This is a genomic window from Sphingorhabdus sp. M41, from assembly GCF_001586275.1.
Taxonomy (GTDB): Bacteria; Pseudomonadota; Alphaproteobacteria; order Sphingomonadales; family Sphingomonadaceae; genus Parasphingorhabdus.
Map to the genome: position 1 here is coordinate 3,124,342 of NZ_CP014545.1, position 54,605 is coordinate 3,178,946.

Annotated in this window: 61 protein-coding genes (2 of these 61 only partly in view); 37 read left to right on the plus strand and 24 right to left on the minus strand. The window is 57.9% G+C overall.

Features of this window, described 5'->3' with window-relative positions; all coding sequences use genetic code 11:
• The 3 genes from gltB to AZE99_RS14900 all read left to right on the plus strand — a co-directional run.
• A protein-coding gene (gene gltB, locus AZE99_RS14890) for a glutamate synthase large subunit (RefSeq protein ID WP_067202765.1) crosses the window boundary here: on the plus strand, positions 1 to 2,059 show its final stretch. It extends 2,468 nt beyond the left edge of the window; the window shows 2,059 of its 4,527 coding nt (coding positions 2,469–4,527); its start codon lies off the left edge, out of view; it ends in the stop codon at positions 2,057 to 2,059.
• Positions 2,060 to 2,139: 80 nt separating this feature from the next.
• Positions 2,140 to 2,475, plus strand: a complete 336-nt coding sequence (locus tag AZE99_RS14895) for a VOC family protein (protein WP_067202768.1) — start codon at positions 2,140 to 2,142, stop codon at positions 2,473 to 2,475.
• Positions 2,476 to 2,587: 112 nt separating this feature from the next.
• The gene (locus tag AZE99_RS14900) at positions 2,588 to 3,259 is read left to right on the plus strand and encodes a glutathione S-transferase family protein (protein ID WP_067202771.1); all 672 of its coding nucleotides are present in this window, start codon (positions 2,588 to 2,590) and stop codon (positions 3,257 to 3,259) included.
• Positions 3,260 to 3,316: 57 nt separating this feature from the next.
• Here AZE99_RS14900 and AZE99_RS14905 read toward each other — a convergent pair whose 3' ends face one another.
• Both AZE99_RS14905 and ubiG read right to left on the minus strand, forming a co-directional pair.
• The gene (locus tag AZE99_RS14905) at positions 3,317 to 3,757 is read right to left on the minus strand and encodes a GNAT family N-acetyltransferase (RefSeq protein ID WP_067202774.1); all 441 of its coding nucleotides are present in this window, start codon (positions 3,755 to 3,757) and stop codon (positions 3,317 to 3,319) included.
• A complete protein-coding gene (ubiG, locus tag AZE99_RS14910; RefSeq protein ID WP_067202777.1) occupies positions 3,754 to 4,485 on the minus strand; it encodes a bifunctional 2-polyprenyl-6-hydroxyphenol methylase/3-demethylubiquinol 3-O-methyltransferase UbiG in 732 nt (243 codons plus the stop codon). Before ubiG ends, AZE99_RS14905 begins: the two co-directional genes overlap by 4 nt.
• 68 nt (positions 4,486 to 4,553) lie before the next feature.
• Here ubiG and AZE99_RS14915 point away from each other — a divergent pair, with 68 nt between their 5' ends.
• The 6 genes from AZE99_RS14915 to AZE99_RS14940 all read left to right on the plus strand — a co-directional run bounded on the left by AZE99_RS14915 (position 4,554) and on the right by AZE99_RS14940 (position 11,294).
• Entirely contained in the window at positions 4,554 to 5,822 is a 1,269-nt protein-coding gene (locus AZE99_RS14915; RefSeq protein ID WP_067202779.1) for an aspartate kinase, read from the plus strand.
• 110 nt (positions 5,823 to 5,932) lie between these two features.
• The gene (locus AZE99_RS14920; RefSeq protein WP_067202781.1) at positions 5,933 to 6,937 is read left to right on the plus strand and encodes an NAD(P)H-dependent flavin oxidoreductase; all 1,005 of its coding nucleotides are present in this window, start codon (positions 5,933 to 5,935) and stop codon (positions 6,935 to 6,937) included.
• Between the two features lie 47 nt (positions 6,938 to 6,984).
• Entirely contained in the window at positions 6,985 to 7,530 is a 546-nt protein-coding gene (locus tag AZE99_RS14925) for a PH domain-containing protein (RefSeq protein ID WP_067202782.1), read from the plus strand.
• On the plus strand, positions 7,527 to 9,041 hold the full coding sequence (locus tag AZE99_RS14930; RefSeq protein WP_067202785.1) for a PH domain-containing protein: 1,515 nt from the start codon (positions 7,527 to 7,529) through the stop codon (positions 9,039 to 9,041). Before AZE99_RS14925 ends, AZE99_RS14930 begins: the two co-directional genes overlap by 4 nt.
• Before the next feature lie 66 nt (positions 9,042 to 9,107).
• A complete protein-coding gene (locus tag AZE99_RS14935) occupies positions 9,108 to 10,874 on the plus strand; it encodes a DUF885 domain-containing protein (protein ID WP_067203755.1) in 1,767 nt (588 codons plus the stop codon).
• Positions 10,875 to 11,294 (plus strand): hypothetical protein, encoded by a 420-nt coding sequence (locus tag AZE99_RS14940; protein ID WP_067202788.1) that lies wholly within the window; start codon positions 10,875 to 10,877, stop codon positions 11,292 to 11,294.
• Between the two features lie 20 nt (positions 11,295 to 11,314).
• Here AZE99_RS14940 and AZE99_RS14945 read toward each other — a convergent pair whose 3' ends face one another.
• The 9 genes from AZE99_RS14945 to AZE99_RS14985 form a co-directional block, all read right to left on the minus strand.
• The gene (locus AZE99_RS14945; protein ID WP_231862637.1) at positions 11,315 to 11,935 is read right to left on the minus strand and encodes a hypothetical protein; all 621 of its coding nucleotides are present in this window, start codon (positions 11,933 to 11,935) and stop codon (positions 11,315 to 11,317) included.
• Between the two features lie 53 nt (positions 11,936 to 11,988).
• On the minus strand, positions 11,989 to 12,528 hold the full coding sequence (locus tag AZE99_RS14950; RefSeq protein WP_067202791.1) for a demethoxyubiquinone hydroxylase family protein: 540 nt from the start codon (positions 12,526 to 12,528) through the stop codon (positions 11,989 to 11,991).
• Entirely contained in the window at positions 12,521 to 13,006 is a 486-nt protein-coding gene (locus AZE99_RS14955; protein ID WP_067202794.1) for a disulfide bond formation protein B, read from the minus strand. The genes AZE99_RS14950 and AZE99_RS14955 overlap by 8 nt, the downstream gene beginning before the upstream one ends.
• Positions 13,007 to 13,015: 9 nt before the next feature.
• On the minus strand, positions 13,016 to 14,380 hold the full coding sequence (locus AZE99_RS14960; RefSeq protein ID WP_067202798.1) for a S41 family peptidase: 1,365 nt from the start codon (positions 14,378 to 14,380) through the stop codon (positions 13,016 to 13,018).
• 127 nt (positions 14,381 to 14,507) lie between these two features.
• Positions 14,508 to 15,707 (minus strand): murein hydrolase activator EnvC family protein, encoded by a 1,200-nt coding sequence (locus tag AZE99_RS14965; RefSeq protein WP_156472293.1) that lies wholly within the window; start codon positions 15,705 to 15,707, stop codon positions 14,508 to 14,510.
• Between the two features lie 2 nt (positions 15,708 to 15,709).
• On the minus strand, positions 15,710 to 16,132 hold the full coding sequence (locus AZE99_RS14970) for a 23S rRNA (pseudouridine(1915)-N(3))-methyltransferase RlmH (protein WP_067202800.1): 423 nt from the start codon (positions 16,130 to 16,132) through the stop codon (positions 15,710 to 15,712).
• A 12-nt stretch (positions 16,133 to 16,144) separates the two neighbouring features.
• Positions 16,145 to 16,468, minus strand: coding sequence for a ribosome silencing factor (rsfS, locus tag AZE99_RS14975; RefSeq protein ID WP_082788523.1), 324 nt, complete (start codon positions 16,466 to 16,468; stop codon positions 16,145 to 16,147).
• 92 nt (positions 16,469 to 16,560) lie between these two features.
• Complete coding sequence (locus tag AZE99_RS14980) at positions 16,561 to 17,202, minus strand: nicotinate-nucleotide adenylyltransferase (RefSeq protein WP_067202804.1); 642 nt, start codon at positions 17,200 to 17,202, stop codon at positions 16,561 to 16,563.
• A 10-nt stretch (positions 17,203 to 17,212) separates the two neighbouring features.
• On the minus strand, positions 17,213 to 18,466 hold the full coding sequence (locus AZE99_RS14985) for a glutamate-5-semialdehyde dehydrogenase (RefSeq protein ID WP_067202807.1): 1,254 nt from the start codon (positions 18,464 to 18,466) through the stop codon (positions 17,213 to 17,215).
• A 247-nt stretch (positions 18,467 to 18,713) separates the two neighbouring features.
• Here AZE99_RS14985 and AZE99_RS14990 point away from each other — a divergent pair, with 247 nt between their 5' ends.
• Together AZE99_RS14990 and AZE99_RS14995 are read left to right on the plus strand one after the other, a co-directional pair.
• Positions 18,714 to 19,907 carry a M23 family metallopeptidase gene (locus AZE99_RS14990; RefSeq protein ID WP_067202810.1) on the plus strand — a complete coding sequence of 398 codons (1,194 nt, stop codon included), beginning with the start codon at positions 18,714 to 18,716 and terminating at the stop codon, positions 19,905 to 19,907.
• On the plus strand, positions 19,900 to 20,322 hold the full coding sequence (locus tag AZE99_RS14995) for a bactofilin family protein (protein WP_231862638.1): 423 nt from the start codon (positions 19,900 to 19,902) through the stop codon (positions 20,320 to 20,322). The genes AZE99_RS14990 and AZE99_RS14995 overlap by 8 nt, the downstream gene beginning before the upstream one ends.
• Positions 20,323 to 20,367: 45 nt before the next feature.
• Here the strand turns inward: AZE99_RS14995 and AZE99_RS15000 are convergent, their stop codons facing one another.
• The gene (locus tag AZE99_RS15000; RefSeq protein ID WP_067203759.1) at positions 20,368 to 21,876 is read right to left on the minus strand and encodes a YifB family Mg chelatase-like AAA ATPase; all 1,509 of its coding nucleotides are present in this window, start codon (positions 21,874 to 21,876) and stop codon (positions 20,368 to 20,370) included.
• Between the two features lie 177 nt (positions 21,877 to 22,053).
• Here AZE99_RS15000 and AZE99_RS15005 point away from each other — a divergent pair, with 177 nt between their 5' ends.
• From AZE99_RS15005 to dapE, 9 genes are all read left to right on the plus strand, one after another.
• Complete coding sequence (locus tag AZE99_RS15005) at positions 22,054 to 22,785, plus strand: hypothetical protein (RefSeq protein WP_067202816.1); 732 nt, start codon at positions 22,054 to 22,056, stop codon at positions 22,783 to 22,785.
• 123 nt (positions 22,786 to 22,908) lie between these two features.
• Entirely contained in the window at positions 22,909 to 23,244 is a 336-nt protein-coding gene (locus AZE99_RS16200; protein ID WP_156472294.1) for a PGPGW domain-containing protein, read from the plus strand.
• Between the two features lie 373 nt (positions 23,245 to 23,617).
• Positions 23,618 to 23,752 carry a 50S ribosomal protein L34 gene (rpmH, locus tag AZE99_RS16005; RefSeq protein ID WP_082788408.1) on the plus strand — a complete coding sequence of 45 codons (135 nt, stop codon included), beginning with the start codon at positions 23,618 to 23,620 and terminating at the stop codon, positions 23,750 to 23,752.
• Between the two features lie 115 nt (positions 23,753 to 23,867).
• Positions 23,868 to 24,209, plus strand: coding sequence for a ribonuclease P protein component (gene rnpA / locus AZE99_RS15015; RefSeq protein WP_067203761.1), 342 nt, complete (start codon positions 23,868 to 23,870; stop codon positions 24,207 to 24,209).
• A gap of 2 nt (positions 24,210 to 24,211) precedes the next feature.
• Positions 24,212 to 24,424, plus strand: a complete 213-nt coding sequence (yidD, locus tag AZE99_RS16010) for a membrane protein insertion efficiency factor YidD (protein WP_082788409.1) — start codon at positions 24,212 to 24,214, stop codon at positions 24,422 to 24,424.
• 53 nt (positions 24,425 to 24,477) lie between these two features.
• Positions 24,478 to 26,337, plus strand: a complete 1,860-nt coding sequence (gene yidC, locus AZE99_RS15020) for a membrane protein insertase YidC (RefSeq protein WP_067202819.1) — start codon at positions 24,478 to 24,480, stop codon at positions 26,335 to 26,337.
• Positions 26,334 to 26,954 carry a ribosome biogenesis GTP-binding protein YihA/YsxC gene (gene yihA / locus AZE99_RS15025; protein WP_067202822.1) on the plus strand — a complete coding sequence of 207 codons (621 nt, stop codon included), beginning with the start codon at positions 26,334 to 26,336 and terminating at the stop codon, positions 26,952 to 26,954. Before yidC ends, yihA begins: the two co-directional genes overlap by 4 nt.
• A gap of 60 nt (positions 26,955 to 27,014) precedes the next feature.
• Entirely contained in the window at positions 27,015 to 27,686 is a 672-nt protein-coding gene (locus tag AZE99_RS15030; RefSeq protein WP_067202825.1) for a glutathione S-transferase family protein, read from the plus strand.
• A gap of 10 nt (positions 27,687 to 27,696) precedes the next feature.
• Positions 27,697 to 28,839 (plus strand): succinyl-diaminopimelate desuccinylase, encoded by a 1,143-nt coding sequence (gene dapE / locus AZE99_RS15035; RefSeq protein WP_067202828.1) that lies wholly within the window; start codon positions 27,697 to 27,699, stop codon positions 28,837 to 28,839.
• Between the two features lie 64 nt (positions 28,840 to 28,903).
• Here dapE and AZE99_RS15040 read toward each other — a convergent pair whose 3' ends face one another.
• Genes AZE99_RS15040 through AZE99_RS15050 form a run of 3 tightly spaced genes read right to left on the minus strand, consistent with a single transcriptional unit; the run spans position 28,904 to position 31,460 of the window.
• Positions 28,904 to 29,464, minus strand: coding sequence for a Smr/MutS family protein (locus AZE99_RS15040; RefSeq protein ID WP_067202831.1), 561 nt, complete (start codon positions 29,462 to 29,464; stop codon positions 28,904 to 28,906).
• A gap of 3 nt (positions 29,465 to 29,467) precedes the next feature.
• The gene (mltA, locus tag AZE99_RS15045) at positions 29,468 to 30,769 is read right to left on the minus strand and encodes a murein transglycosylase A (protein WP_067203763.1); all 1,302 of its coding nucleotides are present in this window, start codon (positions 30,767 to 30,769) and stop codon (positions 29,468 to 29,470) included.
• A 25-nt stretch (positions 30,770 to 30,794) separates the two neighbouring features.
• Entirely contained in the window at positions 30,795 to 31,460 is a 666-nt protein-coding gene (locus AZE99_RS15050; protein ID WP_067203765.1) for a Tim44/TimA family putative adaptor protein, read from the minus strand.
• 277 nt (positions 31,461 to 31,737) lie between these two features.
• Between AZE99_RS15050 and secB the strand changes: the two genes are divergently transcribed.
• The 8 genes from secB (at position 31,738) to AZE99_RS15090 (ending at position 39,172) form a co-directional block, all read left to right on the plus strand.
• Positions 31,738 to 32,280, plus strand: a complete 543-nt coding sequence (gene secB / locus AZE99_RS15055; protein ID WP_067202834.1) for a protein-export chaperone SecB — start codon at positions 31,738 to 31,740, stop codon at positions 32,278 to 32,280.
• 23 nt (positions 32,281 to 32,303) lie between these two features.
• The gene (murJ, locus tag AZE99_RS15060; RefSeq protein WP_067202837.1) at positions 32,304 to 33,893 is read left to right on the plus strand and encodes a murein biosynthesis integral membrane protein MurJ; all 1,590 of its coding nucleotides are present in this window, start codon (positions 32,304 to 32,306) and stop codon (positions 33,891 to 33,893) included.
• A gap of 4 nt (positions 33,894 to 33,897) precedes the next feature.
• Complete coding sequence (gene trpS / locus AZE99_RS15065) at positions 33,898 to 34,893, plus strand: tryptophan--tRNA ligase (RefSeq protein ID WP_067202840.1); 996 nt, start codon at positions 33,898 to 33,900, stop codon at positions 34,891 to 34,893.
• 77 nt (positions 34,894 to 34,970) lie between these two features.
• Positions 34,971 to 36,254, plus strand: a complete 1,284-nt coding sequence (gene murA / locus AZE99_RS15070) for a UDP-N-acetylglucosamine 1-carboxyvinyltransferase (protein ID WP_067202844.1) — start codon at positions 34,971 to 34,973, stop codon at positions 36,252 to 36,254.
• Between the two features lie 84 nt (positions 36,255 to 36,338).
• On the plus strand, positions 36,339 to 36,749 hold the full coding sequence (locus AZE99_RS15075; RefSeq protein ID WP_067202847.1) for a nuclear transport factor 2 family protein: 411 nt from the start codon (positions 36,339 to 36,341) through the stop codon (positions 36,747 to 36,749).
• 13 nt (positions 36,750 to 36,762) lie between these two features.
• Positions 36,763 to 37,104 carry a putative quinol monooxygenase gene (locus AZE99_RS15080; RefSeq protein WP_067202850.1) on the plus strand — a complete coding sequence of 114 codons (342 nt, stop codon included), beginning with the start codon at positions 36,763 to 36,765 and terminating at the stop codon, positions 37,102 to 37,104.
• 18 nt (positions 37,105 to 37,122) lie between these two features.
• On the plus strand, positions 37,123 to 38,370 hold the full coding sequence (locus AZE99_RS15085) for a cytochrome P450 (RefSeq protein ID WP_067202853.1): 1,248 nt from the start codon (positions 37,123 to 37,125) through the stop codon (positions 38,368 to 38,370).
• 37 nt (positions 38,371 to 38,407) lie between these two features.
• Positions 38,408 to 39,172 (plus strand): SDR family oxidoreductase, encoded by a 765-nt coding sequence (locus tag AZE99_RS15090; protein WP_231862639.1) that lies wholly within the window; start codon positions 38,408 to 38,410, stop codon positions 39,170 to 39,172.
• An 85-nt stretch (positions 39,173 to 39,257) separates the two neighbouring features.
• On the opposite strand, the gene AZE99_RS15095 is transcribed toward AZE99_RS15090, so the two are convergent.
• The 3 genes from AZE99_RS15095 to AZE99_RS15105 all read right to left on the minus strand — a co-directional run bounded on the left by AZE99_RS15095 (position 39,258) and on the right by AZE99_RS15105 (position 41,102).
• Positions 39,258 to 39,989 carry a hypothetical protein gene (locus tag AZE99_RS15095; RefSeq protein WP_067202859.1) on the minus strand — a complete coding sequence of 244 codons (732 nt, stop codon included), beginning with the start codon at positions 39,987 to 39,989 and terminating at the stop codon, positions 39,258 to 39,260.
• Between the two features lie 113 nt (positions 39,990 to 40,102).
• On the minus strand, positions 40,103 to 40,540 hold the full coding sequence (locus tag AZE99_RS15100; protein ID WP_067202862.1) for a DUF1330 domain-containing protein: 438 nt from the start codon (positions 40,538 to 40,540) through the stop codon (positions 40,103 to 40,105).
• A 10-nt stretch (positions 40,541 to 40,550) separates the two neighbouring features.
• Entirely contained in the window at positions 40,551 to 41,102 is a 552-nt protein-coding gene (locus AZE99_RS15105) for a GNAT family N-acetyltransferase (RefSeq protein WP_067202865.1), read from the minus strand.
• 50 nt (positions 41,103 to 41,152) lie between these two features.
• On the opposite strand from AZE99_RS15105, the gene AZE99_RS15110 reads away from it, so the two are divergent.
• Positions 41,153 to 41,413: a hypothetical protein gene (locus tag AZE99_RS15110; RefSeq protein WP_335339241.1), complete on the plus strand. Its 261-nt coding sequence runs from the start codon at positions 41,153 to 41,155 to the stop codon at positions 41,411 to 41,413.
• A 66-nt stretch (positions 41,414 to 41,479) separates the two neighbouring features.
• Positions 41,480 to 42,400, plus strand: coding sequence for an EamA family transporter RarD (gene rarD, locus AZE99_RS15115; protein WP_156472296.1), 921 nt, complete (start codon positions 41,480 to 41,482; stop codon positions 42,398 to 42,400).
• A 19-nt stretch (positions 42,401 to 42,419) separates the two neighbouring features.
• Here rarD and pyrC read toward each other — a convergent pair whose 3' ends face one another.
• On the minus strand, positions 42,420 to 43,454 hold the full coding sequence (gene pyrC / locus AZE99_RS15120) for a dihydroorotase (RefSeq protein WP_067202871.1): 1,035 nt from the start codon (positions 43,452 to 43,454) through the stop codon (positions 42,420 to 42,422).
• Positions 43,455 to 43,506: 52 nt separating this feature from the next.
• Here pyrC and ygfZ point away from each other — a divergent pair, with 52 nt between their 5' ends.
• Positions 43,507 to 44,241 carry a CAF17-like 4Fe-4S cluster assembly/insertion protein YgfZ gene (gene ygfZ, locus AZE99_RS15125; protein ID WP_067202874.1) on the plus strand — a complete coding sequence of 245 codons (735 nt, stop codon included), beginning with the start codon at positions 43,507 to 43,509 and terminating at the stop codon, positions 44,239 to 44,241.
• Positions 44,242 to 44,307: 66 nt separating this feature from the next.
• Here the strand turns inward: ygfZ and AZE99_RS15130 are convergent, their stop codons facing one another.
• The 4 genes from AZE99_RS15130 to hisS all read right to left on the minus strand — a co-directional run bounded on the left by AZE99_RS15130 (position 44,308) and on the right by hisS (position 48,405).
• Positions 44,308 to 45,018, minus strand: a complete 711-nt coding sequence (locus AZE99_RS15130) for a DUF4167 domain-containing protein (RefSeq protein WP_067202877.1) — start codon at positions 45,016 to 45,018, stop codon at positions 44,308 to 44,310.
• 237 nt (positions 45,019 to 45,255) lie between these two features.
• Positions 45,256 to 46,092: a peptide chain release factor N(5)-glutamine methyltransferase gene (prmC, locus tag AZE99_RS15135; RefSeq protein WP_067202880.1), complete on the minus strand. Its 837-nt coding sequence runs from the start codon at positions 46,090 to 46,092 to the stop codon at positions 45,256 to 45,258.
• Positions 46,085 to 47,161 carry a peptide chain release factor 1 gene (gene prfA, locus AZE99_RS15140; RefSeq protein ID WP_067202883.1) on the minus strand — a complete coding sequence of 359 codons (1,077 nt, stop codon included), beginning with the start codon at positions 47,159 to 47,161 and terminating at the stop codon, positions 46,085 to 46,087. The genes prmC and prfA overlap by 8 nt, the downstream gene beginning before the upstream one ends.
• Positions 47,158 to 48,405: a histidine--tRNA ligase gene (gene hisS, locus AZE99_RS15145; RefSeq protein WP_067202885.1), complete on the minus strand. Its 1,248-nt coding sequence runs from the start codon at positions 48,403 to 48,405 to the stop codon at positions 47,158 to 47,160. The genes prfA and hisS overlap by 4 nt, the downstream gene beginning before the upstream one ends.
• A 149-nt stretch (positions 48,406 to 48,554) precedes the next feature.
• Here hisS and AZE99_RS15150 point away from each other — a divergent pair, with 149 nt between their 5' ends.
• The 3 genes from AZE99_RS15150 to AZE99_RS15160 are packed head-to-tail and all read left to right on the plus strand — an operon-like array spanning position 48,555 to position 51,354.
• Positions 48,555 to 50,495, plus strand: a complete 1,941-nt coding sequence (locus tag AZE99_RS15150; protein ID WP_067202888.1) for a M61 family metallopeptidase — start codon at positions 48,555 to 48,557, stop codon at positions 50,493 to 50,495.
• Between the two features lie 14 nt (positions 50,496 to 50,509).
• Positions 50,510 to 51,043 carry an inorganic diphosphatase gene (gene ppa, locus AZE99_RS15155; RefSeq protein WP_067202891.1) on the plus strand — a complete coding sequence of 178 codons (534 nt, stop codon included), beginning with the start codon at positions 50,510 to 50,512 and terminating at the stop codon, positions 51,041 to 51,043.
• Entirely contained in the window at positions 51,040 to 51,354 is a 315-nt protein-coding gene (locus tag AZE99_RS15160) for a hypothetical protein (protein ID WP_067202894.1), read from the plus strand. Before ppa ends, AZE99_RS15160 begins: the two co-directional genes overlap by 4 nt.
• A 70-nt stretch (positions 51,355 to 51,424) precedes the next feature.
• On the opposite strand, the gene AZE99_RS16205 is transcribed toward AZE99_RS15160, so the two are convergent.
• On the minus strand, positions 51,425 to 51,589 hold the full coding sequence (locus AZE99_RS16205) for a hypothetical protein (RefSeq protein WP_156472298.1): 165 nt from the start codon (positions 51,587 to 51,589) through the stop codon (positions 51,425 to 51,427).
• A 160-nt stretch (positions 51,590 to 51,749) separates the two neighbouring features.
• On the opposite strand from AZE99_RS16205, the gene sucC reads away from it, so the two are divergent.
• From sucC to AZE99_RS15175, 3 genes are all read left to right on the plus strand, one after another.
• The gene (gene sucC / locus AZE99_RS15165) at positions 51,750 to 52,949 is read left to right on the plus strand and encodes an ADP-forming succinate--CoA ligase subunit beta (protein WP_067202896.1); all 1,200 of its coding nucleotides are present in this window, start codon (positions 51,750 to 51,752) and stop codon (positions 52,947 to 52,949) included.
• 191 nt (positions 52,950 to 53,140) lie between these two features.
• The gene (locus tag AZE99_RS15170; RefSeq protein WP_067202899.1) at positions 53,141 to 53,887 is read left to right on the plus strand and encodes an electron transfer flavoprotein subunit beta/FixA family protein; all 747 of its coding nucleotides are present in this window, start codon (positions 53,141 to 53,143) and stop codon (positions 53,885 to 53,887) included.
• 114 nt (positions 53,888 to 54,001) lie between these two features.
• Positions 54,002 to 54,605 carry the 5' portion of an electron transfer flavoprotein subunit alpha/FixB family protein gene (locus AZE99_RS15175; RefSeq protein WP_067202902.1) on the plus strand. The gene runs 326 nt beyond the window's last position, so 604 of the gene's 930 nt are visible here — the first part of the coding sequence; it begins with the start codon at positions 54,002 to 54,004; the stop codon falls past the right edge of the window.

The window sequence follows — 54,605 nt, forward strand, 5'->3', positions numbered from 1 at the left end:
CCTGCTGCAATCGGCGGTCGCCCATGACAGCTATTCCTCCTATCTGCAATTCTCCCAGGCGGTGCGCGAGATGGAGCCTATCTATCTGCGCGATCTGATGGAGTTCAACTATGCGCCGGTGCCGGTGCCGATCGACGAGGTCGAGGCGATCACCGAAGTCCGCAAGCGGTTCAACACGCCGGGCATGAGCCTCGGCGCGCTCAGCCCCGAAGCGCACGAGACACTCGCCATCGCGATGAACCGGATCGGCGCGAAATCCGTGTCCGGCGAAGGCGGCGAGGAAAAGCGCCGCTACACGCCCTTTGAAAATGGCGACAATGCCTCGAGCCCGATCAAGCAGGTCGCCTCCGGACGCTTTGGCGTGACCTCGGAATATCTCGGCGCCTGCGAGGAAATCGAGATCAAGGTCGCCCAGGGCGCCAAGCCCGGCGAAGGCGGCCAGCTGCCCGGCTTCAAGGTCACCGAATTTATCGCCAAGCTGCGCCATTCGACCCCCGGCGTGACCCTGATCTCGCCGCCGCCGCATCATGATATCTACTCGATCGAGGATCTCGCCCAGCTGATCTACGATCTCAAGCAGATCAATCCCCGCGCGCGGGTCTGCGTCAAGCTGGTCTCGTCGGCCGGAATCGGCACGATTGCCGCCGGCGTCGCCAAGGCCCATGCCGATGTCATCCTGATCTCCGGCAATACCGGCGGCACCGGCGCATCGCCGCAGACCTCGATCAAATTTGCCGGCACGCCCTGGGAAATGGGGCTGACCGAAGCCAATCAGGTGCTCACCCTCAACGGCCTGCGCCACCGGGTGAAGCTGCGCACGGATGGCGGTCTCAAGACCGGCCGCGACATCGTCATCGCCGCGATCCTCGGCGCCGAGGAATTCGGCATCGGCACGCTCAGCCTCGTCGCCATGGGCTGCATCATGGTCCGCCAGTGCCACAGCAACACCTGCCCGGTCGGCGTCTGCGTGCAGGATGAAAAGCTGCGCCAGAAATTCACCGGCACGCCGGAAAAGGTGATCAATCTAATGACCTATATGGCCGAGGAAGTGCGCGAGATATTGGCGCGCCTCGGCTATCGCTCGCTGAACGAAATCATCGGTCGCACCGAACTCTTGCGTCAGGTCAGCCGCGGCGCCGAGCATCTCGACGATCTCGACCTCAACCCGATTCTCGCCAAGGTCGACGCGCGGGATGACCAGCGCAGCTTCAATATCGACACGCCGCGCAACGAAGTGCCGGACAGTCTCGACGCGGAGATGATCGACGACGCCAAGCCAGTATTCGAGCGGCGCGAGAAAATGCAGCTGACCTATACGGTGCGCAATACCCACCGCGCCGTCGGCACACGCTTCTCCGCCGAGATCACCGCCAAATATGGCATGAGCAGCCTGAACGAGGACCATGTCCATATCCGCTTGCGCGGCTCCGCCGGCCAGTCGCTCGGCGCCTTCCTCTGTCAGGGAATCACGCTGGAAGTGTTCGGCGATTCCAATGATTATGTCGGCAAGGGCCTGTGCGGCGGCAAGATCGTCGTCCGCCCGATGGTCAGCTCGCCGCTGGTCAGCCAGGACAATACGATCATCGGCAATACCGTTCTCTACGGCGCGACCGCCGGTCAGCTATACGCAGCCGGACAGGCCGGCGAGCGGTTCGCCGTGCGCAACAGCGGCGCCGATGTCGTGGTCGAGGGCTGCGGCGCCAATGGCTGCGAATATATGACCGGCGGCAATGCGGTCATCCTTGGCCCCGTCGGCAGCAATTTCGGCGCCGGCATGACCGGCGGCATGGCCTTCATTCTCGACAGCGAAGGCGATTTCGAAAAACAGGCCAATGGCGAGAGCATCGTCTGGCAGCGGCTCGACAGCGCCTATTGGGAAGCGCATCTGCTGTCGCTGATCGAGCGGCACCACCAGACCACCGACAGCAACTGGTCCGAAGCCATATTGCGCGACTGGGACCGCTGGCGGGATCGCTTCTGGCAGGTCTGCCCGAAGGAAATGGTCAGCCGGATCGCGCATCCTTTATCGGATAAAGAGGCGATGGAAGCGGCGGAGTGATGGCCTGACAGATATGGCTATGAGACAATCAAGCCAATATGCTAGGCTCGGCAGTTCCGATCCGTAGCAGGAGCCAGACCATGCCCAAAATAACCCCCAATTATCTCGAAATGAAAGCCAGCGACCTGCCCGCCAGCAAGGCCTTCTACGAACAGGCCTTCGGCTTTGCCTTCACCGATTATGGTCCGGGCTATGCCGCTGTCGAAGGAGGGCCGGTCGATATCGGGCTGGCCGCAGGACCCGAACCGGTCGCCCCGATGCCCACGTTCCAGACCGATGATCTGGAAGCCTCGCTCGCACAGGTCAGAACGGCAGGCGGGGAAATCGTCAAGGAGATTTTTGCCTTTCCCGGCGGACGGCGTTTCGAATGTCTGGACCCGGCGGGCAATCGGCTGGCTATCTATCAGCCGGACTAGGTTGCTCACAATTTCCGGCTAGCGCATGGGATTGAAAAGACAAGCTGCACAATCTGTCCGTCCGTCATCAAAGCTCTTCCCCAAAATCCTATTCGCGACTAACACCAACAGCATGTGGCAGCTGTACCAATTCCCCCTATGTCCGTTTTCCCGCAAAGTCCGCTTGTTGCTGGGCGAGAAGTCGGTTGGCTATGAGCTTGTCCGCGAATCGCCATGGGATCAGCGCGACGAATTTCTGTCGATGAACCCGACCGGCCGAACACCGGTGATGAAACATAGCGAGCGCGACATCCATCTGGTCGACAGCGTCGCCATCTGCGAATATATCGAGGAAACGGTCGAGAAGGTTCCGATGATCAACGGCACGGCAGTGAACCGGGCCGAGATCCGGCGTCTTGTTGCCTGGTTTGACGAGCAATTTTACGGCGACGTGACCGCGCCAATGATGCACGAGCGGATGCACAAACGACTGGTCCGGCGGGAGCCACCCGAGGCCAAGATCCTCCGCGAAGCGATGCGCCGGGCGAACGTCCACCTCGACTATATCGACTATCTGATCGACCACCGCAGCTGGCTGGCCGGGGCGACGATGAGCCTCGCCGACCTTGCCGCGGCGGCCCAGATTTCCGTCGCGGATTATCTCGGTGCGATTGACTGGGCCGGACATGAACAGACCAAGGCCTGGTACAGCATGTTTAAGTCACGCCCCTCGTTCCGGCCGCTGCTGTCCGAACGCATGGAAGTGATTGCGCCACCAGCGCATTACGAAAAAGTGGATTTTTGATACAGGACGGATATGGCTTTTCGCAGAGTCAACTCCGAACCTGTACCGGAGACTTGCCTAGAGTGGCTTGATCATCAGCACTTTGTCCATGCCGGGCGCAAATCCGTCTTTTTCCCGACCGGTTTCGACAAATCCGAATTTTTCGAAAAAGGGAGCGATTCTGGGCGTGGTGGACAAGTCGGCTTCGCTATAGTCGCCGGCTTTGGCAATTTCCTGCAGCCGGTGCTCGGTGAGCAAGCGTCCGAGACCATCACCATGATGCGCCTGGTCGACCATGCCCCAGGTAAAGCGCGCCTGCCCGCGTTCCTCTCTGGCGAAGCCGCCGCAACCGACTATCCGGCCATGCTGCTCGATGCAGAAATAATCGCCAGCCGGCTGGTCGAGAAATTCGACAAACAGGTGACGCTCTGTCGGATCAAAGAAATCCGGGACATTGCTGTCAAACAAGGCCAGGCAGGCATATTTGTCGCCAGGGGCATAGGGCCGGACAATGGTCATGAGGTCCGCACAATCGTCATCAGATAGTTGAGCGACAGATTGTCGGACAGCACAAAGCCTTTGGCCGGACTGTAGGAGAGACCGGTGGTGTCAATCACTGCGAGCCCGGCGTTGTTCAACAGTTTCTCCAGCTCGTCCGGGGTGAGAAACTGATCATGATGATGGGTCCCGCGCGGAACCTGCCCGGTCCGCTCGGCCAGTTCGACCAGCAGCAGGTTGGAAAGCGCGGTGCGATTGGGGGTCGAGATGATCATCAGCCCGTCGTCAGCCATGCTGGCAGCGAGCCCATCGACGAAGCCCTGCGGATCCTCGACATGTTCGAGCACCTCGAGCGACGTGACCAGATCGAAATCCTTCCCGCCAAAATCCTCGATGGCCTCGTTGCGATAGTCGATGTCCAGCCCTTGCGGTCCGGAATGGGCCCGCGCCACAGCGATATTCTCCGCCGCCGCGTCAAGGCCGGTCACGCTGGCGCCCAGCCTTGCCAATGGTTCGCACAGCAAGCCGGCACCGCAACCGACATCAAGCGCTGTTTTGCCGGAAAGCGGCTTCAACAGGCTGCTGTCGCTATGAAAATGCAGATCAATCGCGTCGCGGATATAGGCAAGCCTGACCGGATTCAGACGGTGCAACATGGCCGAAGAGCCCTTCGGGTCCCACCAGTCCGCTGCGAGTGCGCCGAAATGCGCGGCTTCTTGGGGCTTGATTGTGCTACTTGCCTTTGTCATGCCCCCTCTTTATCAGGCTTTTCAATCCTGTTCAGGCCCTTTTTATCGAAAGTTTTACCGACAGCAGCATGGCACGCATAGTGATGAAATTCGGCGGCACCTCAATGGCCGGAATCGAACGTATCCGCCGGGTGGCGCAGATCGTCAAACAACAGGCCGACGCCGGTCATGAAGTGGCGGTGGTGGTATCCGCCATGGCCGGCGATACCGACCGGCTGGTCAATTTCTGCCGCGAAGCCAGTTCGCTTTATGATCCGGCCGAATATGACGTCGTCGTGGCGTCGGGCGAACAGGTGACTTCGGGACTGCTCGCGATCGCGCTGCAATCTCTGGGAGCCAAGGCGCGCAGCTGGCTTGGCTGGCAAATGCCGATCCACACGATCGAGGCGCATAGCAAGGCACGGATTGATTCGATTGACGCAACGGCGCTGAGCGCAGCGATGCAGAGCGGCGAAATCGCTATCATCCCCGGTTTTCAGGGCATCAGCGACGATGGCCGGATCACGACATTGGGTCGCGGTGGTTCCGATACCAGCGCGGTTGCCATAGCCGCAGCGGTCAAGGCTGACCGCTGCGACATCTATACCGATGTCGATGGCGTCTACACCTCCGATCCCCGCATCGTGACCCGCGCGCGCAAGCTGAAGACCGTGACCTTCGAGGAAATGCTGGAACTGGCGAGTGTCGGGGCCAAGGTGTTGCAGACCCGCTCGGTCGGCCTGGCGATGAAGGAAGGCGTGCGGATCCAGGTCCTCTCTTCCTTCACCGACGAAAATACCAACTGGACCGCCGACGACCTGCCCGGAACAATGATTATCAGCGAAGACGAAATGGAGACGGACGATATGGAAGGCCAATTGATTACCGGCATCGCCCACGACAAGAATGAATCCAAGATCACTTTAACGCGCGTTCCCGACAAGCCGGGTGCGGTCGCCAATATTTTTGCGCCGCTCGCCGATGCGGCGATCAATGTCGACATGATCATCCAGAATGTCGGCCGCGAAAAGGGCGAGACCGATGTGACCTTCACCGTGCCCAGCGCCGATCTCGACCAGGCGATGCAGGTGCTGGAAGGCGCCCAGGACAGCATCGGCTACAACCGCCTGATCCCCGACAGCAATGTCGCAAAAATCTCCGTCGTCGGCGTCGGCATGAAGAGCCATGCCGGCATCGCTGCCACCATGTTCAAGGCGCTGGCCGAGCGCGGCGTCAATATCCAGGCGATCACCACATCGGAAATCAAGGTCAGTGTGCTGATCGAGGAAGATTATACCGAACTGGCGCTGCGCGTGCTGCACACGGCTTACGGCCTGGACGCAGAAGACGCCGCCTAAATATTTTCCCTCCCCTTCAGGGGCGGGATCAAGGAAGGGGGAGTCATAGTGAACTGCCCCCTCTCCCAACCCTCTTCCCGGAAGGGAAGCGGGCTTTAGAAAGAAACCCTATGACCCATTCCAAACTTCAGCATCTCATGCAACGCGGCACCGATTTTCTCGGCTGCGAAACCGCGATCATGTGCGGGGCGATGTCCTGGGTCTCGGAACGCAATCTGGTCAGCGCGATTTCCAATGCCGGCGGCTTTGGCGTGATTGCCTGCGGCGCGATGACGCCGGAATTGCTCGACACGGAAATTGCCGAGACCAAGAAACGCACCGACAAGCCGTTCGGCGTCAATCTGATCACCATGCATCCCGATCTGATGGCGCTGATTGCCGTCTGCGGCAAACATGCGGTAACCCATGTTGTTCTGGCCGGCGGTCTGCCGCCCAAGGGCAGTCTGGAGGCGATCAAGGAAACTGGCGCAAAGGTAATCTGCTTCGCTCCCGCCATGGCGCTGGCGAAGAAATTCGTCCGCTCCGGCGTCGACGCGCTGGTCATCGAAGGCATGGAAGCGGGCGGTCATATCGGTCCGGTGTCGACCTCGGTGCTGGCGCAGGAAATATTGCCCGAGATCGCGAGCCAGCTTCCCGTCTTCGTCGCCGGCGGTATCGGCACCGGCGAGATGATCGCCGCCTATCTCGAAATGGGGGCCAGCGGCGTCCAGCTCGGCACCCGCTTTGTCTGCGCCCATGAATCCATCGCCCATCCCGATTTCAAGAAAGCCTTCATCCGCGGCAATGCCCGCGATGCGATCACCAGCGTCCAGGTCGATCCGCGCCTGCCGGTGATCCCGGTCCGCGCGCTGAAGAACAAGGGCACCGAAGAATTCACCCGCAAGCAGATCGAGGTCGCCAAATTACTGGATTCGGGCGAGATAGAAATGGGCGAAGCACAGCTGCAAATTGAACATTTTTGGGCAGGAGCGTTACGAAAAGCGGTCATAGATGGCGATATTGAGCATGGAAGTGTCATGGCCGGACAGTCGGTCGGCATGGTCAAGGCAGAAGAATCCGTGGCCGAAATTATCAAATCTCTGATCGAACAGGCCGAAACCGCACTGGCCCGCTAGCGGTCAACCGTCTTGCCTGAACGATACAGCTTGGGCATAGGCAGAGCATGACCGAACATGCTTCCAAATCTTCCAATGCTGATCGATTCGGCGCGATGGAAACTGACTCGTCGCACAACTATAACCAGGGCCTGACACCGCTACATCCGCCGCAGAAAAGCCTGATCCGGTTCAATATGATCCTGCGCGCGCTGGTCCTGCTGATCCTCGCCTCGGTCGCCGAAACGCTGCTCTATATGCATCACGAGATACAGCCAGGAATGGTCCTTTTTCCTGCGGCATTCTTCGCCATTTTGCTTGTCTTCGTCCTGCCGAACCGCATCTACCGCCGCTGGGGCTATGACATGGGCGACGAGCAATTGCGGGTGCTGCGCGGCTTTCTCTGGCGCAAGGACACAATCGTCCCGTTCAACCGAATCCAGCATATCGATGTCGCCCAGGGTCCGCTGCAGCGCCTGTTCGGCCTCTCGACCCTGATCGTGCACACCGCCGGGACGCACAACAGCATCGTCACCCTGCCCGGCCTCGCCACCATCGATGCCGAGGATATGCGCGAGACGATCAAGGGCCATATCCGCCAAGACATGATATGAGCGAGCCATCCGCCAACCCGGCGCCGAACAATAGCGCCCCTTTTCAACATCTTCATCCGCTCAGTATCATCCTGAAATCCGTCGGCACGCTGGGTCAGAATCTTTTTGCGATCCTCGTCCTCCATTTCAGCCTGTTCGATCAGAACGTGCTCTACACCGGGATCGCAGCTGTAGCGCTGATAACGCTGATCGTCGGAGTGACCGCGCTGATCTGGTCGCGCTTCACCTATCAGGTCACCGCCAGGGAAATCCGGATCAAGAGCGGCCTGCTCAACCGCAACAATCGCTCGATCCCATTCGACCGGATTCAGGATGTCAGCCTCGAACAGAAGCTGATCAGCCGCCTCCTGGGCCTTGCCACCGTCGCGCTGGAAACCGGTTCTGGCGGTGGCGAAGATGGCCAGCTCGATGCGCTTTCTCGAAGAGATGCCGAGATGCTGCGCGACACGATCCGCGACTATAAGGCTGGGTTAGGTGCCGACGATAGCCGGTTGGAAGACCATCAGGTCATGGCAGACACCCCGCCGCTGTTCGCGATGGACAACCGCCGCATAGTCATCGCCGGACTGTTCAACTTCTCCTTCGTCCTGCTGGCAATACTCGGCGCCCTTGCCCAGAACCTGGATTTCCTGCTGCCCGACGGCTTTTTCGATCCGCGCAGCTGGATCGACGCTTTTCCGGAACAGGAGACCATCAATGGGTATAGCTCATGGGTGCGTCTGGGAGGTGCGCTGGCCGCAATCCTGTCGTTGATCACCATCGGCTTTGTCAGCGGTATCGTCCGGACATTCGTCCGCGAATATGGCTTCCGCCTCGACCGGATCGACACTGGACAGCCCGGATTCCGGCGACGACGCGGGCTATTCACCCTGACCGACATGGTCATGCCGATCCACCGGGTTCAGGCCGCAATATTGCAGACCGGTCCGGTTCGCGCGCGCTTCGGCTGGTATCATCTCAAATTCACATCGCTGGCGGGAGACGGCAAGGGCGAGACGGACCATAGCGCGGCTCCCTGTGCAACGCTCGCCGAAATCGAACCGATCCTCGATGACTGTGCCATCCGCCAGCCCCCGGCCGATCTTATATTTCAGGGCGTCAACCCCGCCTTCTGGTGGCGCGGTGCACTCATGATCTCGCTGCTGCTCATCGCTATCGCCCTCGGCAGCGGCCTGTTCGTCCATCCCGGCTTGTTCGCAATCATCCTGCTCGCTGGTCCGGTTGGCCTGATTCAATTTCTCAACTGGCGGCACCATCAATATGCCTTGAGCAATGGCCAGCTATACGTCCGGTCCGGCTGGTGGCGACGCAAGTTGACCATCCTCCCGCTCCGCAAGATTCAGACCGTCGATGTCAGCCAAAGGCCGCTTGATCATCCGCTGGACCTCGCAACGCTCACTATCGGCATTGCCGGAGGATCGACGATCGCGCCGCTCACCATCGCCGCTATCGGCTTTCAAAACGCCATGAATTTGCGCGCCCGGATACTCCACCTCCAAAATCAGGCTTGACTAAAGCCGCCGATCATTCACGATAGTTGCCAGAGATATTATCGAGGCAATTTCGGAGAGAAGATGATGCGCAGAACAAGTTTAGCCATGCTGGCACCGCTGGCAATGCTGGTCGGTGCGCCGGTCCATGCACAAGCGGATGCCAACCGGACATCCTCCGAGTTACATGATATCATCGATGATTATTGGGCCTATCAGCTGGAACAATATCCGGAATTTGCATCCTCCCTCGGGGTTGACGATCCGATTGGCCGGGTCAGCGACTACAGTCTGGAAGCGGAAGACAGTCGCGTCGTAAAAGCGAAGGCCTGGCTCGCGCAACTCGACGCGATAGACACCGCGACCCTGAGCGAGGATGACAAGACCAACTATGGCATATTGCGCCGGACGCTCGCAGAGCAGATCGAAGCGAATAACTACGGCCAGCGGACGATCAATTTCACCAATCGCGGCGGCTGGCACCAGAATTTTGCCAGCATGCAGAACAACCTGCCGTTCCGCAACGCGCAGGATTATCAGACCTATATCAACCGGCTGAAGCAATATGCCACGGTCAATGACCAGTCGATCACGGTCGCCAACCAGGCCCTCGCCGGCGGCTATGTCCAGCCCTGCGTTTCGATGGTCGGCTATGAAACCAGTATCTCCGGCCTGCTCACCGATGATGCCAGAGAGTCGCGTTTCTACCAGCCCTTCACACGCAAACGGCCTGAGACGATTAACGAAGAGACGTTCGACAAGCTGGCAGCAGAAGCCGCCGGAACCATCACCAGCGTCATCAACCCCGCAGTGAAAAAGCATCTCGACTGGTATAACAAAGACTATGCCCCGAACTGCGCCCAGGCACCCGGGGTCTCGGCCCAGCCCGGCGGTGCGAAATATTATGATTTCCGCATCCGCCAGATGACGACCACCGACAAGACGGCCGACGAAATCCACAATATCGGCCTAAGCGAAGTGGCGCGGATCCGGGCCGAGATGGTGGATGTCGCCAAGGAGGCTGGGTACGATACCCGCGAAGCCTTTATCGAACATCTGCGGACCGACCCGCAATATTATGCCAAGACGCCGGAAGAGCTGATGGAGAAAGTCGCCCGGGTGACAAAGACCATTGATGGCAAAATGCCATCGATCATCGGCAAGCTGGCACGGCTGCCTTATGGCATCAAGGAAATCCCGGCAGAGACGGCCGAAGGCACGACCACCGCTTATTATAATCCCGGTTCGCCAGATGTTGGCATTGCTGGCTTTTATTATGTAAACACGTCGAAACTCGACCAGCGGCCCTTCTGGGAAATTCCGGCGCTGAGCGTTCACGAAGCGGTGCCCGGCCACCATCAGCAGATCGCGTTGCAGCAGGAACTCGACATGCCGGACTTCCGCAAACATGGCGCATTTTTCACCGCCTTTGTCGAAGGCTGGGGACTCTATTCGGAACGGCTCGGTATCGAAATGGACCTTTACGATACGCCAGCCAAGAATATGGGCCGGCTATCCTACGAAATGTGGCGCGCCTGCCGGCTGGTCGTCGATACCGGCATTCACAGCAAGGGCTGGAGCAAGCAGCGGGCGATCGATTTCATGACCGACAATACCGCGCTCAGCGAGGCCAATATCGAGGCGGAAGTGAATCGCTATATCAGCTGGCCCGGTCAGGCTTTGGCCTATAAAATGGGCGAACTGAAAATCCGCGAGCTACGCGGCAAGGCGACCCGCGAACTGGGCGACAAGTTCGACCTGCGCGAATTTCACGATGTCGTACTGGGTCAGGGCGCTGTCCCGCTCGATATGCTCGAGGCGCAAGTAAATCGGTGGATAGAAGGACAGAAATAGATGAAATTGTTTCGAGCCATTTTATATATAATCAGCCTTGCCGTCGCGACTCCCTCGCTGGCGCAAGCAACGCCGGAAACACTGGCCAACGATGTTTTGGTTGCCTACCAAAAAGGCAATGTCGACGAATTTAGCAAATTGGTGACGGCCTCTCCGTTACTGGACAAAACCGCCACACTGAAAGCCCAGATCAAGACCAATATTCAGACATTGCTGGATATTTATGGACCCGTTGAAGGATGGGAACTGGTGCGAGCAAAATCTGCTTCCGACCGATATGTCGAGAATAGCTATCTCATTTTTCAAAATGAATATGCGACGCGATTGAAACTCTCGTTTTACAAGCGTTCTTCTGGATGGATTATCGCCAGTTTTAAAATAGATGACAGCATTAGCGAGTTGCTGGAAGAAGCAGACTGAACCAACGCAGCCAATGACGGTCAGTCGTCTTTTTCAGGGGTTTCATCCGCCCCCGGTGGCACAGCAAGATCATTGGTGGCATTAACCGCACCTGCATCCTTTGCATCAAGCCGGTCTCTTGCTTCCTCTGCCGCTGCCTCCCGCGCTTCACGGTCGGCTTCGATTTCCAGCACCCGCTCTTCCACGGCATCGGATTCCGCATCGATCCGGGAAAGCCGATTCTGCCGTTCCTCTTCGATCAGCTGTCCCCAGTTGACCGTGTCATCAATGCCTTTTTCGGCATAGGCCTGACTGAGTAGCGCTTGTGTGCATCCGGTAAAACCACCGGCCCCTGTCGGCGAACAGCTGCTCGTCCCCGATTTTCCGACATATTCATAGGAACGGACGCGTTCCGACCAGGCCTGATTCTTGGCATCGCCCAGACTGCCGCTTCTCAGCGTTTCTGGGATGCGGTAGCGCTCGCCCTCATCCTTGCGTGCGCAGACGACAATCTCGTCCTCACTGCTCTGTGGGCAAGGGTCGTCGCCATAAATGACCAGCTGATTGACCCGGTCTCCTGGCTGGTCCTGCGCCTGTGCGGGAAATACCAGAAGGCCTGCACCTGACAGCGCGGCAGCGGAGATCAAAAATTTCTTCATCATATCGTTCCTTTGTCCACCCGGGTGTGAACCGGCGCTGAAGCGGGTTTCGCTTCCTAAATTCGTTTCGACAATCCTATCGCCACCCGGCAGCCCAGCCGGATCGCCGCGCTCAAAACCGGATAGCCTGGCGTGTCTTCCGCTCCCGATGCAATGGCTGTTGCCTTATGCTCCAATTCCTCTTCGCGAAACTCCGCAATCATACGGGTCAGTTCGGGATCATTTTCCGATTTGAGCGCATCCAGCTGTTCCTGATAATGGTGGTCGATTTCGGTTTCCACCGCCGCCGTACAGGACATTGCCGCCCGGGGACCCATCGCTGCCGTTGTCGCGCCCAGTGCATAGCCGGCGATTTTCCAGAATGGCTGTAGCGCCGTGGGCCGGACACCACGATCTGCGATCATCTGGTCAAAAGCATCAAGATGCCGCTGTTCCTGCTCCGCCATATGGTGGATCGCGCTGCTGTGCGGCGCATTATCGCCCATCACCGCCAGCTGGCCCTTGTAGATTTGAGCCGCGCCATATTCTCCAGCCTGATTGACCCGGATCATCGACGCAATGTCGGCTTCTTCTCGTCCCAATTTTGGCTCAGACATAGTCGCTATCCTTTCGCCGCTTTGCAATCATCATCAAGATGAGGATCGCGCCACTCACTGACAAGAGAAAGTTAAAACCGGCCAGTGAAATACCGAACAGCGTCCATGGCGCGACATCGCAGCGGACTAGCGGCGCGTTCATGATTGAATCGAGCATGTCGCCCCCCGCCGCAATATTGGTCGCGCATGAGGTAAGCCCTTCCCACCAGTCATATTCCACCCCGGCATGAAAGCCGCCGATCAGTCCGCTGGTCAATATTGCCATTGTCGCAGCAACAACCAATGGCAACGCCGCGCTTCTGGCGCGCAACAACAGCGCAGAAAGAGCAAGAACTATTGCCGCAAGATGCGGCCATCTTTGCCACATGCACATTTCACAGGGATAAAGCCCAAAACCATATTGGCTTATCAACGCGCCGCCGAGCAAAGCTGTGGGCAACAAGAAAGCCAGCCAATTGGCACTGCGGATCGTTGCCATCAGCCGGTCCTATTTTTTCGCGACCACAGTTTTCTTGGCGGGCTTTTTCGCCGCCTTGTTCATCGCCATTTTCAATCCGTCGGGCCCGAGACGTCCAATAGTCTGAAGCGCATAGTGCAGCTGGAAATCTTCCACGCCCTGCTCCTTCAATTCTTCGGCACTCTGGGTGAAGCGCGGATCTTCCTTGCTGTCTTCTTCCAGCACATCGTCTTTCAACTTGATCTCGTTGATCAGATGACGGCGCAAATCGGATTCCCGGAACCGCGGACGGGTCTTGTAATCCGGGTCGGACAATTGCGGCACATTGATGTCGGGCTCGATCCCGCCCTCCTGCACCGACTTGCCCGATGGCGTGTAATAGCGCGCTGTGGTCAGACGCAGCGCGCTGCTGTTGGAAAGTGGCAGCAATGTTTGCACCGACCCCTTGCCAAAACTGCGCTCGCCCATGACCAAGGCGCGGTGATGATCCTGCAGGGCACCGGCCACAATTTCGGAAGCCGAAGCCGAACCGGCGTCAATCAGGACAATGACCGGCAGGCCGCCAGCGGCATCGCCACTCTTGGCAAAATAGCGCTCAATATCGGATTTTTCGCGTCCGCGCTGCGATACGATTTCGCCACGCGACAGGAAGACGTCTGATACCGACACCGCTTCATCAAGCAAGCCGCCGGGATTGGAACGCAGATCCAGCACATAACCGAGTGGCTTCTTGCCGAGAGATTTGTCGATACCGACAATAGCGGCAGCGACATCGGCACCCGTGTCGTTCGAGAAGCTGTTGATGCTGATCACACCGATCTGATCCTTGATCTCCCATGTGACCGGCTTGAGATCGATAATCGCGCGCTTCATCGATACATCAAATGGCTTATCCCGACCGGGGCGGACGATCGTTATGGTGATCGGTTCACCCGGCTTGCCGCGCATTTCCTCGACCGCTTCATCCAGCGTGCCGCCATAAATCAGCTCGCCATCGATATGGGTGATATAATCGCCTGCTTTCACGCCTGCCTTGTCTGCCGGAGTATCCTTGAATGGCGCAATGACTTTCACCGCACCGTCTTCCAGCGTTACCGAAAGACCCAGGCCACCGTAATTGCCATCCGTCTGCGTGCGCAGATTTTCAAAATCCCGGGCATCGAGAAAACTGCTGTGGGGATCGAGACTGCCCAGCATGCCTTCAATCGCCCCCTTGATCAGATCGGCATCGTCCACCTGATCGACATAGTCATTCCGCACCCGTTCAAAGACGCTCATGAACTGTTCCATCTCGCGATAGGTATTGGCATCCACAGCAGAAATTGCAGAAGTCGTGGCGGGCAAAAGCGCGACGGTCAAAACAAGGGCGGCGGCTTGCAAAACGGGCTTTTTCATCAATCGTGTCCTGTCGGTCTAAATCGTCGTCAAATATAGGCTGGAAACGTTTGTAAAGCAAAGCAGCTTAACCAATAATGACGGAAAGCTTCGACGAACAGCGATTTGCGATTCCCTTTGCCCCGCATCAGCCAATCAGTGCGGCAATATCAATGGGTCTGCCATGACGGCGCAATTCGACGGTCACGGTAGGATCATCGGACCCGGACTGCCCGACCGGTGCACCCTGTACGACCCGATCGCCAACCGCGACCCTGCTGGTCGCCATATTGGTGATCAAACTGGTCCAGCCGGCATCATGTTCGATGATCAGGATATTGCCATAGCCGCGATAACGGCCAGAATAAGCCACCCGGCCGGCTGCCGGTGCGACAATCTGGGCGCCGGGATCAACAGCGATGGTAAGGCCGCGAGAGCGATAACCGCTATCGGATAGTTCGCCGAGGCCAGCTACAATTTCACCGATCACGGGCAAGCGGTACGCATTGCCGACATCGTCACCTTGCTTGGCAGGCCGAACCCGTGACTCCTGCCCCTGACCGGGTCGCAAGACGGGTCCATCCAGTTCAGCCAGTGATTCCCGAACCGCGCCGCTTTCGCGGATTTGGTCCATCAGATCCAATATATCCCGCGCTTCCTCGCCGAGGGCGAGCGCTTGCTCCTGCTCGATTCCGGCATCGCTGGAAAATTGCGCGGCTTCAATCCGTCCGCTGGCTTCCAGTCCCGCCAGTTGTCGCCGCCGTTCGATCAGCTGTCGCTGACTTTCGTCGAGCGAGGCAATGGCCCGCGCCGACTGCAGCCGAAGCTGTTCGCCCTGTCTGACTTCATCGCGCAGGCTGGCGGTACGCTGTTCGATTTCCGGCATCACGGCGGACAGGATTGAACGCATATAGATAAGTTCGTCGAGCGAGCGCGGCTCAACAAGAGCAAGGGCGGTCGGCTTGCGAGTCATCATCTGCAGCGCAGCCGTCAGCCGGATCATCGGCCCCTGCTTTTCCGCCAGCCGCGCGCGCTGGCGCTGCTGAAGCTGAGTCACAATGGCAATGCGGGTGCGGGCAGCCTTGATATCCGCCTCTGCGGCCTGGATGCGGGCAGCCAGAGCTGCAGCTTCGCTGGCGATCCGGTCGGCATCATTGCTGGCCGATTCAGCCTGACGCAGCAAAGCATCACTACGCTGCCGGGCGCGGTCAGATTGCTGGCGCGCCGACAACAGGCTCCGCTGCTGCTCCGAGAGGCTCGTTCCCGGTGTCTGCGCGGAGAGTAGCGCCGCTCCGGTCGTCGCCAAGCCAAGAACAGTGATCAAAGCGAGAGCAGAACGCATCATCATGTTCACCCCTCCCGGTGGTAAGGGTGGCCGGCAATGATTGATGTCGCCCGGAACAACTGTTCCGCCAACATCGCCCGTGCCATCATATGCGGCCAGGTTGCCTTGCCGAAAGAGAAGAAATGGTCGGCGCTGGCTCGCTCGTCCGCGCTCAAGCCATCCGCGGCACCGATCAGGAAACGCGCCTCGCGCGCACCGTCATCGCGCCAGGCCGACAGCAAATCCGAAAATTTCTTGGAGCTCCAGTTTTCGCCGGCTTCGTCCATCGCAATAATCTTGGTGACACCTTGCAGCTTTGGCGACTTGCCGCCCTGGTCGGGCAGCTCGCTGATCTTCACGTCCCAGCCGATCCGCTTCACATAGCGGTCGACAAGCTCCGCTTCCGGGCTGCGGCCGATTTTGCCGCGGGCGACGATATGCAGTCTCATCGCCCGGCTATATCAGGCTTCGACGACTTCCGCCGCATCGCCTTCCTCGTCGACAGCCCACATCCGCTCAAGATTGTAGAAGCTGCGGACTTCCGGCCGGAACAGGTGGACGATTACATCGCCAGCATCGATCAATACCCAGTCGGCATTGGCGAGTCCTTCGATTCGCGCGGTGCCGCCTGCTTGCTTGACACGCTCGGCAAGCTTTTGGGCGATAGACGCAACCTGTCTGGTCGAGCGCCCTTCGGCGATCACCATATGGTCCGCAATATTGCTTTTGCCCGCCAGTGGAATGGAGACCACGTCCTGCGCCTGATCATCGTCGAGCGACTTCATGACCAGTGCATGGAGCGCGTCCGACTCCGCCTTTCCTTCCTTGGAAGTGGCAGATTTCAGAGCTTTTACCTTCGGTTTCGTCAACTTAAATCCTAATCTTCTGGGCCAATCAACCGGTGTGTCACCGCGTCACGAACGCGGCGATCATCATATTGCTGATGCCAATGGGGCCGAGCCATCCGGATCGCGGTGGCTGAGCGTGGGTCGGGACGATAGCGCAGGAATGTCAGCGCCGGCGTACTCCAGTTGGTCCAGTTACCACGCTGGCTCGCGGGGTGGACGAAGCGCCGCAGCCAGGCCATTGCGGGAGCCGCAAAAGCATCGTCATCATAGCCGGGTCTCGATATAACTGCAATCGGCAATAATCGGGCAATTTTTCGCCAGTCTTTCCAGCGATGAAATTGCGCCAGATTATCCGCCCCCATGATCCAGACAAATTGCCGTTTGGGATAGCGACGAACGAGTTTGAGCAACGTATTATAAGTATATTTCGTGCCGAACTGCTGTTCAATAGCCGTCGGCTGGATGGTGCTGCGCCGCGCCATTTTCTGGGCCGATGCCAGGCGCGCATGCAGCGGTGCCATATCCCTCGCACCTTCTTTCAACGGATTGCCCGGTGACACCAGCCACCAGAATTCGTCAAGATCCAGCTCTTCCATCGCAAACAGGCTGATCGAGCGATGGGCGCCATGGGCCGGATTAAACGATCCGCCGAGCAGGCCGGTTGTCTTCACGGATTCATGCTCAAGGGCGGACTTGCCCGGTTCCGCGCACCACCCATTTATAGGTTGTCAGCCCTTCCAGTGCGACCGGACCGCGGGCGTGAAGGCGTCCCGTAGAAATGCCGATTTCCGCACCCAGGCCAAATTGCCCGCCATCGGCAAACTGGCTTGAGGCATTGTGCATCACAATCGCGCTGTCGGCGCGCAGGATGAAATATTCTGCCATTTCCGAATCTTCGGTGACGATGACATCCGTATGATGCGACCCATGTTCGGCAATATGTGCAAGCGCCTCGTCGACCCCGTTCACCATCGCGACGGATAATATGGGGGCGAGATATTCGGTATCCCAGTCCGTCTCGTCTGCCGAGACGATTCGCTCGTCCAGTTCGAGCACGGCGTCATCGCCGCGCACTTGACAGCCAGCATCAAGCAGGGCGCGGACCAAGGGGCCGGGAGCCGGATAATCCTGATCGATAAGCAATGTCTCCATCGCGCCACAGATTCCGGTTCGCCGCATCTTGGCATTGACCGCTATCGCCGTCGCTTTTTCCGGATCGGCTTCCTTGCCGATATAAGTATGGTTGATGCCATCAAGATGCGCGAGCACGGGCACCCGCGCCTCGTCCTGCACCCGCTTGACCAGCGACTTGCCGCCGCGCGGAATGATGATGTCGATCAGCCCGCTGGCTTTCAGCATCGCCCCCACCGCAGCGCGGTCGGTGGTCTGGACCAGCTGGATAGCATCAGCGGGAAGGCCCGCCTCGACGACGCCCGCTGCCATGGCGTCAAAAATCGCACCGTTGCTGTGTATTGCCTCCGATCCCCCGCGAAGGATGACGGCATTGCCCGAACGCAGCGTCAGGGCAGCGGCATCGGCGGTAACATTGGGCCGGCTTTCATAAATGATTCCGATAACGCCCAGCGGCACCCGGATGCGCTCCATGACGAGACCATTGGGTCGTTCGGTGGTGTCGATAACTTGGCCAACCGGGTCCGGAAGCTCGGCCACATGCTCCACGGCCGAGGCGATGGCTTCAAGCCGTTCGGCGTCGATCATCAGCCGATCGAGCATGGAGTCACTCAGTTCCCGGGCCCGCGCATTTTCCATATCGCGCTGATTGGCGGCCAGAATAATATTCTGACTGTCGCGCAAATGCCGTGCAGCCGCTTTCAGGGCGGCAGCCTTTTGGGCATCGGTCACCCCGGTCAGCATGGAGAAGGCGGCGCGCGCCTTGCGCCCCATATCGATAATCAGTTGTGCAGGTTCTGTCATAAGCGGCTGCTAGCATGCCGACGTCTGCAATTTAACCCAAAATCGCCAGATAATTTGAGCAAGAAAATTTTCTTCCCAGGCAATAATCGAGTCCTTTTACAGGCGATTGTTGCAGACCGATTATCGGGAATCCTGCAATTCACCCCGCGACTCATTCGACTCGTCACGAGTCACGCCCTCACGATTCGCCAGCCTCGAATCCCTCTGTTAGCGAATCAATGGGGATTACGAATAACAACGGCGGGTCATGCACAAACAAAATACCGGAACAGGGTTTAAAGCCCGGCTGGACCATATGTTTACGGATCGTGAGTTTTTCATGCGATCACACGGACAGGTCCGCTTTATCACCATATCGGCAATATTGCAGAAACGGGTGTTCTATTCTGTCATTGCAGCGCTGGCTTTCTGGCTGCTGATCACGCTGGCGATGATGGTCAATCAGCTGACTGTCACCGGCGAACGCATGGCCCTCGCTCAAAAAGAGGCCGAGGTGAACAGCACCGAAAGCCGCGTCGCCGATTATAAGGCATCGATTGACGATGTCGCCGCGGACCTCCAGCAACGTCAGGACATCCTGGACCAGATGACCGAACAATTTGTCGGCGAACAATCCGAAGCTGCTGATTCATCAGAGCAGAAGCAAGCCGACGAACAATTGTCCGAAAATACGCGGAAAATCAGCAGGGCTTTCCCCGAAGCGGTCCATCTTGCCAAACTGGAAGCCCGTCAGATTATATTCGCCCGGCGCCTGACGATGGCTGCCATTCGACGCACCGAGCAAGCCGCAGAAGCGATTCGCAAATTCGGGCTGAACCCTGACAAGCTGACCAAAAATTCGGTGGATGCCATGGGTGGTCCGCTGATCCCTTTCTTCAAACAGCAAGACCAGCAGCTGCATCCCACACTCGAACGGCTTAATCTTGCGCTGCAACGGATGGATGCGCTGGAGCGGACGTTGATCGCTATCCCGTCTGGCAAGCCCTCCAGCACCGGAATGATTTCCAGCAGCTACGGTTATCGTCGTGATCCATTCACCGGCGGCGGCGCCATGCACAGCGGCATGGATTTCAAGGGGCCGCATGGCCAGCCGATCCTTGCTGCCGCTGGTGGCAAGGTCACCCATGCCGGCTGGAAATCGGGCTATGGCAAAACCGTGGAAGTGACTCATGGCAATGGATTGATGACCCGCTATGCGCATTTGTCCAAAATTGGCGTGACCACTGGCCAAAAAGTCGAACAAGGACTACAATTGGGAGCAATGGGAAGCACCGGACGTTCGACCGGTACGCATCTCCATTTTGAGGTGCGGATGAACGGACGCGCTATCAACCCCCGACCATTTTTAGAGGCGAATACAGATGTTCTCAAGATCAAAGCCATCGCACGACAACGTGCAAAAACGCCCAGCCGCGGCAAGTCAGGCCCCGGCCGTGGCTAGAAGCAGCGGTACCAGCGGCTCGAGTTTTTCGATCATTGGTGACGGCATAGTCATTACCGGCAATATCGAATCGAAAGTTGATCTGCATATCGACGGCGAAGTGATCGGCGACGTGAAATGCCTTTCGCTGGTTCAGGGGCCATCGAGCAAAATCAAGGGTGCGATCATCGCGCAAAACGCCAGCCTGTCCGGCTCGGTCGAAGGCTCGATTGACGCGGGCGATCTTGCCATCGCCTCGACCGCCCGCATCGGCGGGGACGTTACTTATGAAAATGTGACGATCGAGCAAGGCGGTCATGTCGACGGCAAATTCAAGCACCGCAGCAGCAAGGCACCCAATCTTGCCAAATCGACGGTGAACATGAATGAAATGGCTATCCCGCTGGAGCTGACCCCAGGCGACAAAGCAGCCTGAAGACGCCATTCTGCGCTAACATCTGATCGAAAACCGCCGCCAGTGCTAGTTTCTGGGCGCCTGTCTGCGATAGCTGAGCGCCTCCGCCACATGAATCCGACCAATTTCACTCGCGCCAGCCAGATCGGCGATGGTACGGGCTACGCGCAAAACCCGGGTATAGCCGCGCGCGGTTAACCGCATCGCTTCAGCCGCCTGCATCAGCAAGGCCTGTCCCGGCTCGTCGGGCGTGGCAAATTGTTTCAGCGCTTCGCCGTCGATTTCGCTATTGGTCCGTGCCTCCAGATCAGCATAGCGTTCACACTGAATTGATCGCGCGCTTGCAACCCGCGCTGCCACCGTTTCCGACCCCTCTGCTGACGGCGGCATGGTCAGGTCTGCGGCGGACAAAGCTTGCACCTCGATATGCAAATCAATCCGGTCGAGCAGCGGCCCGGAGACCTTCGCCTGATAATCGGCTGCGCAGCGGGGTGCCCGCGAACAAGCCAGGGCGGCATCGCCCAAATGGCCACAGCGACAGGGATTCATCGCGGCGACCATCTGGACGCGAGCAGGAAAGGTGACATGTGCATTGGCCCGGGCCACGCTGACTTCTCCGGTTTCCAGCGGTTGCCGCAACGAATCGAGCACCGGTCGCTGGAATTCGGGAAGCTCGTCCAAGAAAAGCACCCCGAGATGCGCCATGCTGACCTCACCGGGGCGAACTTTCAGCCCGCCGCCAACCAGCGCCGCCATCGATGCGCTGTGATGCGGTGCGCGAAATGGTCGCTGGCGGGACATCTGGCCGCCTTCCAGTGTGCCGGCGACCGAAGCCACCATTGATACTTCCAGAGCTTCCGACGCTGACAAGGGCGGCAAAATGCCCGGCAAGCAAGAGGCAAGCAAAGATTTTCCCGATCCCGGCGGACCATTCATCAGCAGATTATGGCCGCCAGCCGCCGTGATTTCCAATGCCCGCTTCGCGGTTTCCTGGCCCTTCACATCCTTGAGGTCCGGTCCATAATCCGGCTCGGGCGCGGCCCCGGTTTCCGGTGGCGTCAATATCGACTGGCCCTTGAAATGATTCAGCAGCGCCAGCAAGTCAGCCGGTGCCAGCACTTCTATGTCACCGGCCCAGGCCGCCTCGGACCCCTGCAAGGCCGGGCAGATCAAGCCGAGACTTTTACCCGATGCGTGGAGCGCCGCCAGCAATACGCCCGGCGTTATCGCCAGCCGGCCATCAAGCGACAATTCTCCGACCACGACATAATTTGCCAAGGTCTCGGCATCGATAATCCCCATCGCGCCAAGCAGCGCCAGCGCAATGGGCAGATCATAATGCGAACCGGCTTTTGGCAAGTCGGCGGGCGACAGATTGACCGTGATGCGTTTCGGGGGCAGCGAAAGTCCCATCGCTGCGATGGCTGCCCGTACGCGCTCCCGGCTTTCCGCGACTGCCTTGTCCGGCAGACCGACAACATTAAACGCCGGCAATCCCGGTGCAACCTGACATTGCACTTCGACACCACGCGCCTCCAGTCCGAGATAGGCCACCGTCTGAACCAGCGCCACCATCATAGCTGCCCCAATTTCATGTCCGGAATACTGACAATGACGAGAGATTGAGTCGAGCGGCAACCACGCCATGGCCGTAACCGTCAAAACCAGAGAGATAAACGAATGCCAGTGGTTAATATCGGGTAACTAAACCCCGATACTCTCTGGCAAGCGCCAGCCCCCCAAAGCAACCGTATGAGTAAGAGTAACCAGATATACATTCCACAGAATCGCACCGATTCGGCTAATTCAAGCGGCGGTTTCCTTGTCAGCGCCTTGCTGCTTGTTGCGCTGCTCCTCTTCCCGGCCCAACCCGCGATTAGCGCTAGCAGCTATATCGTCACCGAGACGGTCGAGGTTTTCGAATATGATTTGTACGAACCAGAAGCACCGGCTGCACAGGCTAGCGCGGCATTCGGCCAATATGGTCCGTTTCGCGTAATCGCAGCGGATACGGTGGAAATGACTGGAACCGTAGACAGTTACACTCCTGCAGTCTTTCGTCAGATGATGAAACATTTCCCGGCAATCAAGCGCATCGAAATGGTTGATTGTGACGGATCCGTAGATGAGGAAGCCAATCTTAATCTGGCACGCATGATCCGCCGCGCGGGAATCAGCACCCATGTGCCGGCCAATGGTTCGATACGCTCCGGTGCCGTAGAGCTATTTCTCGCTGGCGTCACACGAACAGCGCACCCCAATGCGGAGTTCGTTGTGCACAGCTGGATGGACGAAGATGGTCGGGAAGCGAACGATTATCCGGCCAGTGATCCGGTCCATTCGGAATATCTCGATTATTATGCCGAAATGGGCGTACCTTCAGGGACGGCAAAAGCATTTTACGCTTTGACCAACAGCGTTCCCTTCTCGGAACAGTTGCATCTGTCGCGTAATGATATGGCCCGCTTCCAGATGGTCCATTAATCTTCCTCATCCGCACCCCCCGTTCACGTCTTATGCATGGTTCGGGAACAATAATCACTTCCACGCGCTTTAGTTAACGAAGCAAGCTTGCGACTCTGCCCGCAAAGCACCAAGTGGAACGAGATGAACGACAAAATTAACAAGAAGCGGTGGAAATATACCTCCGGATCCCGATTCCTCCTCTCGGTGATCGGATTCACGCTGATTCTCGTTTCGCCGATCATCGGCGCAATCCCCGGCCCGGGATTCATAATCGTCTTTCCGATCGGCCTGGCGCTGGTTCTGCAAAATTCACGATGGGCGAAGAAACGCTATGTCGATTTCAAGCGTCGATTCCCCAATTACGGCAAATGGACCGACTGGGCGATGCGCCGACACCACCACAAGACGATTCCTGAAGATTTTGAACTGCCTATTTTCGGCAAGGTGAAAACTGGCAATCGGGACAAGAAAGTCTAGAGTCAGGGCCTCTTAAAAGTACCGGCGTGGCATCAACATGGCAATATTATCGAATCAAAGCGCCCGCCAGCCATGTTTTTTGCCGTTTCAGAGAAGCTTCGGTTCGAGATTCCAGCCATTTTGTCTAGCGAAGGATTTGACCGATTTTCCCCTGTGCGCTGTTAAGAAAGCGTGCGATAGCACCGCTCTGGCTCCGCTTGCCTTCGTCGCGCAAAGCCAAATCGCGTCAAACCACGCTCCACGCATTTAATCCGCCCTGGCTCTAGCGCAAACGCTTGACTTTCCGCGCCTGGCTGCCTAATCGCAGCCACAACGTATCGGCCGCAGCTTATGGCGGCCTTTTTTATCGAAATTTTGACGTAGGATATTCGCGATGAAGCGTACATTTCAACCGAGCCGCCTGGTCCGCAAACGGCGCCATGGTTTCCGCGCCCGCAAAGCCACAGTTGGCGGCCGCAAAGTACTAGCCGCCCGCCGTAGCCGTGGCCGCAAGAAGCTCTCTGCCTAAAACCGACGTGACCGCTCGTGCTACGCATGTCGAAGCACGCCCATCGCTAAATCATTTGGACTCGGAGCATTCTTCGACCGATTCGAATCAATCTGATTCAAACGGATCGATCGAAGTGATTCGGAAGCGCGCAGATTTTCTTGCTGCCAATCGCGGCAAGCGATTCGTTACCCCCAACTTTGTCCTGCTGGCGCATCGTCGCCACAGCGATCATCCCATTCCAGCCGACACGATTCGCCGCGGCATCACGGTCACCAAGAAAATTGGCAATGCCGTGGCGCGCAATCGTATGAAACGTCGATTTCGCGCGTTGCTCGCGCATACATTGCCCAGCCATGGTATAGTTGGCGTCGATCACGTCATGATTGGCCGTAAAACCAACAAAGAAGCAGGTTTCGCGACGATGCAGGCCGATCTGGAAAAGGGCTTGCGATATCTGGCCAAGAAGCTGGGTTAGAAATGCTGAAATCCATTTTCATCTTCTGCGTACGATGCTGGCAATGGGGACCATCCCGCATTTTGCCTCCCACTTGCCGTTATATGCCGACCTGTAGCGCCTATGCGATCGAAGCGATCGAGAAACATGGTGCAATTAGGGGTAGCTGGCTGGGGGCGAAACGGCTATTGCGCTGCCATCCTTGGGGAGGCTCGGGCTATGACCCAGTGCCGTGACACCCTGAACACCGATCCTATTTGCAACAAATGGCCGAAAGCGGGACGAAATAGTGGACGATAAGCGTAATATTATCATGGCGGTGCTTCTCACCGGGATCATCCTCTTTGGCTGGCCCGTGCTGATGGAACAGTTTTTCCCGGACATGGCGAACAAGAATGACGCGGTCGAACAGGCTGACGCTCCCGCCAATGACCAGGCTGCTGGAGGCATATCAGCGCCAACGGCCGGCTCCACCGCTGGCGGCACAGACATTGCTGCCGCATCGGTACCAGAGAAAATTCGTCCATTGGCGACAGTGTTGCGCGAAAATCCTCGTGTCCTGATTGAAACGCCGCGACTGAAGGGTTCTATCAACCTCAAGGGCGGGCGCATCGATGATCTCACACTGACCGATCATACCGTTGATATGAGCAAGAACAGCGAACCTGTTCGGCTCTTTGCCCCGTCCGGAACCGAAAACGCCTATTTCAGCCGCGTTGGCTGGGCCGGTGAGGGCGTTGCGGTTCCCAATGACAATACAATCTGGTCCGCTGACCAGAGCCGTTTGACTCCGGACACGCCGGTCACCTTGAGCTGGTCCAACGAGACCGGGCAAACCTTCACGATAAAGCTGTCGATTGACGCCGACTATCTGATCACCACCGAACAAAGCGTCACCAATCGCGGCGAGAACGCTATCGCGCTTAAACCTTATGGCCTGATCAACCGGAAACGGGATTTGAATAATATCCCGGCCAATGAAGCCAGCACCTGGACGATCCATTCCGGCCCGGTCGGTGTCTATGAAGGCGCTGCAAATTACGATGTCGACTATGAGAATCTCGCCGGCGAAGAACCGGGTTTCTTTTCAGGCCTGTTCGGCACCTCCGCGGTTGCCGGAACCAATTCCTATGACACGGAAGTCAGTTGGCTGGGCTTTACCGACAAATATTGGCTCGGGGCATTGATCCCGGACAATATCAACGACGTCGATGCCAGATTCCGGTCTGGCGGCGGGGATATCTTCCAGGCCGAGATCGCTAAAAAGAACGCGCAGATAATCGCGCCTGGCAAACAGCTGACAACGACGACCCGTCTATTTGCCGGAGCCAAGGAAAACGCGCTTCTGGAAAAATATGAAAAAGAATTTGGTATCAAGAATCTGGATCGCGCCATCGACTGGGGCTGGTTCTACTGGTTCGAAAAGCCACTTTTCTATCTGCTCAACTGGCTGTTCAAGCTGGTTGGGAATTTCGGTGTAGCGATCATCTTGATGACCTTCATCGTCCGTGGGATCATGTTCCCGATCGCTCAGAAACAATTCGCCTCCATGGCGCAAATGCGCGCTGTGCAGCCGAAAATGAAGGCCATTCAGGCCAAGCATAAAGACGACAAGCAGCAACAGCAGCAGGAAATCATGAAGCTGTACAAGGACGAGAAGGTCAATCCGCTTGCCGGCTGCCTTCCGATATTCCTGCAAATTCCGATCTTCTTCGCTTTGTACAAAGTCCTGATGCTCTCCATCGAAATGCGTCACCAGCCCTTTGCCCTGTGGATCAAGGATCTGAGCGCACCCGATCCGTTAACCCCGGTCAATCTGTTTGGCTTGCTGCCATTTGATCCGCCAACCTTCCTGGCCGTCGGCATATTGCCGATCCTGATGGGTATCACCATGCACCTTCAGTTCAAGCTCAACCCGGCACCGATGGATCCGATGCAGAAGCAGATATTCAGCATCATGCCATGGATTTTGGTGTTCATCATGGCGCCATTTGCTGCCGGTCTGCAACTCTACTGGACCGTCTCCAACATTCTGACCATCGCGCAGCAGAAGTGGCTCTATTCGCGCCACCCGCAGATGAAGGAAATGATGGCAAAGGAAGCGGAAGAAAAAGCGAAAAAAGCTGCTGCTGACAAGGCCGAGGCATGACCCCTCTCCACCCGAAGATCTTCTCCGGACCGATCAGCTTCCTGAAAAGTGCGCCGCAGCTGCAATTTCTGCCCGAACCGACGGTGCCGGAAATCGCCTTTGCCGGTCGATCCAATGTCGGCAAGTCGTCGTTGATCAACGCCCTGACCAATCGCAATGGTCTGGCGCGAACGTCAAACACGCCCGGACGGACTCAGGAGCTCAATTTTTTTGATGTCGGTGATCCGCTGGTCTTTCGGATCTGTGACATGCCGGGCTATGGCTACGCCAAAGCGCCACCAAAAGTGGTGCAAAAATGGCGTTTCCTGATCAACGACTATCTGCGTGGGCGGGCGGTACTGAAACGGACCTTCGTCCTGATCGACTCACGGCACGGTATCAAACCGGTCGATGAGGAAGTCATGGAAATGCTCGACAAGGCGGCGGTCAGCTACCGGGTAGTGCTGACCAAGGCGGACAAGGTGAAGCAGGAAGAGCTGGATATCACCGCCGCAAAGGTCGCAGAAATTGCCAAGAAACATCCAGCCGCCCATCCCGATCTGCTGCTGACCTCTTCTGAAAAGAAACAGGGTATCGACGAACTGCGACTGGCCGTGCTCGAGGCTGTGCAGAGCTAGATCGCAGCCTGGCGACGCTTTTCTATACACAGCGCACCATATTTGGTTATGGGACAGAATATGAAACTGATAATCGGAAACAAAGCCTATTCCAGCTGGTCGATGCGCGGCTGGCTCGCCTGCAAACAGTCGGGCCTGTCTTTCGAGGAACTGACCGTGCCATTGTTTGGCGACGACTGGGACCATGTCCGCGAAAGCGAAAATTTCGCCCCTTCTGGCGGGAAAGTCCCGATACTGTGGGATGGAGAGACCGTGGTCTGGGATAGTCTGGCGATTATCGACTGGCTTGCTGACAAGACGCACCGGGACCGCTTCTGGCCCAAAGACGAGACCGCACGCGGCATGGCCCGTTCAATGGCTGCAGAAATGCATTGCGGTTATATGGCGCTGCGCCGGCAATGTCCGATGAATACGCGGAAAATCTACGAAGGCCTGGACTTGAGCGACGAGGTCAAGGCTGATGCCGCCCGGATTATCGAACTCTGGGCGCAGGCGCGCGCGCGCTTTGGCAGCGGCGGACCGTTTCTGTTCGGCACTTATGGCGCTGCGGACATCATGTATGCGCCAGTGGTTTCGCGCTTCCAAACTTACGGCCTGCGCCTTCCCGGCTTTGCCACCAGCTATATGCAGACCATACTCGATCATGAGTGGACCGCGCAATGGATGGAAGCTGCCGAAGAGGAACCCTGGGTGATCGAACGCCTCGAACAGCCGGAAGCGGCGAATAGCTGATCGGCCGCCAATGACCCGAGCATCCACTCTCGACTATGCAAAAAGGCTGATTGCCCAGCCCAGCATCACTCCCGCAACCGGCAGCGTGTTTGACGAGATGGAAGCGATGCTCGCGCCGCTCGGCTTTGAAACAACCCGATTCATTGCTGGCGATGCGGCCGAAGATGCCGAACAGGGCGGCCCGGTCGAGAATCTCTTCGCGATTCGCAAGGGTCCCGCCGGATCACACCATTTTGCTTATGCCGGTCATCTCGATGTCGTTCCGCCCGGTCAGGGTTGGCAAACGGATCCCTTCGCTCCCGAAATCCGCGGCGACCTTCTCTACGGTCGCGGTGCTGTCGACATGAAAGGCAGCATTGCCGCCTTTGTCGCTGCACTCCACGAAATTCCCGAAAATTTGGGTACGATCAGCCTGATCATCACCGGTGACGAAGAAGGGCCAGCACGGTTTGGCACCGTCGCGATCATGGACCTCATGGCCGAGCGTGGCATTACTCCCGACCTCTGTCTCGTCGGCGAACCGACATCGGTCCACCAGCTTGGCGACATGATGAAAATTGGACGGCGTGGTTCGGTCAATATGTGGATCACGGTGAACGGCATGCAGGGCCATGTCGCCTATCCCCATAATGCCGACAATCCGATCACCAAGCTTGGCAAGATTCTCACCGAGATTGATGCGCTTCAACTCGACGAAGGGACCGACTGGTTCCAGCCGAGCAATATCGAATTTACCGATCTCCACGTCGGCAATCCGGCCCATAATGTCATTCCGGCCAAGGCAGAAGGACGGCTGTCGATCCGATTCAACGATCGGCACAGCGGCGAAAGCCTCAGTGCCCTGGTCGAGGAGATTGTCGAGCGGCATGGCGGCGAGCTGAAGCCGATCATTTCCGGCGAACCCTTCCTGACGCCACCGGGAGAATTTTCGGACATAGTCGCGGGCGCGATTCGCGAAGTGACCGGGGTGGAACCTGAACTGTCCACCTCGGGCGGCACCTCCGACGCGCGCTTTCTGGCCAAGATCATGCCAGTGGTTGAATTTGGCCTCTGCAACGCCACCATGCACAAGCTCGACGAAGCGGTAGCGATTGACGACCTCGATCAGCTGTCCAAAATCTTTGCGCTGATCGTGACCCGCGCGCTGTCCTGACCGGCTTCGGCAAATAGCTGCCTGAGCCAGCCGACGCGCTGGATCAGAAAGCAAAGTCTGGCGCTCAGCGCCGTCGCCGCAAAATAATATATAGCGCGCCTGCGCCGCCATGTCGGGGATGCGCGCGCCGCACCGTTGCAATATGCGCGTGATGCCGGGACGCCGCCAACCAATCAGAAATTGCCGCCCGGATCGCCCCGCGACCACCCTCCCGACGGCGTTCGTCATCATTGCGCGCCTTGCCGGTGATCAGCAATATCGCGCGATGACCGGCGGCAATGCTGAGCTCCAGCGCACTGTCGAGTCGGCCATGCGCTGATGACAGCGTATAGCCATGCAAATCGACGGTGACATCGGGCTGGACCATGCCCTTGGCAAGCCGGCGATCCCAACCGCCGTCGAGGCCGTGGCGCGTGGGCACCGGCTTCTGATCGCGCAGCGGGACGGCTTTGGTCGATTTTCCGCCAAAGCTTTCCGCGGTGATTGGTCCAGATAAATCACGGGGCCGCTTGGCAACGGGAAGGCTTTCGACCCGTTTCACCCGTCCCGGATCAATCGGCTCGACACTTTCGATGAACTTCTGCCAGAGCGCCTTTTCGCCGGCGGTAAGAGGCCGGTCCGACATAAATTACTTGCCCGCGTTTTGACGGACTGCGACCAGCCTGGAGACAGTGCCTCTGGGCAGGAACAGCAACGCCTGCCCGTTTGAAGACATGCCGCCCGCGATTCTGGCCGCTTCTTCCCCTGCGCCCCAGAATGTATCGAAGCGGTTGGCCCCCTTGATCGCGCCACCGCTGTCCTGTGCAACCCAAAGGCCGTCGGCAATATCATGGGCCATGTCGAGAAAGACGGGCGCGCCCAGCGGTACGAACATCCGGTCTGCTGCAACCGACGTGCGTGCAACCACCGGATGGCCCATCGCCCCCAATGGTCCCGGGCCGGTCAGTTCGTTGAAGAATACATAGCTTTTATTCTCGCGCATGATCTTCATGCCGTCCTGCGGGTTGGCCCGCAGCCATTCGACGATACCCTGCATGTTGGTCTTGCCATCAGCCAGCAATCCGCGTTCCCGCATCACTTTGCCGATACCGGTATAATCCTGGCCATTCTGGCCGGCATAGCCGATCCGCATGACCGACCCGTCGGGCAGCGCCAGACGGCCACTGCCCTGAATCTGCAGAAAGAAAAATTCGATATAATCCTGTGCCCAGGCGATCTCCAGGCCCTGACCTGCCAGTGCGCCATCATCAATCTGCGCCCGGTCTTCAAACGGCACCAATTTGGTTCCGTCGACCTTGCCACGAATGCGCTTGTCTTTCAGCGCTTCGGAAAACAGGCCAAGATCCACGTCGAGCAGATTGTCGGGGCGCCGATAGACCGGCACCGGATATTTGGCGCTCCTGATCCTGGAACCGTTAATCTGCGGCTCGAAATAGCCAGTAGCGAAAGCCTTGCCATCGCCAATCTGCACTGTTTCGAAATAGGATTCAAAAAAGCGCGCGGCATCTTTTTCTTGCCAGCTCTGGGCGGCGGTGCAGGACGATTGCCAGTCGGCACCATTGGTCAGACCGCTGTTATCCTCGCGGCGGACCAGCGACATGCAGCTGGTGCGATAAGATTGCAAAGCTGATGCAGCTTTTGACTCCGTCAGATTTAGGCTTGCTACATCTGGCCCCAGTGCGACACCGGAACCCGTTGCACGGGTCGAGTCATCACCGATACTTACGAGCTGTGCGGGATTGACGGGCTGGAATCTGGCCGGCGCGCCGTTTTTGTAGAGGGGTGGCGGAACGGCGGCATCGGGCGCATCGCCAGCAACCCATTCACTGTCCTGTGATGCCGGACGGCTTTGCGCGGCACCCTCAGGAATGATCGACATGGAACAGGCGCTGAGCATCGCCATTGCCCCGAAAAGCACCCCTGTTTTCATGACCATGCTACTCGTCAACCGAGAGTCAGGCCTCATCGGTTTCGTCAAGCAACCAGTTTGGGTCGGCACTGGAGAGATCGCGGCTGAAGGTCCAGACATCATGGGTTTCTGCCGCGTCGGATAGCGAACCACCAATCAGATTGCCCTTCTTGTCCTTCACCACCGCAGCGATATCGGCATCAAATTGCACCGTGATACGAGCCACAGGTCGCCGATATTCCGCAGCGGAAATGCGCGCATTGTCGATTCGCACAAGCTGGTTTTCCAATATTTCGCCCCGCTTCTCCCGCGCGTCGATGACTTCAGCAAAGCTTTCGTAAACATCTTCATCACAAAGCGTTTTCAATTCTTCCTTGTCGCCCTTCCAGAAGGCTTCCAGAATCATGCCATAGGCGGCTTGTGAACCTTCGACAAACCGGCCGACATCGAAATTGCGATCAGCGCTCAGAATATCCCGCATCCCGGCTTCCGCACTGCTGTCATAGACCATATTGGCTGTGCCAGCTGGTGCGGGAACAATATCCGGAACATGCGGCTTGGCATCGCCCAGCGGTCTGCGATCACTGGCACGCGGCTCGATGTTACGCGGCATATGTTCCTGCTCATGACCACTGCGCTTGCCCAGCACAGAATAGAGGCGCAAGCCCAGAAAGGCCGCTACCATTGCCAATAATACGATTTCGATGGTCACTTCGGTATCCAATCTTTTCTTTGACCCTATACATAGGCGGAAATAGGGGCGGTTTCAAATAGCATTCGTGAAAAAGCCGCTTTGCCGCAATTGGCCCGCCTCTTCTATCGGCCAATTTGTGAACCTGCCCTTACAAATACGCTTGCATGCCGGATGCCGTAATAGCAGTTTACTCTTTGATTGCCCTAGGTTCCGTCCCCTGCTAGGCGCGCTTCGAACGGCGCCGCAATATGCGCCATAGGACATGTTTGACTGATTTTCCGAAAGGACAGGCCCGATGGCTGATGAGAATGATAAAAACGAATCCGACGCAAATACCGCCGGGAATGTAACGACGCCGGACCCGCTTGCTAATGGTGCAGACACCGCGCCGCAGATCGGCGTGATTTCGCAATATGTGAAGGATCTTTCGGTCGAAAACCCGAACGCACCGGACGTTTACCAGTGGAATGCACAGCCACAGATTGATGTGCAGTTCAATATCGGCTCTTCGCAAGTCTCCGATGAAGTCCATGAAGTCGAATTGAAAATTGACGTCACCGCCAAGGCGGACGAAGGCGTCGCGTTCGCGATAGAGCTTCTTTATTGTGGCCTTTTCGGTCTGCGCAACGTCTCCGAAGAGCAGGCGCATCCATTCCTGTTTGCCGAAGCACCGCGGCTCCTCTTCCCCTTTGCCCGGGCGATTATTTCCGATGCCGTGCGCGACGCCGGATTCCAGGCCTTGTTGCTTGAGCCGATTGATTTCACCGCGCTCTACATGCAGCAACGCGAACAGATGGCAGCACAGCAAGCGGGCGAGCAGCCGGTTGGCAACGCTTAAACGACCTTGCTAGGGTAGCAGGTATGAACCTGCTCAAATCCACAGGAACCATTGCCGGGCTGACTCTGGTCAGCCGCATATTCGGCTTCGTCCGCGATATTCTGCTGGCCCGGATACTCGGTGCCGGTGCAGCGGCCGATGCCTGGCAGCTCGCATTTCAGCTACCCAATATTTTTCGCCGTCTGTTCGCCGAAGGCGCGTTTTCGGCTGCCTTTGTGCCGCTGTTCAACCGCAAGATGGAAGCGGACGAGGATCGGACGGCAGCGCAGAATTTCGCAGTCGACGTGCTGTCGGTGTTCGTGCCCCTGTTGCTGGTCTTTTCGGCAATCATGATGCTGGCCATGCCGGGTATCATCTGGCTGATCGACGATTTTGGGCGCGGAGGCCGCACCGACGGCTTTTCGGTGTCGCTGGCCCGGATAACCTTCCCCTATCTCGGCCTGATCAGCATCACCACCCTGTTCGCGGCGATATTGAATTCGCTGAGCAAGTTCGCGGCAGCCGCGGCGGCGCCGATCATGCTCAATATCTGCATGATCACCGCGCTTCTCGCCTCCCAACTGGTCAATGACGGGAACGATCCGCGTCAAACTGCCTATTTTCTGGCGATTGCAGTGGCCACGGCCGGACTGGTGCAAATGCTCTGGCTCTATTACTGGGCGCGCAAGACCGGCTTTCGCTTTCCTCTCAAAATGCCGAAATTCAAGGCCGATGTGAAAGAACTGGGCGTGCTTATCCTGCCCGCCGTTTTTGGTGCCGGTATTTACCAGATCAGCCGCTTCATCGACCTGTTCTTTCTCGGACGCCTGCCGGAGGGGTCGTTCGTCTATCTGGCAATGGCGGATCGGCTGAACCAGCTGCCGCTCGGGATTATCGGCATTGCCCTTGGCACCGCTATCCTCCCGGCGCTGTCGCGCTTCATCGCCAAGGACGATCTCGGCGGCGCGCAGCGACTGCAAAGCAACGCCATCGAACTGGGCATGCTGCTCACCATTCCGGCCGCCATCGCCCTGTTTTTCGCCGCGGGACCGCTGGTCACCTCCTTTTATGTGGGTGGCAATTTCACCGCCGCCGATGGCCAGACCACCTCTGCTGTCGTCGCCGCACTTGTTGTCGGATTGCCTGCCTATGTGCTGGTAAAAGTACTGATCCCGGGGTTCTTCGCGCGCAAGGATACCAAGACACCGGTCTATACTGCCGCTATTTCCCTGCTCATCAACATCACGCTCAACCTGCTGCTGATCCCCGTCTATGGCATCAAGGGCCTTGCCTTTGCCGGTGCGGTAGCCGCCTGGTGCAATTGCGCGATGCTTTACACCATGCTCCACCGGCGCGGCCATTTTCATCTGGAATGGACATTGCTGCTGCGGATCGGGCGGATCACGCTGTCAGCCGCTGGCATGGCCGTGGTGCTGGTCTACGCCGCGCCGATTGGCGATGGTCTCTATGACGGGACGATCTGGCAGCGAGTCGGATCGATCACCGCTCTGGTCAGCGTCGGCGGACTGGTTTATGCCGCACTTGCATGGCTGACCGGCGCGATCGATCGCGACAAGATCACCATGCTGACGAAGAAGAAAGCGGCAGAGGAAGCCGCCAGCGAAGGAAGTTAAAACGATGCGGACGGTATCGGGCATACAGCCCACGGGTAATCTCCATCTCGGCAATTATCTGGGTGCGATCAAGAACTGGGTGAAGATGCAGGACGAAGGCGAATGCCTGTTTTTCCTCGCCGACTTGCACGCCATCACCGTCCACAACGACCCGGCGGAACTAGCGTCCAATTGCCGTGAAATGGTCGCGGCACTGGTCGCCGCCGGAGTCGATCCCGACAAATCGATCCTGTTTAATCAGGCGCGCGTACCCGCTCACGCAGAACTGGCCTGGATGCTGATCTGCAACACCCCGATGGGCTGGCTCGACCGGATGACCCAGTTCAAGGAAAAGTCCGGCAAGCACAAACAAAGAGCCTCGCTCGGTCTTTATGGCTATCCGGTGCTGCAGGCGGCAGACGTGCTGGTCTATCAGGCGACCCATGTTCCCGTCGGCGAGGATCAGAAACAGCATCTCGAGCTGGCCCGCGATATTGCCTCGAAGTTCAACAGCGATACGAGCACTGAAACCTTCACCCTGCCCGAACCCTTTATCGGCAAGACAGCAGCCCGGATCATGAGCCTGCGCGATGGCAATGCGAAAATGAGCAAGTCGGACCCGTCCGATCTCAGCCGCATCAACATGAGCGACGATGACGAGACGATCGCCCGCAAGATGAAGAAGGCAAAGACCGATCCCGAGCCATTGCCCGACAATATGGCCGATCTCGCCGAACGCCCGGAAGCGAGAAATCTGATCGGCATTTATGCCGCGCTCGCCGACCAATCGCAGGACGCGGTGATCGCCGAATATGCGGGCAAGGGCTTTGGCGATTTCAAACCGGCGCTGGCCGATCTGGCGGTAAGCAAATTGTCGCCGATCCGCGAGCGGTTCGAAGAATTGCGCAAGGATACGTCAGCGATCGACGCAATTTTACGCGACGGTTCGGAAAAAGCCTCGGCAATGGCACGGCCAACGGTGGAAGCCGCTTATGCCGCGCTCGGATTGCTGAGAAACTAGCCCGTCATGCCGCTGCGCCGGCTTTCAACCGGCGCAATAGACTTGCCTGCATCGCCATTTCCGGTAAATGCTAGACCATGGATATTATCTCGATACGCGGCGGCAATCGCCTGTCTGGCTCAATCCCCATTTCGGGAGCCAAAAATAGCGCACTGACCCTGCTGCCATGTGCGCTGCTGACCGATGAACCGGTCACCCTGCGCAACCTACCGCGACTCGCCGATGTCGACAGTTTCGGCCATCTGCTCAACCAGCTGGGCGTTTCGACCACGATTGAGGGCGCGAGACCGGAAGATTTCGGCCGGGTGATGACGCTGAAAGCAGGCCGGATCACCTCGACCGAAGCACCTTATGACATTGTTCGCAAGATGCGCGCCTCGATATTGGTATTGGGTCCGCTGCTGGCCCGCGCTGGCGAATGCCGCGTCTCGCTGCCCGGTGGCTGCGCGATCGGCAACCGGCCGATCGATCTGCATTTGAAAGCAATTGAAGCCCTCGGCGCCACCATTGAAACCACGAGCGGCTATGTGATTGCACGCGTACCCGATGGCGGCTTGCCCGGCGGCGATTTCACCTTCCCTGTGGTATCGGTCGGTGCAACGGAAAATGCGTTAATGGCAGCGGTGCTGGCCAATGGCACAAGCATCCTGAGAAACGCAGCGCGGGAACCGGAAATTGTCGACCTGTGCAACATGCTGGTTGCCATGGGTGCTGAAATCGAAGGCATTGGCTCTTCGACATTGACCATCACCGGTGTCGACCGGCTGCACGGCTGCACCTATCGGGTGATGTCGGACCGGATCGAAGCGGGCAGCTACGCCTGCGCGGTCGGCATCGCCGGCGGCGAAGTCGATCTGCTCGCCGCCAAGGCTGACGAAATGGAAGCCACCCTGGACGCGCTGCGGCTCGCTGGCCTGAATATCGACGTTCATGCCAAGGGGATAAGAGTCGCCTCTGACGGCAAGCTCAAACCACTCACCCTGTCCACTGCTCCCTATCCCGGTCTTGCCACGGACATGCAGGCGCAGCTGATGGCGATGCTCTGCCTCGCCGATGGTGCCAGCGTGCTGACCGAAACGATTTTCGAAAATCGCTATATGCACGTGCCCGAACTCAACCGGATGGGTGCCGATATCGAGACCAAGGGCCGCACCGCCGTGGTCCGGGGCGTCCAGAAACTGACCGGCGCGCCGGTGATGGCGACCGATCTGCGCGCCTCGATGAGTCTGGCGATTGCCGGACTGGCAGCGGAAGGCGAAACCCGCCTGCAACGCATCTACCATCTTGATCGCGGCTATGAACGGCTGGAAGAGAAACTGGCGGCGGTGGGCGCGGATATCGAACGGATCAGCGGCGATTGAGCCACTCTCGCTAGCACTTATGGCAGCTTGTTTTTCCGGCGCTTTTGCCGTGTAGTCTCTCCATAATCAGGAGAGGATGAGTCCATGTTTTCAGGACCAATAGAAGACCGGCTGGCCATCCGGGAATTGCACGACAGCTATTGCGACGCGGTGCTGCGCAAGGACCCGGATGACTGGGGCGCGCTGTGGACGGAAGATGCAGTCTGGTCGCTGATGGGCACCGAAGTGGTCGGCCGCGACAATATCGTCAATCTCTGGAACGGCGCGATGGCCCAGTTTGATGCCGTCAGCTTTCTCGGCATTCCGGGCAGCCTTGCCGTCACTGGCGACACTGCATCCGGCCGCTACCAGACCCACGAAATCCTGGTCGAAAAGGGCGTGCCGCGCGTTGCGGGCGGGCGCTATGACGATGAATTTGTCAAAGTCGATGGCCAGTGGCTTTACAGCAAACGCATATTTGTCATCGTCGCCCAATTGGGCGGAAACAAGCTTTAGGAGCATCTGGAACATGGCAAAAATATTGATCGCGGCGCATATCGACGTTGAACCGGCGACGCGCGAAGAATGTCTGAAAAAGGCGCAACCCTTTATCGATGGCGCGCTGAGCCAGGAAGGGTGCCTCTGCTATAGCTGGGCCGCCGACATGCATAACCCGTCGCGCATCGAAGTGTTCGAGGAATGGACCGACGAGGAAGCCCTCGCCCGGCATTTTCAGAATGTCCATTATGCCAATATGCTTGCCCATATCGGCAGCTTCGGCCTGATCAACGCCGTCAGCGCCAAATATCGGGTCGATGCCGAAGGACCGGTTTATAATGCTGAAGGCAAGCCCACACCTTCCTTCGACTGACCAGAACAGGAACTTGCCATGAACGAAGCAGTCTCCAAATCCCTTTTTCAACCGGACATATTGGTTGATCCATTTGATTTCTATGAAGAGAAGCGCGCCAAAAGCCCGGTTTTCTTCGATGAAGCCAGCGGCACCTATGTTGTGCTGGACTATGACCTGATCTCCGAAGCTGTCGGCCGGTTGGATGATTTTTCCAACAATTTCAACGCACTGCTCTCAGGCGGAAAATCCGAAGAAGAGCTTGAGAATGACGAGGAATTGCAGGCGATTCAGGCAAAGGGCTGGCCGCAAGTCAACACTCTGCTGACCGCCGACCAGCCAGTCCACACGCGGTTCCGGAAGCTGGTCAATCTCGCCTTTTCAATGCCGAAAGTGAACAAGCTGGAAGACAGTATGCGGGAAATGTCGAACGAGCTGATCGACAATTTTATCGACAAGGGCGAATGCGAATTTGTCGAGGAATATGCGATCCCGATGCCCGTCCGGACGATTGCCGTGCAACTGGGCCTCGACATCGCCGACGCCCACACGATCAAGCGCTGGACCAACGCCTTTGTTGACCGTCTGTCCGGCATGATGACACGCGAGCGGCAACTGGAAACCGAGCGCGAGGTGGTCGAATATCAGCACGCGCTGAAGGCCAATATGGACGAACGGCGCAAGGAGGCGAAGAACGACATCCTCTCCGACCTGGTCAACGCCCGGGTTGATGGCGAACGTCCGCTTGACGATGCAGAATCCCTGTCGATCGTGCAGCAGCTGATGGTCGCCGGCAATGAAACCACGACCGCGGCGCTGGCCGAAGGCATGCGGCTTTTCGCCACCAACCCGGATCAGTATAAGAAGATCCAGGATGATCCATCGCTGATCCCCAATGCGGTCGAGGAAGTGCTGCGCATGTCGAGCGGTTCCTCGGGTATCTGGCGGGTCATGCACCGCGATGCCGAACTGGGCGGCGTGATGCTGCCCAAGGGCGCGATGGTGATGATGCGCTATCACGCCGCCAACCGCGATCCCAAGCAGTTTGAAAATCCGAACCAATTCCGGGTCGACCGCAAGAATGCGCGCACCCATCTGGCATTCGGCAAGGGCATCCACATGTGCGTTGGCAATATGCTCTCGCGCAAGGAAATGACCGTATCGTTCCAGCAATTTGCCAAACGGATGGACAATATCCGCATCAGGGAAGGCGCGGAACTCAACTATCCGCCCAATATGATGCTGCGGGGACTGGCCAATCTGCCAATCCTGTTCGACAAGAAATAGACCAAAGACAGGCTAGGAACGGGAATCTAAAATGGGCATGATGGACGGAAAAGTCGCGCTGATATCGGGCGGCGCAGAAGGTATTGGCGGCACCGCCGGTCGGCGCGTCGTCGAGGAAGGCGGATCGGTGATGCTGGCCGATATCCAGATCGACAAGGCGAAAGAACTGGCGGAATCCCTGGGTGACCGCGCCGATGCGGTCGAGCTCGATGTCCGCAATCTCGACCAGTGGCAGGCCGCTGTCGATGCCACGAAGAAACGCTTTGGCAAGATGACGACCCTGTTCAATGTCGCAGGCATTTCGGAACCCGGCTCGGTTGACGAGGTCGATCTCGAAAGCTGGAACCGGACGATTGATATCAATCTCCAGGGCACATTTTACGGCTGCCGTGTCGGACTTCCCGCAATTATCGAAAGCGGCGAGGACGGTGCGATCGTGAATATCGGTTCGATGCTCGCGATGCGTCCCGGCGCCCAGTTCGCAGCCTATTGCGCCAGCAAGGCAGCGGTCACATCGCTGAGCAAATCGCTCGCGCTGCATTGTGCGGCCGAAAAATATCCGGTCCGGGTGAACACCGTGCATCCCGGCGCGATCGACACGCCAATGTACCAGCGCTATCTCGCCGCCTATCCCGGCCCGCATGACGAAGCGGTGGAACTGTTCAACCGCAACCATCCGATCAACCGGGTTGGGCAAGCGGTCGAAGTCGCCAATGCGATGCTATGGCTGGCCAGCGACCTGAGCAGCTTCACCACCGCCAATGACATTACCGTCGATGGCGGCGGCAGCTACCGCGAATAGAGCGGACAAAAAAAAGGTGGCCGGAGCGGGCCACCTCTGAAAGCCGAATAGCTACAACGAACCATCCGGTGCAGTCTCTTCCAAACTAGCCGCCGTTGCTGGCGACAATATCGACAACCGTGCCACCGCCCGAGCGTTTGTTCAGGGTGATCACATAGGCACTATTTTCATTCGGTTTTGAGCCGCCCAGAACATGCTCGCTGCCCCGCAACAGATATTCGGCGTCATATCCACCACGTTTTGCCTTGGTATAATAATAATCGACGATGCTCTTGATCGGCGTCGCGGTGATGAAGCTGACCACGCGAAGATCGCATTTGCCAGCCGCTTCCTGCACATTTGCGTGTGGGTAGACCGCAAATTCCGGAGGCATCTTGTTGGCCCAGCCCATGTCGTAGGTCAGCTTGTCCTTGCATACCGGCTTGTTCTGCCGCGTCTCCTGCAGTTCGGCTTTGTCACCCAGCGTCAGGCCTTCATCGTCCGATGTCATCTGCCGCGGCTTCGGCGCCGCAAGGATTTTGCCGCCTAGCGCTGCCTTGGCAGCGGCTCGCCCGTCTTTACCTGTTCCCGGCGGTACCGCGCCATCTGCTGCACCATTGGCCCCGCGAATTGCGTTGCGGTTCGCCTGATCCGTGAGTTCGGGATCGACCAGGATAGCATCTTCCAGCGCATCGTTCATCGCCGGATCGGAGGTCAGATTGTCGTCCAGCTTTGCCAGTTCTTCATCACTCGCTTCATTGCTGCCACAGGCGGCAAGTGTCAGGGGCAGCGCGAAAGCCGCAGCGGACAGCCAAAGGGAACGGGAAAGATTGGACATGCAATTTGCTCCTGAATTTGGGGAAACACATGCAATAAAAAGAGTTAATATTCCGTTAGGGAAACTGGTTAATCCGGTGACTATTCGTTAACTCTTTGTCCCGAATCGGGACTTCATCCGAACGTATTCGGCCCGTCCATTTCACCGAAACGGATCAGACGGGACGTCAGAACGGCGGCCTGACGGTTGACCACGGCCTTTTGATATTCCGGATCGGTGACCATTTCCATGAATGCACCGCTGTTCGGATAGCGGGCGATGAAGGAAGAATCCCACTGCTTGTCATCGGGCCCGATGACCATGCATTCCATCCGACCCCGCCAGAGTATCGTTCCGCCAACCCGTTCGAATATCGGTCCGCTGGTCTTGCCATATTCTTCGTAGGCGCGCGCACCGCTCCATCCCTTGCCCGCATTGGGATGATCCGCAAGATATTGTGCCGTCTCGTGAAAGCGCAGCAGATTCAGCATATTGATCGGCACATCGCGCGGCAACGCCTTGAAGGCGTCAAAACTTTCGCGTGTGGGATCGAGATAGCGATCTTCGGCCATGGCTGTTCTCCTACTGGAAATCTTTTCTATTCTCTTGCCATTGTTCGCGCGATTGCCCCCAGTCGTCAACCCGCGCATCCTGATAAGGGTCTGGCAATCTTGTCGGTCCGCGATTGGTCGAACCCAGCCGCTGCGCCAATCTGATCGACGCCAGATTGGCGGGATCTATCGTATGACAGATATCGCTCCAGCCCAGCGTATCGACCGCATAGTTCATGCTGGCTACCGCTGCTTCCAGCGCATAGCCCTTGCCGGCATAGTCCGGTGCCACGCCCCAGCCCACTTCCGTGCCCGGCCAGCCGTCGGGGTACCAGGGTCCGATGCGGCCAATCCACTTGCCGCTGTCTTTGAGTATCAGCGAGAACATCGCATAGCCGCGAACGTGCCAGGCCCCAACCATGGCGCATAAGTCCCGCCAGCTTTCGGCACGGCTTTTGACGCCGCCGATAAAGGTCATCGTGGATTCATCCGCCTGAAACGCGGCCCATTGCTCGAAATCATCGCTATTGGGCGGACGCAGGATCAACCGCTCCGTTTCTATCCTGATCTCGTCAATGGCCATGTTCATTCTCCCCCGAACAGCCAGACTAGTATGAGCATGTTGATTTGCAAATGCTTGAAATGCTGGTGCACTATGGCTATAATACAGTAATGTTCAATCTTATCTCCATTTTCATCGGCGTTATCGCCCTCATTCTCTCCTTCATCGGCCTGGTCCCCCTGCTCGGATGGACCAACTGGCTGATCCTGCCGATCGCCGGCATCGGCGCTCTGTTCGGCCTGATCTCTTCCCGCACCAGCGGCATGTATTTCTGCATGATCGTCATGGGTATCTGCGCCTTGCGGCTGTGGATTGGCGGCGGCATTATCTGATCCTGTTTTCCGGACAATAGGATTTCTTGATTGCCCGGCGGCAGCGCGAAGCCTAAGCGCTGCACCATGTCCAGAGCACTATCCTCCAGCCGAATCGGTCTCTTCCAGGCGCTGACGGCCTGCGTCTTCTGGGGCCTGATGCCGGTCTATTTCAAGCTGCTGCAAAGCGTCGACGCGCTCGAGATCGTCGCCCATCGCATCATCTGGTCGGTGCCGCTGCTGCTTGTCATTCTCTATTTCCGCAAAAATATCGCCAGTCTGGGCCCTGCATTCACCGACAGAAAACTGCGCTGGGCAATGCTGGCCAGCGCCTCGCTGATTGCCGCCAACTGGCTGATCTATGTCTGGGCCGTGCACGAGGATCATATTCTTGCGGCAAGTCTCGGCTATTTTATCAGCCCTCTGCTCAGCGTCTTGTGGGGCAGGATATTTCTCGGTGAAAAACTCTCCCGCAACAAATGGATTGCCATCGCGATTGCCACGGCCGGCGTTTCGGTACTGGCCGTGCAGGCACTGGACACGCTGTGGATCAGTCTCGCACTGGCGGTGTCCTGGAGCAGCTACGGGCTGGTTCGCAAGATCGCGGACATCGGGCCGATCGTCGGCCTGACGGCAGAGACCAGCATCCTGTTCCTTCCCTTCACCCTGTTTTTGATCTGGCTGACTTTCGGCCTTCCCCCATCAACGGCGAGCCAGCATCTCGGCGACGACCGGATGATTGACCTGCTGCTGATCGGCGGCGCCCTGGTCACCGCAATTCCGCTGGTGCTGTTCGCGTCAGCGGTCAAGAAAATGACGCTCAGCGCCATCGGCCTGCTGAATTATCTGGCACCGACGATCCAGTTTCTGGTCGGCGTATTGATCTACAAGGAAGCGCTGACGCCATCCCACATCATTTGCTTTGCACTGATCTGGATCAGTCTGGCGATCTACTCGACCGATTCCTTTCTGTCGGGCAAGGCTGCGCGGAAACCGCAGTCCGTCTGAGCTTGCTGGCGGTTCAGGATTACAGAATTCGCCAATGCAAATCAGAGCCCGCATGGAACGGAACCAGCCTGGAGCCGGCCGATTCCATATCGTCCGGCACATGGATATTGCTCCGCTCCAGACTGACCATCGCTTCATTCAGCGGCAAGCCGTAAAAATTGGGTCCATGTTCCGAAGCAAAAGCTTCCAGCCGGTCGAGCGCGCCCTCTTCCTCGAACACCGCCGCATAGCTTTCCAATGCATAAGGCGCATTAAAAATCCCGGCGCAACCACAGGCCGATAGTTTGGCGTGAATCTCGTGCGGCGCGCTGTCGGTGCCGAGGAAATATTTCGGCGAGCCGGACGTGGCCGCCTTGCGCAGCGCCAGCCGGTGCTGTTCCCGCTTCGCCACGGGCAGACAATAGGCATGCGGGCGGATCCCGCCAGCGAACATCGCGTTGCGATTGATATGCAGATGGTGCGGCGTGATGGTTGCCGCGATATTCGGGCCGCAGCTGTCGACAAACTGGACCGCCTGCTCGGTCGTGATATGCTCGAACACGATTTTCAGATCCGGCAATGCCGCGATCAATTGCTTCAACACCCGTTCGATGAACACCGCTTCGCGATCAAAAATATCGATGTCACCGTCGGTCACTTCGCCATGGACCAGCAGCGGCATGCCGATATCCTGCATCCGCTCGAGCACCGGCATGATATGCGCCACATCGGTCACACCATGAGCGCTGTTGGTCGTGGCATTGGCAGGATAGAGTTTCGCAGCGGTGAAAATACCGGCGGCGTGACCCGCAGCAATATCGTCCGCATCGGCATCATCGGTGAGATAACAGGTCATCAGGGGTGTGAAATCCGTACCCTCCGGCAGCGCTGCCATGATCCGGTCCCGATAGGCCGCTGCACTTGCGGCGGTGGTAACGGGCGGCGACAGATTGGGCATGATGATCGCCCGGGCAAATTGCCGCGCGGTGAACGGCGCCACCGCTTCCAGCATAGCGCCATCGCGGAGGTGCACGTGCCAGTCGTCCGGACGGCGTATGGTAATAGTATCGGTCATATAGCTCCGCGTAAGGCTTGGTTTTTCGCTCCGCGCACCCTACCTAAATGCCATGACCGAAACCAGACTTAATGACCGCGCCCTGATCCGCCTTTCACCAACGGACGGATCGGAAGACATCCGGGCGTTTCTGCAGGGACTGGTAACGCAGGATATGACCGCCGTGGCAGAGGGTGCGCCGCAATGGTCGGCGCTGCTCACCGCGCAGGGGAAGGTCCTGTTCGATTTCTTTCTGTGGGCCGATGGCAATGATATTCTGATCGACTGCGAACAGGATCAGGCCGAAGCATTGGCCAAGCGCCTGAAACTCTATCGATTGCGTCGCAAGATCGATATTGCCCCGGATGATTCACGCAATGTGCATTGGGCCCTGGCGGCGGAAGGCCGGCCAGTCGATCCGCGTTTGCCTGCATTGGGCCACCGTTGGCTTGACGCTGCAGAGACCGATGCATGCGTCGACGAAGCCTATAGGAAACACCGCCTGTCACTCGGCGTGACCGAGGGCGCGGCAGAACTTGGCAGCGACAAGACATTGTGGCTCGAATGCAATGCAGCAGAGCTGAATGGCGTGAGCTTCACCAAAGGTTGTTATGTCGGACAGGAAAATACGGCGCGGATGAATTACCGGCAAAAGGTCAACCGGCGGCTGGTCGTCGTGCCGGTCGCGCAGGCCGACGAAAAGCGCCAGCGCATCGCCTATCCGGATTACGGTCTGTCGGTTGAACATCGTCGCGTCGATGATCTGAAAGCGCTCGACCTGCCCGACTGGCTGGCACAGGCACTTTAGCTAGAAATTGGCGGGCAACAGCCTGGCTGCTATGCCCGCCCCTGTTTCCATCAGGCGAAGCCTTGCTTAAAGAGCGTCGCTTTCTTCGGTTGCCTTGGGCTTGACCACCCGCTTTTTGCGCGGGGGTTTCTTTTCCACTTCCACGCCGACCGATTGCGAAATCGCAGGCGGCAGAGCGCTGGCATCCAGTCCGTTGGACTCGCCATTTTTTTCCGTATTTTCGGAGCGGGTCGCTACATTTTCGACCTTGCGGGGACGCCGACTGCGAACCGGCTTCTTTTCTTCCGGAGCAGCTTCTTTCGCGGTCACATCGTCGCGATCATTCCGATCTTCACGCTGTGGGCGATTCTTCTGCGCTTGCTGCGGACGGCTGCGCTGGTTGTCACCATCTCCGCTATCGCTGGAATCATCCTGGCTGGAGCCATTGCCGCGATTGTCATTACGGTTGTCCGAACGATTGTCATTGCGGTTATCGGACCGATTGTCTCCGCGCGGTTCTTCGCGAGCGATCCGCTGCTCTTCGCGGCGGGCAATGGTATCGGCATTTACACGGAAATAATGATCGGCAAATTGATGATAATATTCGGCCTGGACGCGGTCGCCATTGACCTGCGCATCCTGCGCCATTTTCTTGAATTTCTCGAGCATCTGCGCAGCGTTGCCACGCGCGCGGTTGTCGATCCGGTTATCACGGTCCGATCCGCCACCGCGGTTGCCCTGGGGGCGGTTATTGGTGTTCCGGCTGCGCCCACGGCGGCCAGGCTGACGATTGTTCATCAAATTTTAGGTATCCTTATACCGATAATAAACTTGGTCTTTCTCAAGTCATAGCCACACACTGGTGGCGATTGCGCTGAAGACAACCCGTCGACAGCGGCCCATACAAGACAAATGTACGCCGAAAACCAGCAACATTATCGAGTTGGGGGCAGGCCAGAGATTTAGGGAAAAAGCCAGAAATCCTCTGGGCCTGAGCAAGTCTTAGCGACTCGCTTCGGCAAAACCAAGCCCTTTTTACCGGCGAAGCGTCAACAAACGGTCATTGCCGCCTAAATCTTGTTTTAACTCAACAAGATAACCGTTATTTGCGGCGATTTTGGAAACTGGTTCTGCCTGATCAAAGCCGATTTCAAGCAGGGCGATTCCGGTCGGCGAGAGCAGCTTTTCCAGCGCCGGGATGATGATCTTATAGTCGTCCAGCCCGTCTTCGCCGGCGAACAGCGCCTTGTGCGGTTCAAAACCAGCAACATCCGCAGACAATCGGGCGCTGGTCGAAACATAGGGCGGATTGGCGAGGATCAGATCGAAACCGGATCCGAGCGAATTTGTCCAATCTGCCTCTGTCCAGTCCAGCAGCACAAAGCTGGCACGATCCGACAATCCAAGCGCATCGGCATTATTGTGCGCAATCTGCAAGGCGGCAGCGCTGGCATCCATACCCAGACCCCGGGCTTGCGGAAACTCGTGCAAGGCTGCGAGCAAAAGCGCGCCGCTGCCCGTGCCCAGATCGACTATCCGTTGCGGAGGCGCGGATGCGCATATGCGAACCGCCTCCTCGATCAGCACTTCGCTGTCGGGCCGGGGGATCAGGACATCCGGTGTCACCTGAAAATCCAGACCCCAGAATTCCTTTTGGCCGATGATATGGGCAATCGGTTCCGACTTCTGCCGTCGTTCGACCAGAGCGGAAAATTCAGCCGGTGCTTCCAGTTCAGGCAGCTTCAGCAGCAGTTCGGACCGCTCGATCTGCAAGCCATGGGCCATCAGCAATTCCGCATCAAGGCGCGGGCTTTCGGAAATATCGGACAGTCTCTGCGCCGCTTCGCGCAGGGCAACGGCGGCATCACCCATCCAGATTGGCGAGCCGGCTGGCCTCATCCTCGGCGATCAGCGCATCGATCATCTCGCCCAGCGCCGTGCCCTCGATGATTTCGGGCAGCTTGTGCAGAGTCAGGTTGATTCGGTGATCGGTGACCCGGCCCTGCGGATAATTATAGGTGCGGATGCGCTCGCTTCGATCGCCACTGCCAACCATCGACTTGCGCGCTTCGGCTTCCTCGCTCTGCACCGCATCGCGCTCCTGCTCGTACAGCCGCGCCGCCAATACCTTTAGCGCCTGCGCCTTGTTCTTGTGCTGCGACTTGCCGTCCTGGCACTGCACGACGAGCCCTGTCGGCAAGTGGGTGATGCGGATCGCGCTGTCGGTCTTGTTGACATGCTGGCCACCGGCGCCGCTCGCCCGATAGGTATCGATGCGCAAATCCTCGGTGCGGATCTTGATGTCGACTTCTTCCGGCTCCGGCAGGATCGCGACTGTCGCGGCGGAGGTATGGATACGCCCGCCGCTCTCCGTTTCCGGCACGCGCTGCACCCGGTGGACACCGGATTCAAACTTGAGCTTGGCAAACACGCCCTTGCCCTGAATATTGGCGACGACTTCCTTGAATCCGCCGACTTCCGAGGCATTGGCCGAGATCATCTCGACCTTCCAGCCCTGATCCTCGGCATAGCGGGTATACATGCGGAAAAGATCACCGGCGAAAAGCGCGGCCTCGTCGCCACCGGTACCAGCACGAATTTCGAGCATTGCGGGGCGATCATCGGCGCTGTCCTTCGGTAGCAATTGCAGCGCGAGGGCATGTTCGGCCTTTTCGAGCGCCTTTTTCACACCATCCACTTCGTCTGCCGCCATCGCCTTCATCTCGGCGTCGTCCCCGGCGAGCATCTCGGCCAAGCCATCTTGCTCATCGCGTAGGTTTTTGACCTGCGCTGCCGCCTCGGCGACCGGCTCGATCTCGGCATATTCCTTGGAGACGGCGACAAATTTGTCGCTGTCGAGATCGCCGGACGCCATCATCGCCTGCAACTCGGCAAAACGCGCCTCGATCTGCGCCAGTCTTTGCGGGGTAATGCTGGTCATGCAGTCAACGCCTCGACCAGGCCGCTCAAGACAATTTCCCGCTGATCACCGGTAGCCAGATTCTTGACCGCAGCCACACCATTGGCCAGTTCATTCTCGCCGATGATGATCACATGCGCCGCTCCAGCCGCATTGGCCTTTTGCATCCGCTTTTTCATATTGCCCTTATAGGCCATGTCGCAGCTGACGCCCGCTCGGCGCAACTCGCCTATGAGTTTCATCGCCGACGCTTCGCAGCCATCGCCCAGCGGAATGAAAATGGCATCGGGTCCAGCAGCTTTCGGCTCTTCCAGCAACATTCCCAGCCGCTCGATCCCGGCAGCCCAGCCGACCGCAGGCGTGGCAGGTCCACCAAGAGATTCCATCAGGCCGTCATAACGGCCACCAGCCAGGACGGTTCCCTGCGCGCCGAGCCGGTCGGTGACAAATTCAAAGGCCGTATGGCGATAATAATCCAGACCGCGCACCAACCGGCTGTTGCGGGTCCATGCGACACCGCAAGCATCGAGCCCTTCAGTGACCTGGGCGAAAAATTCCTTCGCTTCGTTCGACAGATAGGCATCAATATCCGGTGCAGCATCGGCAATCGGGCGGTCCTGCCGTTCCTTGCTGTCAAGAATCCTCAGCGGATTGCGCTCCAGCCGGTCCTGACTGTCCTGCGACAGCTCCGCTTTATGCGCCTGGAAATGCTCGACCAGAGCATCGCGCCACGCGTCGCGGCTTTCGGCATCGCCCAGAGTATTGAGCTGCAAGGTCACACCATCAGCAATGCCCAGCTCGTTCAGAAGCTGATCGGCAAAGCACAATAGTTCGACATCCGCAGCGGCTTCGCCCGCGCCGATAATCTCTGCATCGAGCTGGTGAAATTGCCGGTAGCGCCCCTTTTGCGGCCGTTCATAACGGAACAAAGGCCCGTGCGCCGACAGTTTCAGCGGCACATGCTGCTGCCAGCCGTTGCTCAGAAACGCCCGGCAAATGCCCGCGGTAAATTCGGGGCGCAGGGTCAGGCTGTCGCCACCGCGATCCTCGAAACTGTACATTTCCTTGGACACGACATCGGTGGTCTCTCCGAGCGAACGGGCGAATACCGCAGTCGGTTCAAACACCGGCATTTCGACGCCCTTGAACCCGTATAACCGCCGCACGCGTTCGAATGTCTCGACGACATGATGAAAGCGTTCCTGCTCTTCGCCGAAAATATCCTGCGTGCCGCGCACCGGCTGGGGTGTCTGTATCTTTGCCATGCGCAGCCTTTAGACGGTGATCGGGAAAAGCGGAATATGTTTTTCAATCGTCTTGCATGGCCCCGTCGAAGGGGAGGTTCGCAACCACTAGACGGCGCAGTCAAAAAGCTTCATTTGCGAAAGGAACATATTCAGAGGATTTTCTTCACATGCGTGTCGTTGCTGTACTGGGCGTTATCTTGAGCCTGACAATTTTTGCACCCGCTTCGGCGATGCCCAAGAATCTCAGCAAACCGAACTATGTCGCACCGCAAGAAACGATCCCGGCGCCGCAGGACGTGGCCTATCCCGGTATCATAAAATTGAAAGTCGATGCCCGCGATCATGACCAGGGCATATTCCGCGTCATCCAGACGATTCCGGTGGCCCAAGCGGGTCGCCTGACCCTGCTTTACCCTGAATGGCTGCCCGGCAATCATGCTCCGCGCGGCGAGATCGAGAAAATCACCGGGCTGGAATTCACTGCCAATGGCGATAAACTGGCGTGGGTCCGCGACGATGTCGATGTTTTCGCCTTTCACCTGACCATTCCCGAAAATATCCGCACGATTACTGCAAAATTCGAATTTGTCTCGGCCACCACCAGCAGCCATGGCCGCATCGTCATGGCGCCATCGATGCTCAACCTGCGCTGGCATCAGGTGTCGCTCTATCCGGCCGGCTATTATGTCCGCCAGATTCCAGTCGAGGCAACCGCCATCTATCCCGATGGCTGGCAGGCAGCGAGCGCCCTGCGTCCGAAATCAACCAGCGGCAATATGGTCGTCTATCAGAAGACCGATTATGACACTCTGGTCGATAGCCCGGTCTTTGCCGGACAGAATTTTCGGTCCTACCCGCTGACCAGCCGGGCCCATCTCAATATTGTGGCCGATGACGCAAAATATTTGCAGCCTTCGAAAGCGCAGATTGCTCCGCATATCGCACTGGTCAAGGAGGCCGAGGCCCTGTTCGGCAGCCATCCCTATGACCGTTATGATTTTCTGCTCGCGATGACCGACGAAATGGGCGGCATCGGCCTGGAGCATCACCGCTCATCTGAAAATGGCGTGAACCGTGAATATTTCACCGACTGGGATAGCGGGCCGGGTCGCCGCAACCTGCTGCCGCACGAGATCACCCATGCATGGAATGGCAAATATCGTCGCCCGCAAGGCATGTGGACGCCCGATTTTCGGCAACCGATGCGCAACAATCTGCTATGGGTCTATGAAGGACAAACGCAATTTTGGGGCTATGTGCTGGGCGCGCGATCCGGACTCTATTCCAAACAGGATACGCTCGATGCCCTGGCAGCCATCGCAGCGGGCATGGGTCAGCAAGTCGGACGGAGCTGGCGCCCTCTGATCGACACCACGCATGATCCGATCATCGCCGCGCGACGACCAAAACCCTGGGCCAGCTGGCAGCGGTCCGAGGATTATTATAATGAAGGCCTGCTGATCTGGCTCGAAGCCGACCAGATCATCCGCCGCGAATCGGGTGGCAAGAAGTCGCTGGAGGATTTTGCTCAGAGCTTTTTTGGCGGCGAGGATGGCGACTGGGGCGTCGTTACCTACGGGCGGCAGGATGTTGTGGCTGCGCTCACCAAGGTCCAGCCCTATGACTGGGACGGGTTCATCGAGGAGCGGGTTTACCAGTCCGGCATCGAAGTCCCCCACAATGGCCTCAAGCTCGGCGGCTACCGGCTTGTCTTTGTCGACACGCCAAGCGCCTATATACTCGCCAATGACAAGCGCCGCAAACAGGTCGACCTCAGCCACAGCATTGGACTGATCATGGGTGGCAAGGGAACCATAAAGTCTGTGGTCTGGGACAGCCCGGCGTTCGCCGCCGGTCTGAAATCCGGCCTGACTATCTCCGCAGTCAATGGCAAGGCCTATAGCGAAGAAGCACTCAAGCAGGCGATCGAGGAAAATCGCGGCAGTGACGGCAAGATCGAAATCTTTGCAAAAAATGGCGAAGCCTATCACAATTTTATGGTCGACCATTCCGGTGGCCTGCGCTATCCGGCGCTCGAGAAAATCACCGGAGAGGGTGTTGATCAAGAAGGCGGCATAGACCGGCTGTTGCAACCGAAAACCAGATAAGGACCCCCTTTTCAATGGACATTAACAAAATCCCGATCGGCGATAACCCGCCGGAAAGCCTGAACGTCGTAATAGAAGTTCCGGTTGGTGGCGAACCCGTCAAATATGAATTCGACAAGGAATCCGGCGCACTGTTCGTCGACCGCATCCTTCACACGCCGATGCGTTATCCTGCCAATTACGGCTTCGTCCCGCACACTTTGTCGCCCGATGGTGACCCGCTCGACGCACTGGTCGTCGCCCGCTCGCCTTTCATGCCCGGCTGCGTCGTACGCTGCCGTCCGATTGCCGTGCTCAACCTCGAAGACGAACATGGCGGCGATGAAAAGCTGCTCTGCGTGCCGATTGACGCGACCTTCCCATATTATCGCAAGATCGACGAGGGCAGCCATCTGCCGGAAATCGTGATGCAGCAGATTGAGCATTTCTTCACCCATTATAAAGACCTAGAACCCGAAAAATGGGTCCGGGTTGGCAAATGGGGCGACGCCGACGAAGCACGGCGAGTCGTGCTTGAAGCGATCGAACTGGCGAAGAGCAAGAAATGAACGCACCCCGCATCATTGTGATGATGACGGCACTATTGGCCCTGGCGGCTTGCGCCACCCCCGAAACCCGGGTCCGCAACGGTTTGATAAGTGCGGGATTATCCGCACCTATATCAGCCTGCATGGCGGACCGGATGGTGGATCGCCTGTCGCTGGGGCAATTGAGCAAGCTCAATGGTCTGGGAAAGCTCAGAAAACACAAAGCCGGTGATGTGACGATCAACGAATTTGTCAAACAGACCCGGGCCCTCCAGGATCCGGAGATCGTCGGCGTTGTCACGTCGTCCGGTGTTGTCTGCGCAGTGAAATAGCGTTTCGATCTGACGCGCAAATGGCGCCGAAAATTTCGCAACCTGCGGCTTTTGTCAATTTCGGCCCGGATCAGATGATAGTCCCGCCAGAGCCGTCATTCTTCGCCAGCACGACGGGAGTCGGTTTCCACTCGGGAACCGACGGCGCAAAAAGCCAAATGTCGCCGCGATAGCGACCGTTTTGCCCATGCTCATGGTGAAATTTGTCACCAGTTGCATATGCGTCAAGCGCCATTGGTTTCACGCGTAACCTATATTCGCACATCAGCAGAGCCAACCGACAATTATCATGAATCAGGGTGGAAATGCGCCACCATCTGTGCTTAAGCCTCACGCAAGACTCGTACCTTTGACAAGATCATTTTCAAGCTCGATGAAAGGCTTAACATCTTTCCATGAACATTCACGAATATCAGGGCAAGGAACTGCTTGCCAAACACGGCATCGCCGTACCCGCCGGCTATGCTGCGCTCACCGTTGAAGATGCGGTCGCCGCAGCCGAAAAGCTCCCCGGACCGCTCTATGTGGTCAAGGCGCAGATTCATGCGGGCGGACGCGGCAAGGGCAAATATAAGGAACTGGGACCCGACGCCAAAGGCGGCGTTCGGCTGTCCAAGTCGATCGACGACGTGCGCACCAATGCCGAGGAAATGCTCGGCAATACTCTGGTGACCATCCAGACCGGTGACGAAGGCAAGCAGGTCAACCGTCTCTATGTCACCGACGGCGTCGATATCGAGAAAGAATTCTACCTCTCCATGCTGGTCGACCGGGCCAGTGGCCGCGTCGCCATAGTCGTCTCGACCGAAGGCGGAATGGACATCGAAGACGTTGCCCATAATACACCGGAAAAAATCAAGACGATCACCATTGATCCGGCCCAGGGTTTCATGCCGCATCATGGCCGGACCATTGCCTTCGCGCTCGGACTCGACGGCGACCTCAACAAGCAGGCACAGAAGCTCGGCAAGAAACTCTACGACGCGTTCATGGCGATGGATTGCGAAATGGTCGAGATCAACCCGCTGGTGGTGACCGAAGATCAGCAACTGATCGTGCTCGACACCAAGATGAGCTTTGACGGCAACGCGCTGATGCGCCATCCCGATATCGCAGCGCTGCGCGACGAAACCGAGGAAGACCCGGCGGAAGTCGAGGCCAGCAAGTCCGACCTCGCCTATATCAAGCTCGACGGCAATATCGGCTGCATGGTCAATGGTGCCGGCCTGGCGATGGCGACGATGGATATCATCAAGCTCAATGGCGCATTTCCTGCCAACTTCCTCGACGTGGGCGGCGGCGCGACCAAGGAAAAGGTTACCGCAGCGTTCAAGATCATCCTCGCCGATCCTGCGGTCGAAGGCATTCTCGTCAACATTTTTGGCGGCATCATGAAATGCGACATCATCGCCGAGGGCATCGTTGCCGCGGCCAAGGAAGTCGATCTTTCGGTGCCACTGGTGGTTCGTCTTGAAGGAACCAATGTCGAAAAGGGCAAGGAAATCCTCGCCAACAGCGGTCTGCCGATCGTGTCGGCCGATGATCTCGGCGATGCTGCTAAAAAGATTGTCGCGCAGGTCAAAGAAGCGGCCTGAGGCAAAGAGGAGCGGGTCCCGTTCGTGCTGAGCTTGTCGAAGTACGAACCTGCGCGCTCCCTCGTCCTTCGACAGGCTCAGGACGAACGGAGAGTTGGACAGGAATCGCAAATGCTGCATCGCAGCGTAAAACTTGACGTTTACGTGAACGTAAGCTAATCGGTTAGTGAAATTTGAAAAAGGAAACAGCAATGAAAATCCTGGTGCCCGTAAAACGGGTCATAGATTATAACGTAAAACCCCGGGTCAAGTCCGACGGCAGCGGCGTCGATCTCGCCAATGTCAAAATGTCGATGAACCCGTTTGACGAAATCTCGGTTGAAGAAGCCATCCGCCTGAAAGAGGCCGGCAAGGCAGAAGAAATCATCGCTGTATCGGTTGGCCCGCAGAAAGCGCAGGAAACTCTCCGTACCGCTCTCGCCATGGGTGCAGACCGCGCGATCCTGGTTGTGACCGACGAAGAAGTCGAACCATTGGCCGTCGCCAAGATCCTTGCGAAGATCGTTGCAGAAGAAGCACCGCAGCTGGTCATCACCGGCAAGCAGGCAATCGATGACGATTCGAACCAAACCGGCCAGATGCTCGCAGCTCTGCTCGGCTGGGGTCAGGGTACCTTTGCCAACACCGTCGAACTCGACAGCGACAGCATCACCGTCAAACGCGAAATCGACGGTGGCCTGCAGACGGTCAAGCTGAACCTGCCCGCCGTGGTCACCACCGACCTGCGCCTCAACGAACCGCGCTATGCATCGCTGCCGAACATCATGAAGGCAAAGAAAAAACCGATGGATGAGAAAACGCCAGCCGATTACGGCGTCGACATCAGCCCGCGTCTCACCACCATCACCGTCACCGAGCCCCCGGTTCGCCAGGCCGGTGAAAAGGTCGAAGACGTCGATGCGCTGGTCGCGAAACTCAAAGCTGTGGGAGCCATTTAACCGTTTGAGCCCAATCACCCCCGTTCATCCTGAGCTTGTCGAAGGATGGTGGGACAAGGTGCTTCGACAGGCTCAGCACGAACGGTTTTTGAAAGAATTTGAAGGAGTTACAAAATGAAAACTCTCGTACTCGTAGAACATGACAACACGAACATGAAAGACGCGACGCTGGCCGTTGTCACCGCCGCGTCGCAACTGGGCGAAGTCCACGCTCTCGTCATCGGTTCCGGCTGCGCCAGCGTTGCCGAACAGGTTGCCAAGGTCGCCGGCGTCGCCACCGTCCACGTCGCCGACGATGCCGCGCTCGCCAACCAGCTCGCGGAAAATGCCGCGCCGCTGATCGCCAGCCTGATGGACACGCACGATGCGTTCCTCGCGCCAGCCACCACCACCGGCAAGAATATCGCCCCGCGCGTCGCAGCCCTGCTCGACGTCATGCAGATCAGCGATATTCTCTCGGTCGAAAGCGAAGACACGTTCACCCGGCCAATCTACGCCGGCAACGCGATTGCCACGGTCAAATCGTCGGATGCCAAGAAGATCATCACCGTGCGCGGCACGGCTTTTGACAAGGCAGCCACCGAAGGCGGCTCCGGCACGATCGAAGCCGTTGGCGGCGCCAGCGACGCTGGCCTGTCCAGCTTCGTCAGCGAGGAAATCGCCAAGTCCGAACGCCCCGAACTGACCAGCGCCAAGATCATCGTCTCCGGTGGTCGTG

What these genes read in the sequence shown, in the direction of transcription:
- rarD (WP_156472296.1), top strand. Translation starts at nt 41,480, where the DNA reads ATGTCCAGAGCACTATCCTCCAGCCGAATCGGTCTCTTCCAGGCGCTG.
- AZE99_RS14930 (WP_067202785.1), top strand. Translation starts at nt 7,527, where the DNA reads ATGAGCGAGCCATCCGCCAACCCGGCGCCGAACAATAGCGCCCCTTTT.
- yidD (WP_082788409.1), top strand. Translation starts at nt 24,212, where the DNA reads ATGCTGAAATCCATTTTCATCTTCTGCGTACGATGCTGGCAATGGGGA.
- AZE99_RS15105 (WP_067202865.1), bottom strand. Translation starts at nt 41,102, where the DNA reads ATGGCCATTGACGAGATCAGGATAGAAACGGAGCGGTTGATCCTGCGT.
- ubiG (WP_067202777.1), bottom strand. Translation starts at nt 4,485, where the DNA reads ATGACAAAGGCAAGTAGCACAATCAAGCCCCAAGAAGCCGCGCATTTC.
- murJ (WP_067202837.1), top strand. Translation starts at nt 32,304, where the DNA reads ATGAACCTGCTCAAATCCACAGGAACCATTGCCGGGCTGACTCTGGTC.
- AZE99_RS14935 (WP_067203755.1), top strand. Translation starts at nt 9,108, where the DNA reads ATGCGCAGAACAAGTTTAGCCATGCTGGCACCGCTGGCAATGCTGGTC.
- AZE99_RS15160 (WP_067202894.1), top strand. Translation starts at nt 51,040, where the DNA reads ATGAACGCACCCCGCATCATTGTGATGATGACGGCACTATTGGCCCTG.
- AZE99_RS16205 (WP_156472298.1), bottom strand. Translation starts at nt 51,589, where the DNA reads ATGGCGCTTGACGCATATGCAACTGGTGACAAATTTCACCATGAGCAT.
- AZE99_RS15080 (WP_067202850.1), top strand. Translation starts at nt 36,763, where the DNA reads ATGGCAAAAATATTGATCGCGGCGCATATCGACGTTGAACCGGCGACG.
- AZE99_RS15075 (WP_067202847.1), top strand. Translation starts at nt 36,339, where the DNA reads ATGTTTTCAGGACCAATAGAAGACCGGCTGGCCATCCGGGAATTGCAC.
- prfA (WP_067202883.1), bottom strand. Translation starts at nt 47,161, where the DNA reads ATGACCAGCATTACCCCGCAAAGACTGGCGCAGATCGAGGCGCGTTTT.
- sucC (WP_067202896.1), top strand. Translation starts at nt 51,750, where the DNA reads ATGAACATTCACGAATATCAGGGCAAGGAACTGCTTGCCAAACACGGC.
- AZE99_RS14940 (WP_067202788.1), top strand. Translation starts at nt 10,875, where the DNA reads ATGAAATTGTTTCGAGCCATTTTATATATAATCAGCCTTGCCGTCGCG.
- AZE99_RS14960 (WP_067202798.1), bottom strand. Translation starts at nt 14,380, where the DNA reads ATGAAAAAGCCCGTTTTGCAAGCCGCCGCCCTTGTTTTGACCGTCGCG.
- secB (WP_067202834.1), top strand. Translation starts at nt 31,738, where the DNA reads ATGGCTGATGAGAATGATAAAAACGAATCCGACGCAAATACCGCCGGG.
- trpS (WP_067202840.1), top strand. Translation starts at nt 33,898, where the DNA reads ATGCGGACGGTATCGGGCATACAGCCCACGGGTAATCTCCATCTCGGC.
- AZE99_RS14985 (WP_067202807.1), bottom strand. Translation starts at nt 18,466, where the DNA reads ATGACAGAACCTGCACAACTGATTATCGATATGGGGCGCAAGGCGCGC.
- AZE99_RS15030 (WP_067202825.1), top strand. Translation starts at nt 27,015, where the DNA reads ATGAAACTGATAATCGGAAACAAAGCCTATTCCAGCTGGTCGATGCGC.
- hisS (WP_067202885.1), bottom strand. Translation starts at nt 48,405, where the DNA reads ATGGCAAAGATACAGACACCCCAGCCGGTGCGCGGCACGCAGGATATT.
- AZE99_RS15170 (WP_067202899.1), top strand. Translation starts at nt 53,141, where the DNA reads ATGAAAATCCTGGTGCCCGTAAAACGGGTCATAGATTATAACGTAAAA.
- AZE99_RS14915 (WP_067202779.1), top strand. Translation starts at nt 4,554, where the DNA reads ATGGCACGCATAGTGATGAAATTCGGCGGCACCTCAATGGCCGGAATC.
- murA (WP_067202844.1), top strand. Translation starts at nt 34,971, where the DNA reads ATGGATATTATCTCGATACGCGGCGGCAATCGCCTGTCTGGCTCAATC.
- AZE99_RS15090 (WP_231862639.1), top strand. Translation starts at nt 38,408, where the DNA reads ATGATGGACGGAAAAGTCGCGCTGATATCGGGCGGCGCAGAAGGTATT.
- mltA (WP_067203763.1), bottom strand. Translation starts at nt 30,769, where the DNA reads ATGAAAACAGGGGTGCTTTTCGGGGCAATGGCGATGCTCAGCGCCTGT.
- AZE99_RS14970 (WP_067202800.1), bottom strand. Translation starts at nt 16,132, where the DNA reads ATGAGACTGCATATCGTCGCCCGCGGCAAAATCGGCCGCAGCCCGGAA.
- ygfZ (WP_067202874.1), top strand. Translation starts at nt 43,507, where the DNA reads ATGACCGAAACCAGACTTAATGACCGCGCCCTGATCCGCCTTTCACCA.
- AZE99_RS15130 (WP_067202877.1), bottom strand. Translation starts at nt 45,018, where the DNA reads ATGAACAATCGTCAGCCTGGCCGCCGTGGGCGCAGCCGGAACACCAAT.
- AZE99_RS14895 (WP_067202768.1), top strand. Translation starts at nt 2,140, where the DNA reads ATGCCCAAAATAACCCCCAATTATCTCGAAATGAAAGCCAGCGACCTG.
- AZE99_RS15095 (WP_067202859.1), bottom strand. Translation starts at nt 39,989, where the DNA reads ATGTCCAATCTTTCCCGTTCCCTTTGGCTGTCCGCTGCGGCTTTCGCG.
- AZE99_RS15100 (WP_067202862.1), bottom strand. Translation starts at nt 40,540, where the DNA reads ATGGCCGAAGATCGCTATCTCGATCCCACACGCGAAAGTTTTGACGCC.
- AZE99_RS14905 (WP_067202774.1), bottom strand. Translation starts at nt 3,757, where the DNA reads ATGACCATTGTCCGGCCCTATGCCCCTGGCGACAAATATGCCTGCCTG.
- AZE99_RS15110 (WP_335339241.1), top strand. Translation starts at nt 41,153, where the DNA reads ATGCTTGAAATGCTGGTGCACTATGGCTATAATACAGTAATGTTCAAT.
- ppa (WP_067202891.1), top strand. Translation starts at nt 50,510, where the DNA reads ATGGACATTAACAAAATCCCGATCGGCGATAACCCGCCGGAAAGCCTG.
- AZE99_RS14900 (WP_067202771.1), top strand. Translation starts at nt 2,588, where the DNA reads ATGTGGCAGCTGTACCAATTCCCCCTATGTCCGTTTTCCCGCAAAGTC.
- AZE99_RS15005 (WP_067202816.1), top strand. Translation starts at nt 22,054, where the DNA reads ATGAGTAAGAGTAACCAGATATACATTCCACAGAATCGCACCGATTCG.
- AZE99_RS14955 (WP_067202794.1), bottom strand. Translation starts at nt 13,006, where the DNA reads ATGGCAACGATCCGCAGTGCCAATTGGCTGGCTTTCTTGTTGCCCACA.
- dapE (WP_067202828.1), top strand. Translation starts at nt 27,697, where the DNA reads ATGACCCGAGCATCCACTCTCGACTATGCAAAAAGGCTGATTGCCCAG.
- AZE99_RS16200 (WP_156472294.1), top strand. Translation starts at nt 22,909, where the DNA reads ATGAACGACAAAATTAACAAGAAGCGGTGGAAATATACCTCCGGATCC.
- AZE99_RS15000 (WP_067203759.1), bottom strand. Translation starts at nt 21,876, where the DNA reads ATGGTGGCGCTGGTTCAGACGGTGGCCTATCTCGGACTGGAGGCGCGT.
- AZE99_RS15150 (WP_067202888.1), top strand. Translation starts at nt 48,555, where the DNA reads ATGCGTGTCGTTGCTGTACTGGGCGTTATCTTGAGCCTGACAATTTTT.
- rpmH (WP_082788408.1), top strand. Translation starts at nt 23,618, where the DNA reads ATGAAGCGTACATTTCAACCGAGCCGCCTGGTCCGCAAACGGCGCCAT.
- AZE99_RS14990 (WP_067202810.1), top strand. Translation starts at nt 18,714, where the DNA reads ATGCACAAACAAAATACCGGAACAGGGTTTAAAGCCCGGCTGGACCAT.
- AZE99_RS14950 (WP_067202791.1), bottom strand. Translation starts at nt 12,528, where the DNA reads ATGTCTGAGCCAAAATTGGGACGAGAAGAAGCCGACATTGCGTCGATG.
- AZE99_RS14945 (WP_231862637.1), bottom strand. Translation starts at nt 11,935, where the DNA reads ATGATGAAGAAATTTTTGATCTCCGCTGCCGCGCTGTCAGGTGCAGGC.
- AZE99_RS14920 (WP_067202781.1), top strand. Translation starts at nt 5,933, where the DNA reads ATGACCCATTCCAAACTTCAGCATCTCATGCAACGCGGCACCGATTTT.
- AZE99_RS15085 (WP_067202853.1), top strand. Translation starts at nt 37,123, where the DNA reads ATGAACGAAGCAGTCTCCAAATCCCTTTTTCAACCGGACATATTGGTT.
- prmC (WP_067202880.1), bottom strand. Translation starts at nt 46,092, where the DNA reads ATGGGTGATGCCGCCGTTGCCCTGCGCGAAGCGGCGCAGAGACTGTCC.
- AZE99_RS14965 (WP_156472293.1), bottom strand. Translation starts at nt 15,707, where the DNA reads ATGATGATGCGTTCTGCTCTCGCTTTGATCACTGTTCTTGGCTTGGCG.
- AZE99_RS14925 (WP_067202782.1), top strand. Translation starts at nt 6,985, where the DNA reads ATGACCGAACATGCTTCCAAATCTTCCAATGCTGATCGATTCGGCGCG.
- AZE99_RS15040 (WP_067202831.1), bottom strand. Translation starts at nt 29,464, where the DNA reads ATGTCGGACCGGCCTCTTACCGCCGGCGAAAAGGCGCTCTGGCAGAAG.
- rsfS (WP_082788523.1), bottom strand. Translation starts at nt 16,468, where the DNA reads ATGAAGTCGCTCGACGATGATCAGGCGCAGGACGTGGTCTCCATTCCA.
- pyrC (WP_067202871.1), bottom strand. Translation starts at nt 43,454, where the DNA reads ATGACCGATACTATTACCATACGCCGTCCGGACGACTGGCACGTGCAC.
- yihA (WP_067202822.1), top strand. Translation starts at nt 26,334, where the DNA reads ATGACCCCTCTCCACCCGAAGATCTTCTCCGGACCGATCAGCTTCCTG.